Source organism: Mycetocola sp. CAN_C7 (assembly GCF_015752285.1).
Lineage (GTDB): Bacteria > Actinomycetota > Actinomycetes > Actinomycetales > Microbacteriaceae > Mycetocola_A.
The window spans coordinates 1-43,344 of the sequence record NZ_JADOUY010000010.1; the positions used below are offsets into that span (position 1 = coordinate 1).

39 protein-coding genes and 4 pseudogenes are annotated in these 43,344 nt (G+C 63.3%); 23 read left to right on the top strand and 20 right to left on the bottom strand.

What is annotated here, in order from left to right; genetic code table 11:
- Positions 1–77: 77 nt before the first annotated feature.
- Both IWX78_RS15675 and IWX78_RS15680 read right to left on the bottom strand, forming a co-directional pair.
- Positions 78–1,205, bottom strand: a pseudogene (locus IWX78_RS15675) (IS256 family transposase); the annotation flags it as partial.
- A 121-nt stretch (positions 1,206–1,326) separates the two neighbouring features.
- A pseudogene (locus tag IWX78_RS15680) lies at positions 1,327–3,123 on the bottom strand (Tn3 family transposase); the annotation flags it as partial.
- 54 nt (positions 3,124–3,177) lie between these two features.
- Here IWX78_RS15680 and IWX78_RS15685 point away from each other — a divergent pair.
- Positions 3,178–4,002 carry a hypothetical protein gene (locus IWX78_RS15685; RefSeq protein ID WP_196834577.1) on the top strand — a complete coding sequence of 275 codons (825 nt, stop codon included), beginning with the start codon at positions 3,178–3,180 and terminating at the stop codon, positions 4,000–4,002.
- Between the two features lie 548 nt (positions 4,003–4,550).
- Positions 4,551–5,222, top strand: coding sequence for an isochorismatase family protein (locus IWX78_RS15690; RefSeq protein ID WP_196834578.1), 672 nt, complete (start codon positions 4,551–4,553; stop codon positions 5,220–5,222).
- 378 nt (positions 5,223–5,600) lie between these two features.
- Here the strand turns inward: IWX78_RS15690 and IWX78_RS15695 are convergent, their stop codons facing one another.
- From IWX78_RS15695 to IWX78_RS15710, 4 genes are read right to left on the bottom strand one after another with little or no spacing between them, the layout of a single operon-like run.
- Complete coding sequence (locus IWX78_RS15695) at positions 5,601–6,653, bottom strand: ABC transporter ATP-binding protein (RefSeq protein ID WP_196834579.1); 1,053 nt, start codon at positions 6,651–6,653, stop codon at positions 5,601–5,603.
- Positions 6,650–7,531: an ABC transporter permease gene (locus tag IWX78_RS15700; protein ID WP_196834580.1), complete on the bottom strand. Its 882-nt coding sequence runs from the start codon at positions 7,529–7,531 to the stop codon at positions 6,650–6,652. The genes IWX78_RS15695 and IWX78_RS15700 overlap by 4 nt, the downstream gene beginning before the upstream one ends.
- Positions 7,528–8,370 (bottom strand): ABC transporter permease subunit, encoded by an 843-nt coding sequence (locus IWX78_RS15705; RefSeq protein WP_196834581.1) that lies wholly within the window; start codon positions 8,368–8,370, stop codon positions 7,528–7,530. The genes IWX78_RS15700 and IWX78_RS15705 overlap by 4 nt, the downstream gene beginning before the upstream one ends.
- Before the next feature lie 18 nt (positions 8,371–8,388).
- The gene (locus IWX78_RS15710; protein ID WP_196834582.1) at positions 8,389–9,663 is read right to left on the bottom strand and encodes an ABC transporter substrate-binding protein; all 1,275 of its coding nucleotides are present in this window, start codon (positions 9,661–9,663) and stop codon (positions 8,389–8,391) included.
- Positions 9,664–9,782: 119 nt separating this feature from the next.
- On the opposite strand from IWX78_RS15710, the gene IWX78_RS15715 reads away from it, so the two are divergent.
- Together IWX78_RS15715 and IWX78_RS15720 are read left to right on the top strand one after the other, a co-directional pair.
- Positions 9,783–10,466 carry a TVP38/TMEM64 family protein gene (locus IWX78_RS15715; protein ID WP_196834583.1) on the top strand — a complete coding sequence of 228 codons (684 nt, stop codon included), beginning with the start codon at positions 9,783–9,785 and terminating at the stop codon, positions 10,464–10,466.
- On the top strand, positions 10,463–11,137 hold the full coding sequence (locus IWX78_RS15720; RefSeq protein ID WP_196834584.1) for a CDP-alcohol phosphatidyltransferase family protein: 675 nt from the start codon (positions 10,463–10,465) through the stop codon (positions 11,135–11,137). The genes IWX78_RS15715 and IWX78_RS15720 overlap by 4 nt, the downstream gene beginning before the upstream one ends.
- On the opposite strand, the gene IWX78_RS15725 is transcribed toward IWX78_RS15720, so the two are convergent.
- The gene (locus tag IWX78_RS15725; protein WP_196834585.1) at positions 11,061–12,542 is read right to left on the bottom strand and encodes a dihydrolipoyl dehydrogenase family protein; all 1,482 of its coding nucleotides are present in this window, start codon (positions 12,540–12,542) and stop codon (positions 11,061–11,063) included. The genes IWX78_RS15720 and IWX78_RS15725 overlap by 77 nt on opposite strands.
- A gap of 120 nt (positions 12,543–12,662) precedes the next feature.
- Here IWX78_RS15725 and IWX78_RS15730 point away from each other — a divergent pair, with 120 nt between their 5' ends.
- The 7 genes from IWX78_RS15730 to IWX78_RS15760 all read left to right on the top strand — a co-directional run bounded on the left by IWX78_RS15730 (position 12,663) and on the right by IWX78_RS15760 (position 18,301).
- Entirely contained in the window at positions 12,663–13,304 is a 642-nt protein-coding gene (locus tag IWX78_RS15730; protein WP_196834586.1) for a class I SAM-dependent methyltransferase, read from the top strand.
- Positions 13,305–13,427: 123 nt separating this feature from the next.
- Positions 13,428–13,868, top strand: a complete 441-nt coding sequence (locus IWX78_RS15735; RefSeq protein WP_334684800.1) for a hypothetical protein — start codon at positions 13,428–13,430, stop codon at positions 13,866–13,868.
- A 125-nt stretch (positions 13,869–13,993) separates the two neighbouring features.
- A complete protein-coding gene (locus IWX78_RS15740; RefSeq protein ID WP_334684801.1) occupies positions 13,994–14,650 on the top strand; it encodes a Crp/Fnr family transcriptional regulator in 657 nt (218 codons plus the stop codon).
- A 42-nt stretch (positions 14,651–14,692) separates the two neighbouring features.
- Positions 14,693–15,238, top strand: coding sequence for a carboxymuconolactone decarboxylase family protein (locus IWX78_RS15745; RefSeq protein ID WP_196834588.1), 546 nt, complete (start codon positions 14,693–14,695; stop codon positions 15,236–15,238).
- A 9-nt stretch (positions 15,239–15,247) separates the two neighbouring features.
- On the top strand, positions 15,248–15,919 hold the full coding sequence (locus IWX78_RS15750) for a haloacid dehalogenase type II (RefSeq protein ID WP_196834589.1): 672 nt from the start codon (positions 15,248–15,250) through the stop codon (positions 15,917–15,919).
- Between the two features lie 161 nt (positions 15,920–16,080).
- The gene (locus IWX78_RS15755; RefSeq protein ID WP_196834590.1) at positions 16,081–16,431 is read left to right on the top strand and encodes a DUF427 domain-containing protein; all 351 of its coding nucleotides are present in this window, start codon (positions 16,081–16,083) and stop codon (positions 16,429–16,431) included.
- Positions 16,432–16,471: 40 nt separating this feature from the next.
- A complete protein-coding gene (locus IWX78_RS15760; protein ID WP_196834591.1) occupies positions 16,472–18,301 on the top strand; it encodes a glycoside hydrolase family 15 protein in 1,830 nt (609 codons plus the stop codon).
- Positions 18,302–18,330: 29 nt separating this feature from the next.
- Here the strand turns inward: IWX78_RS15760 and IWX78_RS15765 are convergent, their stop codons facing one another.
- Positions 18,331–18,720 carry a heavy metal-responsive transcriptional regulator gene (locus IWX78_RS15765; RefSeq protein WP_196834612.1) on the bottom strand — a complete coding sequence of 130 codons (390 nt, stop codon included), beginning with the start codon at positions 18,718–18,720 and terminating at the stop codon, positions 18,331–18,333.
- Positions 18,721–18,902: 182 nt separating this feature from the next.
- Between IWX78_RS15765 and merA the strand changes: the two genes are divergently transcribed.
- Positions 18,903–20,342, top strand: coding sequence for a mercury(II) reductase (gene merA / locus IWX78_RS15770; protein ID WP_196834592.1), 1,440 nt, complete (start codon positions 18,903–18,905; stop codon positions 20,340–20,342).
- Between the two features lie 61 nt (positions 20,343–20,403).
- Positions 20,404–21,753: a dihydrolipoyl dehydrogenase family protein gene (locus IWX78_RS15775; protein WP_196834593.1), complete on the top strand. Its 1,350-nt coding sequence runs from the start codon at positions 20,404–20,406 to the stop codon at positions 21,751–21,753.
- A 21-nt stretch (positions 21,754–21,774) separates the two neighbouring features.
- Here the strand turns inward: IWX78_RS15775 and IWX78_RS15780 are convergent, their stop codons facing one another.
- The 11 genes from IWX78_RS15780 to IWX78_RS16480 form a co-directional block, all read right to left on the bottom strand.
- Positions 21,775–22,584 carry an alpha/beta fold hydrolase gene (locus tag IWX78_RS15780; protein WP_196834594.1) on the bottom strand — a complete coding sequence of 270 codons (810 nt, stop codon included), beginning with the start codon at positions 22,582–22,584 and terminating at the stop codon, positions 21,775–21,777.
- Positions 22,585–23,245: 661 nt separating this feature from the next.
- A complete protein-coding gene (locus IWX78_RS15785) occupies positions 23,246–23,926 on the bottom strand; it encodes a haloacid dehalogenase type II (protein WP_196834595.1) in 681 nt (226 codons plus the stop codon).
- 48 nt (positions 23,927–23,974) lie between these two features.
- Complete coding sequence (locus IWX78_RS15790; protein WP_196834596.1) at positions 23,975–24,691, bottom strand: hypothetical protein; 717 nt, start codon at positions 24,689–24,691, stop codon at positions 23,975–23,977.
- A gap of 258 nt (positions 24,692–24,949) precedes the next feature.
- Positions 24,950–25,360: a DUF4913 domain-containing protein gene (locus IWX78_RS15795; RefSeq protein WP_334684802.1), complete on the bottom strand. Its 411-nt coding sequence runs from the start codon at positions 25,358–25,360 to the stop codon at positions 24,950–24,952.
- Positions 25,357–27,165 carry a type IV secretory system conjugative DNA transfer family protein gene (locus IWX78_RS15800; RefSeq protein ID WP_334684803.1) on the bottom strand — a complete coding sequence of 603 codons (1,809 nt, stop codon included), beginning with the start codon at positions 27,163–27,165 and terminating at the stop codon, positions 25,357–25,359. Before IWX78_RS15800 ends, IWX78_RS15795 begins: the two co-directional genes overlap by 4 nt.
- Positions 27,162–28,838, bottom strand: a complete 1,677-nt coding sequence (locus tag IWX78_RS15805) for an ATP/GTP-binding protein (protein WP_334684804.1) — start codon at positions 28,836–28,838, stop codon at positions 27,162–27,164. Before IWX78_RS15805 ends, IWX78_RS15800 begins: the two co-directional genes overlap by 4 nt.
- On the bottom strand, positions 28,838–30,337 hold the full coding sequence (locus tag IWX78_RS15810) for an SCO6880 family protein (protein WP_196834597.1): 1,500 nt from the start codon (positions 30,335–30,337) through the stop codon (positions 28,838–28,840). Before IWX78_RS15810 ends, IWX78_RS15805 begins: the two co-directional genes overlap by 1 nt.
- Before the next feature lie 13 nt (positions 30,338–30,350).
- The gene (locus IWX78_RS15815; protein WP_334684805.1) at positions 30,351–31,733 is read right to left on the bottom strand and encodes a hypothetical protein; all 1,383 of its coding nucleotides are present in this window, start codon (positions 31,731–31,733) and stop codon (positions 30,351–30,353) included.
- A gap of 187 nt (positions 31,734–31,920) precedes the next feature.
- Positions 31,921–32,649 carry a hypothetical protein gene (locus IWX78_RS15820; RefSeq protein ID WP_196834598.1) on the bottom strand — a complete coding sequence of 243 codons (729 nt, stop codon included), beginning with the start codon at positions 32,647–32,649 and terminating at the stop codon, positions 31,921–31,923.
- A gap of 22 nt (positions 32,650–32,671) precedes the next feature.
- Positions 32,672–32,974: a hypothetical protein gene (locus IWX78_RS15825; protein WP_196834599.1), complete on the bottom strand. Its 303-nt coding sequence runs from the start codon at positions 32,972–32,974 to the stop codon at positions 32,672–32,674.
- Between the two features lie 11 nt (positions 32,975–32,985).
- Positions 32,986–33,705, bottom strand: a complete 720-nt coding sequence (locus IWX78_RS16480) for a DUF6668 family protein (RefSeq protein WP_442929262.1) — start codon at positions 33,703–33,705, stop codon at positions 32,986–32,988.
- A 78-nt stretch (positions 33,706–33,783) separates the two neighbouring features.
- Here IWX78_RS16480 and IWX78_RS15830 point away from each other — a divergent pair, with 78 nt between their 5' ends.
- The 7 genes and pseudogenes from IWX78_RS15830 to IWX78_RS15860 form a co-directional block, all read left to right on the top strand.
- A complete protein-coding gene (locus tag IWX78_RS15830) occupies positions 33,784–34,056 on the top strand; it encodes a hypothetical protein (protein WP_196834600.1) in 273 nt (90 codons plus the stop codon).
- Positions 34,053–34,538 (top strand): hypothetical protein, encoded by a 486-nt coding sequence (locus tag IWX78_RS15835; RefSeq protein WP_196834601.1) that lies wholly within the window; start codon positions 34,053–34,055, stop codon positions 34,536–34,538. The genes IWX78_RS15830 and IWX78_RS15835 overlap by 4 nt, the downstream gene beginning before the upstream one ends.
- Positions 34,538–35,644: a M23 family metallopeptidase gene (locus IWX78_RS15840; protein WP_196834602.1), complete on the top strand. Its 1,107-nt coding sequence runs from the start codon at positions 34,538–34,540 to the stop codon at positions 35,642–35,644. Before IWX78_RS15835 ends, IWX78_RS15840 begins: the two co-directional genes overlap by 1 nt.
- A complete protein-coding gene (locus IWX78_RS15845) occupies positions 35,638–36,429 on the top strand; it encodes a helix-turn-helix domain-containing protein (RefSeq protein ID WP_196834603.1) in 792 nt (263 codons plus the stop codon). Before IWX78_RS15840 ends, IWX78_RS15845 begins: the two co-directional genes overlap by 7 nt.
- A 71-nt stretch (positions 36,430–36,500) precedes the next feature.
- The gene (locus IWX78_RS15850; RefSeq protein ID WP_196834604.1) at positions 36,501–36,737 is read left to right on the top strand and encodes a hypothetical protein; all 237 of its coding nucleotides are present in this window, start codon (positions 36,501–36,503) and stop codon (positions 36,735–36,737) included.
- Between the two features lie 198 nt (positions 36,738–36,935).
- Positions 36,936–38,882, top strand: a complete 1,947-nt coding sequence (locus IWX78_RS15855) for a hypothetical protein (RefSeq protein WP_196834605.1) — start codon at positions 36,936–36,938, stop codon at positions 38,880–38,882.
- 186 nt (positions 38,883–39,068) lie between these two features.
- A pseudogene (locus tag IWX78_RS15860) lies at positions 39,069–40,350 on the top strand (transposase); the annotation flags it as partial.
- Positions 40,351–40,492: 142 nt separating this feature from the next.
- Here IWX78_RS15860 and IWX78_RS15865 read toward each other — a convergent pair.
- Positions 40,493–41,164 (bottom strand): winged helix-turn-helix transcriptional regulator, encoded by a 672-nt coding sequence (locus tag IWX78_RS15865; protein WP_196834606.1) that lies wholly within the window; start codon positions 41,162–41,164, stop codon positions 40,493–40,495.
- A gap of 52 nt (positions 41,165–41,216) precedes the next feature.
- On the opposite strand from IWX78_RS15865, the gene IWX78_RS15870 reads away from it, so the two are divergent.
- From IWX78_RS15870 to IWX78_RS15885, 3 genes and pseudogenes are all read left to right on the top strand, one after another.
- Entirely contained in the window at positions 41,217–41,867 is a 651-nt protein-coding gene (locus IWX78_RS15870) for a maleylpyruvate isomerase family mycothiol-dependent enzyme (protein WP_196834607.1), read from the top strand.
- Positions 41,864–42,160, top strand: coding sequence for a DUF1905 domain-containing protein (locus IWX78_RS15875; protein WP_196834608.1), 297 nt, complete (start codon positions 41,864–41,866; stop codon positions 42,158–42,160). The genes IWX78_RS15870 and IWX78_RS15875 overlap by 4 nt, the downstream gene beginning before the upstream one ends.
- Positions 42,161–42,235: 75 nt before the next feature.
- A pseudogene (locus IWX78_RS15885) lies at positions 42,236–43,152 on the top strand (IS3 family transposase); the annotation flags it as partial.
- Between the last annotated feature and the right edge of the window lie 192 nt (positions 43,153–43,344).

Consider the following 43,344-nt stretch of genomic DNA (forward strand, 5'->3'; position numbering starts at 1 on the left):
CCACGGCCTCGGCCCGGAACTCGGCACTGAACTTACGACGATTCGACATGAAACAGATCCTCCTAACGCCTGTCTCAATTCACCATACGGGCGCAGACTGCGCCGACGAGGCGGATGATCGCGTCACGGTTGGGGAAGATCCCGACGCTATCGGTGCGTCGCCGGATTTCACGGTTGAGTCGTTCGTTGGGGTTGTTCGACCAGATCTGTTGCCAGAGCCCATCGGGGAAGCTCGTGAACGCGAGGATGTCAGCCCGTGCCGTGTCGAGGTGCTCATGGGCGTCGGGGAGTTTGCCGTCGACGTAGTCCAGGAGCCGGTCGAATTGGGCGTGCACGGCGCCTGCGTCGGGTTGGTCATAGACGGAGTGCAGCATCGCTTTGACGGCCGGCCACATGCTCTTCGGGGTCACACTCATCAGGTTGGCGGCGTAATGGGTGCGGCACCGTTGCCAGGCAGCTCCGGGCAGATTCGCTGCGATCGCCTCAACCAAACCCCGGTGGGCGTCGGAGGTGACCAGTCGAACCCCGGTGAGGCCGCGGGCGACGAGGTCGGCGAAGAATGAGTTCCATGCCGCCCCGGTCTCTGCCGTTGCGACCCTCAGGCCCAGGACTTCGCGGTGTCCGTCGGCGTTGACGCCGGTGGCGACGAGGACGACGGCGTTGATGACGCGTCCACCTTCGCGGACCTTCATCGTGAGCGCGTCGGCTGCGACGAACGTAAACGGGCCGGCGTCTCCCAAGGGCCGGTGCCGGAACTCATCGACGTGCTCGTCGAGGTCTGCGGCCATCCGGGAGACCTGTGACTTCGACAACGAGTGAATCCCGAGAGTCTTGACAAGCTTGTCCATACGACGAGTCGAGACCCCTGCCAGGTAACAGTCCGCAACGACGGTGATCATCGCAGCCTCCGCCCGCTTGCGACGCTCGAGGAGCCACTCGGGGAAATAGGTCCCGGAGCGCAGTTTCGGGATCGCAACATCGATGGTGCCGACCCGGGTATCCAGGTCGCGGTGACGGTAGCCATTCCGCTGCGCGACCCGGTCGGGGCTGGGTTTGCCCCATTCGGCACCGACCACCGCATCGGCGTCGGCGCAGAGCAGGGCATTGATCAACGTCTGCAGCAGCTGCCGCATCAGATCGGGGGACGCGTCGGTCAGGGCTTCAGAAAGCACGCCGGCAGGGTCGACAATATGTGGAGCGGTCATCGTGTTGATGCCTTTCGAGTGGGATGTGAGAGTTTCCTCGAAGGAACACCACGGTGACCGCGCCCACGTCCAGGACGAGGTCGGCAACCACCGGGCTACACCACCTTAAGGGGCACTACTCCGTGTTCCAGAGAACGATGGCCGCGGTGAGAAGATTCAGCCCCGAAGCCCGGTAGCGCTGCTGCTCGAAGGACCGGTCACGGATCTCCCCGAGCCGGTTGAAGAATACCGCCCGGGCCAGGGTGTTCCTGGCCTCGCCCTTGTTCAGCCCGGCCGTCACCTTGCGGCGCAAGCCGGGATCCTGGAGCCAATCCAGCAGGAAGAGGGTCCGTTCCAGTCTTCCCAGTTCCCGCAGTGCAGTGGCGAGCCCGTTTTGGTGCGGATAGGCGCCGAGCTTGCGCATCATCAAGGATGCGGTCACGGTGCCGGTCTTGACCGATGCGGCCAGCCGGAGGATCTCGTCCCAGTGTGCGGTGATGGTTGTCGTGTTGATGGTGCCGCCGATCAGCGGAGTCAACGTCGACAGGTCGGCGCCGTTGCTGGGCGTGTAGAGGCGGGTGTCGCCGATGTTGCGGATTCGGGGCGCAAACCGGTAGCCGAGCAGCTGCATGAGGGCAAAGAGATGGTCGGTGAACCCTGCGGTGTCGGTGTAGTGCTCCTGGATCGCCAAGTCGGACTCGTGATACAGCAGCCCATCCAGGACGTAGGTCGCGTCTCGGTCACCGACGTTGATGAGTTTGCTGTGGAAGGGCGAGTACTGGTCCGAGACATGCGTGTAGATGAGCCGTCCGGGCTCTGCACCATACTTCGGGTTCACATGCCCGGTGGATTCGGCCTTGCTGCCGGCCCGGAAGCGCTGCCCGTCCGAGGACGAAGTGGTGCCATCGCCCCAGTGCGCTGCGAAGGGGTGGGTGTGCTGGGCATTGACCAGTTCCGCCAATGCGGCGCTGTAGGTTTCATCCCGGATATGGGATGCCTGCTGGCGGTCCAATTGGGCGTAGGTGACACCGGTGCATGACTCGGACATCTTCGTCAGTCCAAGGTTGATTCCATCGGCCAGGATCGCAGTGAGCAGGAGTTGTTTGTCCTTGGAGGGTTGGCCGGACTTGAGGTTGGTGAAGTGGCGGGTGAACCCTGTCCACCCATCAACTTCCATCAACAGGTCGGTGATCCGGATCCGCGGGAACATGGCACTGGCCTGGTCGATCAAGGGCTGGGCGTGTTCTGGCACGATCGTCTCGAGCGGGGTGATCTTCACGCCATTGGCGGTGATCAGCACCCCGGGCAGTTCGTCGCGGGACGCCAGCCCGTTGATTTGGTGCAGCCGTTCGGAGAGCAGGGCAAGACGATCCTGGAGATAGCGTTCGCCGCCGTCTGTCGTGACCAGGGGAAGGTTCCCAGCGTCCTTCATGGCCGTGTAGTCGGGGCTGGCCAAAAGGTAGTCATCGAAATCGCGGAACTGGCGGGATCCGGTGACCCACATGTCCCCGGACCGAAGCGCATTCTTGAGTTCCGTGAGGGCGCAGAACTCGTAGAATCCCCGATCGGTGCCGGTCACGGTGAAAACAAGCGGCTTCCACCGGGACCGGATGAACGAAGTGGGTGCATCGTCCGGGATCTTTCGGGCGCCGGTGGCGTTCAAGGTTCGGATGACATTGATGGCGGCCAGCAGGTCTTGTGCGGCGGGGGCTGCCTGGAGGTCAAGGACGGCAAGGAACGCCGGGGTGTAGCGGCGCAGCGTGGTGAAGTGGGCGCTGACAAGGGCGAGGTGGTCCTCATTGGCCGGCCGGGTGAGCTCCTTGGCTTGGGCGGTGCTTTCGGCTAAGGATTCCCAGCCGATGGCTGTGTCGATCGCGGCGAAGGGATCCTCGCCGTTTTCCCTGGCCTCAATCAGGGCATCACCGAGCTTGGAGTGCAGATGTTCGTCGACCTTCGACGCGAACACGGCGTGAGCTCGTATCTGGCTCATAGCATGACCGTCACGCCATCGAACCTTGGCCAGATCAGCGAGACCACGCAGGCCGTCTTAGAGATGCCGTTCGACATGATGTCTTTTCAACCGGCCGCTTTCATCGGCGATGACAGGCGGTGGAAGGAAGACTTCAGTGAGGTCACCATCGACGACGTATGGGAGCAGGTGGAGGCGGGGGCAGGGCAGAAGCTGCCGTGGCAAGCGACACAATTTGGCGACCCGCGATGTAACCGTTCCACGGTAGGCATGCGCGTGGACGGGCGGTTCGCGGCGCTTCTCGACCCGGATGAGCCGCGGGATCTCGCTGCACGAGACCGGTTCCTGAACCATTTCGGCGGCATGATCTTCGGGGCCGTTCCGAAGCCGCTGCTGACCGTGAAGATCATTCGCGCGTTGGCAAGCCACCCCGCGGATATTGGAGCGTTGCTGGGTTTGGGTAGGAGGATTGTGCGCCGAGCTGGCGGCATCCGCAGAGTTCTCCGGGCAATCGGGAAGCGGAAGATCGGGTTCAAAACATTCGTGGTTCACAACTTCATGGACGCCGGTGAGGTGGCCCCGGCTTGGGAGTTGATGGAGCGGGGCATTCAGAGCGATGATCCACGCTTGCGGGAGACGCAGGAGCGGCTGGGTTCATGCATGTATGCCATGAGCCATCCCGAGGACGGCCGCCTCGTGCCTGCCTGCGTGCAACACTCGGTGCTGGATCCGATCGAAAATGTGGGTCTTCGTCGGCTGCTGCCGATCGCCGCAAAATCAGGTGCCATGGCCGTTCGGCCGTCTGGACTCACCGAGGTACGACGCACACTGCCTCGCGCGGAAGCGTGAACACCACGTGTGCAGCCGCCGCCGTTTGCACTCCCCGGCGCGAGTTCGGCATGTTCCTCGCCGCCACCGACTTCGATGATGCTCCGGCGCAGCCGGGCGCGCTGGGCGGTCGAGACGCCTCTTGCATACTCGCCGCTGCGAATCTGGCGATCAGACGAAGCCGTCGGGACGACCTGATGGCTTCATGTACGACCAGAACTCCGGGCGCGTTCCGCCGTGCAGGATTGCTGTCGGTTCTGTTGACTCCTTGACCTGACTTGTGAGGATTTCGGTTCTCACAAAGGACGTCTCCTGTGGCCGAAGCTTCTCGTCTGGAGTTCCGCCGTGAAGTCATGGTCGACGAGATTGTTGTGCACGGCTGGCCTGCTTTCCTGTTGAGACCCGTTTCTTCGCGTGCACGCTCCAGACGCCCTGCTCGGAACACAGCCTCCCCACGGCCAGCCCGTGTTACGTGTCCTGGATTACTGAATTAGCCAACCGAGCGCGCGTACCGTTCCAGAACGTCGCTGTGCGGCCGCACAAGCGCGAACCTTACTGGAGAGGGCACCATGCTTTTCGATAGATCCACAACAGCACTGGTACTAACCGATCCGCAGAACGATTTCCTTAGCCCCGACGGTGTGGCTTGGGCACTGGTCGGTGAAAGCGTCGAGGAAAACCAGACTGTTGAGCACATTGAGCAGCTGCTCGTGAGCGCCAAAACGCTCGGCTATCAGGTCTTCGTCTCCCCCCACTACTACTTCCCCCACGATCACCTATGGGAATTCGGTGGAACCTTGGAAAAGATGATGCACGAAATCGGCATGTTCGATCGGCCCGGTCCCTTGGACATTGACGGACTCGAGGGTTCAGGAGCTGATTGGCTTGAACGCTTCAAGCCTTCCCTCGATGACGGCAAGACGGTCGTGTGCAGCCCGCACAAGGTCTACGGGCCCGAGCAGAACGACCTGGTGCTGCAGCTCCGAAAGCGCGGAATCAGCAAGATTCTGCTCGCCGGCATGTCCGCGAACTTGTGCGTCGAAAGTCATCTGCGTGAACTTCTAGAGCAGGGATTCGATGTGGCCGTTGTTGCCGACGCGACCGCCGCTGCGCGGGACCCTGAACTTGGAGACGGGTATGCGGCGGCCCTGACGAACTTCAATTACATTGCTGGGATGGTTGTTTCGACCGAAGAAGCCGTGAGCATGCTCGGGTCCTCCGTGTCCGTAGAAGAACTGTGATCAACGAGCCTTCCTCCTATGCGGGTCTAGGGGCGGTCTTCGTTGACTGCACGCTGAAGAGGCGCCCGGAGATCAGTCACACCCATGGGCTGATGGACGAGAGCATCGCGCTCATGCGGTTCCAGGGGCGATAGTGCCGAACTGTCGGTATTGGTAATGATTGAGTTCCGCTCGGTGACCAAGCAGTTCCCGGATGGTACTACCGCGGTAGACAATGTCAGTCTGGTCTTCCTCTCGCGGAAGACAGTAGTGCTCGTCGGTTCCTCCGGGTAGTTACCCGTCTTCTGGCCCATATGCACATCCGCCTATAAGTAGATCGGTGTTCATATCGAACTGAGGATCCCGATCGAAACGGGTTTGTGTGTTGCTTGTCCGTTGCTACCGGGCCACGACGGATACAGACTCCCGCGGAAGTGTGAACACCACAGGGGCACCGACGGGAAGATTCACTCCGGGTGGCAGTTCGGCGTGAATGTCGATTTCGTCGACGCCGATCACGATACTGCGCCGTGCTCCGTTGCGCTGAACGGCAGAAACCACGCCGGCAAATTCATCAGCGGCGAGTGATCGGGAGGGCGACGCAGTAGCGACGGCGATGGCTTCCTGCCGTACGACCAGAGCGCCCGGGCCTTCTGGAATGTTCTCGTCAACTGTCACTCTGCCCACCGCCGAGTGGTGCGCACCGTCGTGGGCGACTCCGTCGACGAAATTTCTTCCGCCCATGAGTCGCGCTACAGCGCGGCAGGAGGGCCGGTGGTAGATACGGTCGACGGTGTCGTGTTGCAGGAGTTGCCCGCCTTCAACGACCGCGATCCGGTCAGCGACCGCCGCTGCTTCGTCACGGTCGTGAGTGACGAGAAGGACGGTCGGTGACAGTGACGCACGGATGTCGGCGAGCAGCTGGTGCATGTCATCGCGCAGCGCCGCGTCCAGGGCGCTGAACGGTTCGTCGAGGAGGAGGATGGCGGGCCGGGCCGCGAGGACGCGAGCGACGGCGACACGCTGCTCCTGGCCCCCTGACAGCGACCTGATCGGCCGGCTCGCAAATTCCTCGAGTTGAACCATGTCGAGGAAGCGAAGGGCGTTTCGGCGGGCCTCAGCCTTGCTGAGGCCGGCTGCGCGGTCGGCAAATGCTACGTTGTCGATCACCGACAGGTGAGGAAAAAGCAAGGGACGCTGGAAGACCATCCCGATTCTTCGGTTCTCGGGGAGGACCGAGGTCATATCGACGCCGTTGACGAACACACCCCCTCCGCTGGGGTCTTCCAGTCCGGCGATGATGCGAAGGATGGTGCTCTTGCCGGAGCCGCTCGGACCGAGGATGGCGGTACAGGTGCCGGGAAGCACGTCGAGGTTCACGCCGTTCAGCGCGGGAACCGCATCGGCGGCGAACGTCTTGCTGATGGAACTCAGCGCGATGGCTGAAGTCATGACCGGTCTCCTCTGTGCTGCCGCCCGCTGCGCGCCAGGAGCGCCAGCAGGACGATCGGCGGGATGATGGCGGCCAGAGACAGGATGGCGACGGCAGCGTCGTTCCCGGTTCCGGCGGCAGCGGATGCCGTCACCAACGGCAGGGTGATCACCTGGCCACCACCCACGATGACGGTGACGAGGTAATCGCTCCAGCCGACGAGGAACGCGAGGAACGCTGACCGTGCCAGTGCCGGAGTGAGAAGAGGCACCTGGATCGTCCACAGCACCTGCCATTTGGAGGCCCCCAGAGTCCTGGCTTCTTCTTCGTACCTGGTGTCATGGGCCGCGTACGCCACTCTCATCGAGAACGTGGTGTACGGAATCGCGATAACGACAAGGACCAACACCAGACCGACCAGGGGTGGAACATAGGCGCGAAGCAGAAGCACGTTCACACCGAACGCAGCGGCGAAAGGCGGCAACACCACGGGGGCGAAAAGAAGCGCGGTGAGAATCCGAGGGAACGGTGCCCAGCCGTTGGACAGAGCGCGCGCTGCCACCGCACCCAGCGGTGTGGCGATGATCGCGACGGCGAGGCCCAGCGCGAGCGAATGGAGAAATGCGGACAGACCGCCTTGCTGAAGCGCTGACATCGTCCCGCTCAAACCCCAACTCGTCGGGACGGGCGATGGGAACGACCAGCGGTCAGCAAACGACCAGAAAGCGAGGGGAAGAAGCGGGACGGTGAACCACAGAGCGGCAATGAGCGTTCCACTGATGCGTGCGGTTCGGCCGACGCCACGGGACAGGGTCAGCGGACGCCCTGGATCGCCCGGGAGACGAAGGTTCTCCGGCGGGTTCGGCGAGGGGACGATCCCCCTGGTGGAGATACTCATCGCCACGCCCCGGAGCGCCGCAGCGCCAGGAACGCTGTCGTCACGACGAGGACGGAGAGAGAAACGGTGACTACGGCGACCGCGGCCGCCTCCGGTCGGGAGGCGAGACTCGTCGCGTGAAAGAGCCTCAGCGCCATGACGGCGAGCGGTTCGGGATAGGTCCGGCCGAGCAACCAGGCGACCTCATAGGATCCCAGCGTGTACACGAAGGTGATCGTCGAGGCAATGATCAACGACGGCCTCGCGAGAGGAAGGAAGACCAGCCGGAGCCGGGCCAACCGGCCGGCACCGAGGAGCGAAGCTGTCTCGTCGAATCGCGCCACCCTCGTGGCGAGGGTGCCGGCGACGATCATCGCGATGAACGCGGATTCTTTCCAGGCATATTCGGTGACGACCGCGACCCACCATGGTCCACCGACAAGCGCAGGCCATGCGTCGGGTGAAATGTTCAGGAGCCGCGAAAGGACTCCCGAGTCGGCAAGGAGCAGACCGATGGTCGCGGCGCCGATGAGGTGTGGCACGGTGATCGTTGCGGCGCTCAGCGTTGCGACTATGCGCCCGCACCAGCCACCCGAGACCACAAGGATGGCGACGAGGGTCCCGATGAAGGAGGACAACGTGGTAGATGCTGCCGCGATGCCCACCGAAACTCCGAGTGAATCGGCCAACTCTTGTCTGCCGCCGACATACGCATCCAGGCTGAGGCGTACGGGTCCGACAAGCGGCATCAGCCCGATGCTCTGCAGAAGTGCCGAGCCGATTCCGGCAATCACAACGAAGGCCACGGGGGTGACAACGACGAGAAGTAGTGCGGGACCCGCCGCCGGACGGGTCGACATTTTCCCCCGCGGTCGCATCTACCGGCCCGCCAGAACGTGGGTGCGCCAACCCTCGTCCAGCGCCGGCACCCACGCTGCGGCGAGTTCGGGATTCGCGTTGCGCGAGAGCACATCGAATGCGGGAACAACGGGCGACTGCGGAAGCGCATCGAATCGGGCGCGCTCAGGGCCGGAAAGGGAGTCGAGGTCCAACACGGTGAACTGGCCCCAGGTTGCCGGCTCCGCCTTGGCGACCTGCTGCTCGACGGACAGTGCGATGTTGGCGACAACCATTGCTCCTGCGCTGTCAGCAGCGTTCGAAGGGATTGCCAGAAAACTTGCGTTGCCCATCGTGCCCTCGGCTAACGGGAGGACTTTCGTGCCGGCAGGGTAGGTGCCTTCCGTAACCAGTTCGGTCAGGGTAGCCGGCCCGTACGTCATCGTCATGTCGATCTGGCCGTCGGCATACAACGTGTTGAGCTGACCGGAACTCGCGGGATACGTATCCCCTCCACGCCACAGTTTCGGACCGATGGCGGAAAGGGTCTCGAACAGTTTCGGAGTCAGCCGGTCATATGCATCCGCGCTGAACACGGGCGGAACGTTCGAATACCCGCCGGATTCGCTATACAGCACTTCACGGATGAAAGCTGACCCGGTGAAGTCCGGGGGTGCCGGGTAGGTGAACCTGCCCGGGTGCGCCTCGGCCCACGCCAGGATCCCGGCGATAGAGGTGGGCGGATCGTCGACGACGTCTGAGTTGTAGGCAAACGTGAACTGGGCTTTGTGCCAGGGGGCCTCGCATCCGTCTACCGGTGTTCCGAAGTCATTCGCCAACAACGGGTCCGTCGCCGACGTGTTCGCCATGTTCGGCAGGATGGGTGTCCAAGCGCACAACCAGGCACCTGCCTCCTTCCCGGTGCGGAAGTTGTCGCCGTTGACCCATACCAGGTCGACGGTTCCGTCGGAGGTTCGGCCGGCTTGCAATTCGGTGAGCACGCGGTTGAGCGCGTCTTTGGTGTCGGCGACCGGGACCCTCTCGAGTGTCACCCCAGCCTTCGCGACCGCCGGTGCGAGGACGTTGTCGACGTAGGCGTTGCCTTGTTCGTCGCCCCCGTACATCCACAGGTTCACTGTCTGGCCTTCCGCGTCATGTATCACCTCGTCCCAGCTGGAGTATGTGGTGCCCACCTGGTTCGGATTCGGCGCCGCGCATCCCGCGAGGGCGGTCAGGGCCGCTACCAGGGCCGCCGAGGTGAGGCTGCGCCGCGCGACTCGACGTGACAGCGCCGGGGTAGGAACGGTGGGTGACAAGGAGGCACTCCTTCGTGACAGGACCGTTGGGGTATTCGCCAAGGATAGGGACCTGGCAGCTCACCGGACGGTATCCCACCTCACAGAGGCCGGTGGCGAGCCCATCTACGATGGGCCAGATGGGAAGCAACACACGGGCGGTCGCCTGGCGGGCAGCAGCATTGGCGGCATTCCTCCTCGCCGTCATCGTTGCGGGGCTCGTCATCCCCGTGCCGACCGTTGAACAGATCCGTGCCAGCGCCGAGTCCGCCGGCGGGTGGGGTGCCGTCTTTTTCGTGGTCGGGTATGGCCTCATCACCCTGACCCCGATTCCCAAAAATGTCGTCAGCATCGCTGCCGGGCTCACCTGGGGACTTGCGCCGGGGTTCGTACTCGTCTATGCGGGTGCGCTGATCGGGGCTGCCCTGGCGTTCTTTCTGGGCCGCGCGCTCGGGCGCGATGCGGTCGAGCGGTTCACCGGCACACGCGTCGCGCGTGTTGACGAGATCCTTCGCCGCCGCGGGCTCCTGGCGCTCATCGGAGCCCGGCTGGTTCCGATCCTGCCTTTCACAGTCGTCAATTACACGGCCGGTCTCACCGCGGTCCGCAGACGCGACTATACGGTGGGCACCATGATCGGAATCGTGCCGGGCACCCTTGCCTACGTCGCGGTAGGTGCGTTCGGGACGTCACTGGGGTGGGGCTTCTACGTCGCGGTGGGTGCGCTCGGTCTCCTGGCTCTGCTTGGGGTGATCCTCGCGTACCGGATGCGGAAGAAGAGCTTCGCGACGTCCAGCGGGCCGGCCGATGAGGAAGCGCCATGATCGACAATTTCATGCGGCGGATGCTCGATCGCCCCCTTACCCGCGTTGCCGGAGTCCTCAACATGTCGTGGGTCACACCGAACCGTCTCACGCTCGCGGGCCTGGTTCTCGGACTGGCCAGCGCCGTCCTTGCCGCGAACCAATGGTGGGCCATGGCGGTTGCCGCCTGGCTCGTCTCGCGGCTGTTCGACGGACTCGACGGCGCGCTGGCCCGTGTACGGCGGGCCAGCGTGGACAAGCGGCCAGGTGAGGCAGGCGGGTTTCTCGATATCGTGGCGGATTTCATCGTCTACGGCGCCACCGTTTTCGGAGTCGCCGTCGGTGCCGCCGACGGATTCGGCGCGCCATGGTGGCCCTTCATGTTCGTCCTCGTCGCGTACTACGTCAACGGGACAGCGTTCCTGGCCTTCTCCTCCATCGCAGAGCGAACCGGCCGACAGATCGACGACGGACGGTCGTTGTCGTTCCTCGGCCGGATAGCGGAGGGAACGGAAACGATCCTCGTCCACAGCCTCTGGCTCATCGTGCCCGCCTTCGCCTGGCAGACCGCGGTGCTGTGGGGTGTGTTCGTCGCCCTCAGCGCCACCCAGCGGATCATCGTCGGCTTTCGCATCCTGAACCGACCGGCGAGCCCCGGTCCCGTCGGCTCACCACGAACCTCCGTACCCTGACGAGCATACGAATGGCGGCGCCGACGGGCCCGCCCTTCAACCGTTGGCGGACGTCGGAGACGGCAGCATTCCACAGCGGGTCGTTGAACGTCGGGTAGGGGTGGGTTGTGCCAGCGAGCGCGCTGGTGGACAGTGTGCGCTTCACGGCGAGAGTGAGTTCGCCTATGGTTTCGCCGGCACGGGGGCCCACGACGGTGCCGCCCAGGATGCGCCCCGAGCGGTCCACCACGATTTGCGTGAACCCGTCGGTATCCGATTCGGTCACGGCTCGATCCGAGTGGGTGTGCTCCCACGTCACGACGCGATGCCGACCGGGATCTGCGGTGGCGGGCTGGAGCCCCACCGCAGCAACTTCGGGGGACGTGAAGGTGACGCGAGGGATTGCTCGGTTTTCCACGCTTCTGCGCAGACCCAGAATCGCGTTCGTTGCGGCGATGCTGCCGTTCACACCGGCTGTATGGGTGAACTTCGGCATCCCCGTCGCATCCCCGGCCGCCCAGATCCGTGGATTGGCCGTGCGCAACCTCTGGTCGACAGCAAGATAGCCGTCGCCACCGGTTTTCACCCCGGCGTGGTGCAGGTCCAGTCCACCGGTTCGAGGTTCACGGCCAACTGCGGCAACGATCCGGTCGAATTCGATCCAGGTGCCGTCATCGAGACAAAGCTGCCCGGACAGCCCATCAGTCGAACGGACCTCCGTTGCGGTTCGCCCTGTACGGATGGTGACTCCGTCGCGAAGCATCGAATCGTGGATGATATTGCTCGCGCGCGGTTCTTCTTTCGGCAGGATCCGGGCACCACGCTGCACGATCGTAACCCGGGAACCGAGCCTCGCCATCGCCTGGCCGAGTTCGCAGCCGATGGGGCCGCCGCCGAGAACGACGAGCCGGCGAGGCAGTCCAGGGACCTCCCAGAAGTTGTCGCTTGTGAGGACGGAGACGGTCTCGATTCCCGGGATCGCGGGCACCGCGGGGGCGCTGCCGGTGGCGATGACCGCCTGGCGGAAATGCACATCCGCCCCGTCGACAGTGAGCGAGCGAGGCGAGGTGAACACCGCGTTGCCGAGCAGAATGTTCACTCCCTCCGCCTCGAGCGCCTCAGGAGAATCGGTCGGTGCGATGGTGTCCATGGCGCGGTGAATAGAGGCCATGATGGCACCGAAATCGGCCGGGGAATCCGAAACCTCCATCCCGAACCGTGCGCTTTCCCGCGCTGTCGAGACGGAATGTGCGGCGGCGATGAGAGCTTTCGAGGGAACGCAGCCGGTCCAAAGACAATCCCCACCGAGACGGTCGCGCTCGATCAGCAACACGCGCGCGCCGAGTCCCGCGGCGGTCTTGCTCGCCACGAGGCCGGCGCTTCCTCCGCCGACGACGACAAGGTCCCACACATCGGTTTCCGGCATAGGCCTCTCCATCCATGTCCACGCGCTCGGCTATCGGCAGCTCTTGTCTATCAGCCGACTGCGCACAATTCGGTGTCCGAGCACACAGTGATCGGATCCCGCTCCGCGTAACATCGGCACATGAGACCGCATCGGTATGCCGCCGGAGCTCGCTTCTACGACATCTTGTCTGGTGAGAAGTGGGTTTACCGGGCAGGGCGGGTCGCCGGGGCCACACTACTGGGCCTTCGTCCGGGTGACACGGTCCTCGACCTCGGTTGCGGGACGGGCTTGAACTTTCCGGTGCTTCTCGACGCCATCGGACCGCACGGTCGAGTGATCGGCCTCGACCGGAGTTCCGCAATGCTCGCGGTCGCCGGACGCCGCGTCGCCACCCAGAGGTGGGACAACGTCCACCTCGTACATGCGGACGCCACCGATTTCAGCTCCACTGACCTGGGCCTGGACGCCCAAAGCCGCACCACGTCCGTCATCGACGCCGTCTTCTCCACGTACGCGATGAGCGTGTTCACTGACTGGTATTCGGCATGGGACTGCGCCCGTCGGGTCCTCAAACGAGAGGGCCGGGCGTGCATCGTCGACATGCAGGTGCCGACGGGGCACGCCGCGATTCTCGCCCCGCTGGCGCGTCTTGCCTGTGCAGCCGGAGGTTCGGACATTGCTGCGCACCCGTGGACGATTCTCGAGCGGACGGGCACGAGCGTGTCTCGGCGACAGCTTCGCGGGGGACACATCCAGGTGGTCGCGGCAACGGTGCCATAGTTCCCGGCAGAAATCTCGGTGCTTATGTGATCCATGTCGCAGAACGGCGACGAGTGAAAGTTTACGGTCAGAGTACCAATCGCCAACATCGAGCAAAGGTTCACCATGACTAAGGCATCATCTGTGACTCACACGTCCCACTCGGTGACCGCCTCCCTTCCCCGGCGCATCGTGGCCGGCGTGGTCGGCGGCCTTGCCGGCGGCCTGATCTTCGGCATTCTGATGGCGATGATGGGCATGCTCCCGATGATCGCATCGATGGTCGGATCTGATTCAGCAGCACTCGGCTTCGGCATCCATCTGATGATCTCCATCGGCATCGGCCTCGGCCTTACCGTCCTCTTCGGCAACTGGCTCCTGACGAGTTACCCGCGCGGACTTGTCGTCGGGCTCGTCTACGGCGCCGTCTGGTGGGTCCTCGGGCCGCTGATCATGATGCCCCTCATGCTCGGCATGCCGCTCTTCGTCGTCGACTCCACCGCGCTCCTCTCCTTGGTCGGACACCTGATCTACGGAGCGATTCTCGGTACCGTGGCTGTCATGATTCTCGCGAAGCGTCGATGATTGAGCAATGCGCCACGGATGTGGCGTCGGCACCGAACGGTGACTGGCGCCCGTGGTCGCCCCATCGACGGGAGAACAACCCTTTGCAGCCGAAAAACAGCGAGCCGTTCAGTTGCCTAAGTTCGGTGGAACTTTTCGCGGATCTGAGCCCGGCAGAGATTGAGGCCATCGATCAGATGGCACCGGCACGGTACTTCCGTAATGGCGAGTTCGTGTTCAGTCAAAGCGAACCGGTGACCGCGCTCTTCATTCTCAAAAAGGGCCGGGTGCGGATTTTTAGGGTGACAGAAGAGGGCAAGGCCCTGACCATGGCCATCCTCGAACCCGGCGCCGTTTTCGGCGAGATGATGCTCGTCGGTCAGCGCATGTACGACAACTATGCCGAAGCGATTGAAGACGCCGAGATCTGCCAACTCAGTTCAGCCGAAGTCGAACAGTTCCTGCTCTCAGACCCCAGAATCGCGACGCGGATCGCTCGTCACCTCGGCGAGCAGGTCGCCCGGCTTGAGGAAAGATTGATCGACCTCGCCCTGAGACCGCTGCAGGCCCGCGTGGCCAGCACACTGGTGCGTTTGGCAGAATCGCAACGTCCGTCCCGGTTCGGTTATGTGACCATCTCGCTCACCCACGACCAACTTGCCGGCCTGCTTGGCGCCACCCGGGAATCGACCAGCAAAACGATGGCTGACCTCGCCTCGCGGAACCTGATCCGACAAGGCCGAGGCCGCATCATCATCATCGACGTGGATGGGTTGTCGATCCTTGCCCGAAAGATGGCCTGAGGCCGTTCTGGCCCCGTCCACCACCACCCGAAGGAAGAATAAATGCCCCGAATCCCCGTTCACACCAGAGCGACCGTACCGGAGAACTCCAGCGACTTGATCGAAATGCTGGAGCGGAAACACGGCAAGCTCCTCAACATCCACGCGAAGATGGCGGATTCGCCGGCCGTGATCGCTGCCTATGACGGTATCTCCAGAGCAATTGCGACGTACGGCACTCTTGACGCGCGGACTCGGGAAGCGATCGCTCTGGCTGTGGGACACGAAAATGACTGCACCTACTGCCAGGCCGCCCACACGGGCTCGGCCCGTCGCGCGGGTTTCAGCGTTGAAGAGACGGTCGCCATCCGTGCGAACGCCATCGACTTCGACGACAAGCTCGCGGCCCTCACCGATCTGGTGCGGGAATCGGCGCGGAACACCGGGAGTGTGTCGCCCGAGACCTGGGAGCGCGCGCTATCTGCAGGATGGACTCAGGCGGAACTCTCCGAAACGTTCGTGCACCTCGCCATCAATCTCTACACGAACTTCTTCAACCATTACGCCGAGACCGAGTTGGACGTGCCAGCAGCACCGCAGCTGCCCTAAGGCGGAATCGTGCGCGCTCACACTCAGCAGGTTATCGTCTTCGACGTCAACGAGACGCTTTCCGACCTTTCACCTATGGCCGGTGCTTTTCGCGATGTGGGGGCATCCGAGAAACTTGCGGATGCCTGGTTCGCAACAGTCCTCCGCGACGGCTTCGCCCTGGCGACGGTGGGAGAGTCTGCCCCGTTCCTCGACATCGCGGAGGATTGCGCGCGCTCCATCCTGGTGCGGGCATCGCTGACCGTTCCTCTGGAAGACGCCGTTCGAACCGTGCTCGGCCGCCTCGGCTCGGTTCCCCTGCATACCGATGTGCCAGACGGCATTCGTCGACTTCACGCCGACGGTCACCGACTCTTCACACTGTCGAACGGATCCACCTCGACTGCGGAACGCCTGTTCCGTCAGGCGGACATTTTGTCCTGTTTCGAAGGGCTGCTTTCGGTGGACGGGCAGACGACCTGGAAGCCGGCCGCGGAAGCGTATGCGCGCGCGTCCGAGGTGTGTGGTGTGCCGCTTGAGAACATGATGCTTGTCGCTGTGCACCCTTGGGACCTCAATGGCGCAGCTCGTGCAGGAATGAGCACCGCGTGGGTGAACAGGCAACAGGCCAGTTTCCCGCCGTATTTCACGGAGCCCACCGTCGTGGTTTCCTCGATCAGGGAACTTTCCGAGCACCTCTGACCGCCCTGTGTGTCGTAGATCGCAGAACCGGGAGCTCGTTCTTTCGTATCGTTGGGCACAGACAGTTCCGTCAGGAATGGAGCCTCTTTTTCGGGGGAACTGCCGACCGGGCTGTGGCGGACTCCCGCGCAGAACCACTTTCGATGACGGAAATGAGACACATGTATCGCGCTATCTGGAACGACGTCGTACTTGCTGAATCGGAGCACACGGTGCAGGTTGAGGGCAACCACTATTTCCCGCCGGAGTCGCTAAGAACCGAGTATTTTGAGGCAAGCCAGACAACGTCGCGATGCGCGTGGAAGGGCTCGGCCGAGTATTACACGGTCACGGGCAACGGCAAAGCCAACCGCGACGCCGCCTGGGTCTACCGGAATCCGTCTCCGGCAGCGGAGGACATCCGCGGTTATGTTGCGTTCTGGAAGGGCGTCCAGGTGGAGGAAACAGAGTCCTCGGCTGGTACCGCTGGCGGCGACGGAACTCCTGATTCAGAAGCGTGCCACACCTGCTGAGTGATCGAGATGGAACTGCCTCGATGGTGGTGTGCCGGTCGTGAGTGACGTTCCGATCGCAGATCACGCGCTTCTGTCGGATCGCCACTCTGCCGCGCTCGTGAACCGGGACGGCTCCATCGTGTGGGCGTGCTTTCCCCGCTTCGACAGCGAATCCATCTTCGCCTCCATCCTTGACGATGACGCCGGCCATTGGTCGATGAGGCCGAGCGACGCGTCGACATCGACCCGCGAATATGTGGATGGGACGATGGTTCTTCGGACCACCTTCGATACGGGAACCGGCACTCTCGAAATCGTCGACGCGATGGAATTGGGTCCCTCTGCCGACGCTCACCGCCTCGGTGAGAACGCCCCTCACTCTTTGCTTCGCCATGTTCGCTGCACCGGCGGGCGGGTTGCCGTTGAGATGAGCTGCCAGCCCCGCCCCGAATACGGCCTCGTCGTTCCCATCTTCAGCGACATCGAGTCGGGAATTGTCGCGACGGGCGGCTCCAGTCAGCTCACCGCGTCACTACCGGTGCCAACCGCTGTGTCGAACGGGGAAATCTCAGCACGGTTCACCCTGGAGGTCGGCGAGGAGCTGTATTTCGCTCTGCAGCGCAGTGCCATCGGCCAAGGGCGGCGGGCATACACTCAGCATGAAATCGGGGACGCCCTCGACGAAACGGTCTCGGGCTGGCGGGACTGGTCCCGGATCCACCAAAGCTACGACGGGCCCTGGCGAGAGCTCGTGCGTCACTCCGGCCGGGTGCTGCAAGCTCTCAGCTACCAGCCCACCGGCGCCATTGTGGCCGCCGCCACCACGTCGCTCCCGGAGGAGGTAGGAGGTGAGCGGAACTGGGACTACCGCTATTCCTGGGTGCGCGATGCGAGCTTCACCATGCAGGCGTTGTGGGTTGCAGCATGCCCCGACGAGGCGCACGAATTCTTCGGCTTCATGACCGCCGCCGCGGCACATTCCCAACCAGGGCGTCATCTCCAGGTCATGTTCGGGATCGGGGGTGAACACGACCTGTCGGAGCGGGTTCTTCCCCAGCTGCGGGGTTGGCGGGGAAGCGCGCCCGTCCGGGTCGGGAACGGTGCCTGGAGCCAGCCACAACTGGACGTCTACGGGGAACTGCTCGACGCTGCATTCTGGCTGCGGGAACAGCTCGGAGAGATCAAGCCCGAAATCCGTGCGTTCCTCTGTTCCCTGGCCGATGCCGCAGCGGAGCAGTGGGAGCAGCCCGATCACGGAATCTGGGAGGTTCGTGGCCCGCCCAGGCATTTCCTCTACTCCAAGCTGATGTGCTGGGTGGCACTCGATCGGGCAATCGGCATGGCAGACCAGCTTCAGTGCACCCACCGGATTGATGCCTGGTCGACCGCCGCCGAGTCGATCCGGGCCGCCATCCTCAGCGAGGGGTGGAACGAGGAGGAGCGAGCCTTCACGCAATCCTTTCGGTCAGCCGAATTGGACGCCTCCGCTCTGATGATTCCGATTGTCGGATTCCTTCCGGCCTCGGACCCACGCGTGGAGGCGACCGTGGACGCCGTCTTCCGGAGGCTCATCGATGACAGAGGTTTGGTGAGCCGCTACGAATCCGGTGCCGACGTGGACGGGGTCACCGGGGCTGAAGGTAGCTTCCTGCTGTGCACGTTCTGGCTGGCACAAGTGCTCGCGGCGGCCGGGCGAGTGGGTGAGGCCCGTGTGATGTTCGAGAACGCAGTGAGCCACATCAACGAGGTCGGTCTGCTCGCCGAGGAGATCGATGCGGCCACCGGGGAGCACCTCGGAAATTTTCCGCAGGCGTTCAGCCATGTCGGACTGGTCAACGCGGCATGGGCGATCCATCAGGCTGAAACCGGGATGCCCGGTTCGACGTGATGACCACAAAACTTGCTGGAAGCGTTGCGTCAGATGAAGCTACAAATCTGCGCTGGATCACAGGAATCGGGGTCAGCGCGCTCAGCATTGCGTTGGAATTCCGCGACGGTGTCGCGAAGGGATACCAGTTCGGCGATCTGATCGTCCAGGTCGCTCAGCTCCCTGGAGAGAAGATCCTGGACGTGAGTGCAGGGGGTCTCGCCTGCGTCCCGAAGTCGCAGTATTTCCCTGATCTGTGTCAGGGACAAGGCTGCGGCCCGGCCGCGGCGGATGAAGTGCAACCTGTTGATCGTGGCTTGGGTGTACTCCCTGTACCCGTTCGCATTTCGGACCGGAGCAGGCAGCAATCCGCGCCCCTCATAGTACCTGAGCGCCTTCGTTGTCATCCCTGCAGCGGCAGCAGCTTCTCCGATGCGCATCAAGACCTCGATTCTGGGAATCCACGTGACTCCATCGCAATGAAAGAAGAACCGGAAACGAAACTCCAATGAACGAATCTACTTGACCTTCCCTCTAAGGGGAAGGTACAGAGTGGGGCCAGCGTACCAACAGCCTGAGCATCCCCGAGTCGCGGGGAACCGGCAGAATCCTGGAGAACCGCATGACTGACACGACACCGGAATTCGATCTGGCCGTCATCGGCTCGGGCGGTGGCGCCTTCGCCGCCGCGATCAGCGCGACGAAACTCGGCAAACGGGTCGTGATGGTGGAGCGCGGAACTACCGGAGGAACCTGCGTCAACACCGGCTGTATCCCCTCGAAAGCGCTTCTGGCCGCGGCGGGCGCCCGGCACACGACGCTGACCGCCCACAGGTTCCCCGGGATATCCAGCGGTGCCGGATCTGTGGACATGGAGGCTCTCATAGCCGGCAAACGATCGCTGGTGGAGCAGCTTCGGACAGATAAATATGTGGATCTCGTCCGCGAGTACGGCTGGGACCTGCGCAAGGGTGACGCCGCCTTCGCCGGCACCGCTGACGATCCGGTACTCGAGATCGCCGGCGCGGACGGAGGTCGCGACACCATTCGAGCCCAGCACTATCTTGTGGCATCCGGCTCCGCTCCGTGGATACCGTCGATCGAGGGTCTGGACGACGTGGAATATCTCACGTCCACCAGCGCGATGGAACTCGAGGAGGTTCCGGAGTCACTCATCATCGTCGGCGGCGGATACGTCGCCCTGGAGCAGGCGCAACTTTTCTCCCGGCTCGGTAGCAGAGTGACCATGCTGGTGCGATCCCGGCTTGCCTCCCACGAGGAACCGGAAGCTGCCCAGGCGCTCATGGAGATCTTCGGCGACGAGGGGATACGGGTGCTTCATCGGGCCCAGATCGAATCGGTCCGCACCGATCCGGCAACCGGCGACGTCATCGTGCGCGCGACGGGTTTGGGTGGACGTGACGAATACAGCGCCACACGGCTTCTGATCGCCACGGGACGCCGTCCGGTGACGCGCGACCTGAATTTGACGGGGGTGGGCGTCAAGACCGGCGACCAGGGCGAAATCCTGGTGAACGCCATGCTCGCCAGTTCGAACAAACGAATCTGGGCTGCAGGTGACGTGACCGGGCATCCCGAATTCGTCTATGTGGCGGCCGCCCATGGCTCACTGGTCGTGGACAACGCTTTCGGCGATGCCGGCCGATCGGTCGACTACCATCACCTTCCCCGTGTCACATTCACCAGCCCCAACCTCGCGGCGGTGGGAATGACGGATAAGCAGGCCACTGCGGCCGGCATCCGGTGCGAATGCCGCGTGCTGCCGCTCGAGTACGTTCCCAGAGCTTTGGTGAATCGCGACACTCGCGGGTTCATCAAGATCGTGGCCGAGGCGGGCACCAGGCGAATCCTGGGAATCACGGCCGTCGCCGACAACGCCGGTGAAATCGCCGCCGCCGGGGTCTACATCGTCTCCGCGGGGATGACCGTGGATCAGGTCGCGAACCTTTGGAGCCCCTACCTCACCATGGCGGAGGGCATCAAGATCGCGGCGCAGGCGTACACCACCGATGTCTCGCGGCTCTCCTGTTGCGCGATCTAAACCACGACGTGGACCGGACGGGTCCGCATCCTCATTGAACGTCCGATCGGAAGGAACGACCATGAACGAACATTTCGACGTAGCGGTACTCGGTATGGGGCCTGGTGGCGAAGTGGCGGCGAGTCGCTTGCTTAAGGAGGGCAAGAGGGTCGCGGTCATCGAACGGGAGCTGGTCGGAGGTGAATGTGCTTACTGGGCGTGCATTCCCTCCAAGACGGTTCTCCGGCCGGCCGAAGCACGCTCCGGAGTCGAGCGGGCTGCAGGCGTAGCGGGAGCCGAACTGGACTGGGCCGAAACACGCAGCTACCGCGATTACATGATCCGCAACCTGGACGACGCGGCGCAGGTAGATGGCTACGCCGGTCAGGGTGCCACGGTGATCAAAGCCGAGGCGACTTTCGCCGGACCCGGGCGTCTTCAGGTCGGCGACCGCGAAATCACGGCAGACGACATCATCATCGCCACGGGCTCGGACGCCGTCATCCCACCGTTGGACGGGATCGAGCACATCACCGCGTGGACCAATAGGGAAACCTACACGGCGCAGACCCTTCCCCAACGCGCGGTAATCGTCGGGGGCAGCGCCGTCGGCATCGAGACAGCGACGTTCCTGGCACGGTTCGGTGTCGACGTCACGCTGATTCACCGCGGTGAACGGCTCATGGGACGCGAGGATGCCCGAGTAGGGGAACTGGTCCATCGCTATCTGGGTGAGGCGAAGGTCGAAATCCGTCTCGGGGTCTCGGCAACCCGAGCGAGGCGCGACGGTCGCGACAGCGTCATCGCGCTCGACGACGGAACCGAGGTAGCGGCCGACGTCGTCATTTTCGCTACCGGTCGCGAACCCCGTACAGCCGGATTAAGTTGTGAAGAGGTCGGAGTGGAGCTGGGCTTGCGCGGCGAGGTTGTCATTGATGAGCACTGCCGCGCAGGAGCGGGAGTCTGGGCCATCGGCGATGTGACCGACGTGATGCCGTTCACTCATGTGGCGAAGTATCAGGGCCGGATCGCGGCCGACGCGATTCTCGGCCGGCAGCGACCAGCGACATACGAGGGCATCCCTCGCGTCGTCTTTGCCGACCCGGAAATCGCCGCCGCCGGGCTGACCGCGCAGCAGGCCGGGGAGCTCAGCATCCGAACCGCATCAGTGGAAATCGATCTATCCAGCGCCATCGCACGGCCGTGGACCTACGAGCAGGATCCGCGCGGGCACCTCGGATTGCTCGCAGACCTCGACCGCAGAATCCTCATCGGCGCCTGGGCAGTCGGCCCGCAGGCCGGTGAATGGATTCACCACGCCTCCCTCGCCATCCGGGCACGACTCCCGGTGGAGACTCTGCTCGACCAGGTCGCGCAGTTCCCCACCTACCACGAGGCCTACCTTGCGGCCCTCGAGAAGCTGGACTTGTGACGCTCCGCGAGGAAGCGACTACTACCGCCGCAAGAGGGAATTCACCGCGTTCGCGATCGCCTCGGGGTGGTCCTCAGGGGTGAAATGTTTTCCGCCAGGCAGCTGCACCAGTTCGGCGCCCAGATCCGCTGACAGCCGCCGGCCGTACTCCAGCCTCTGGAAACCGTCTGCGGCGCCCCAAACCACTGCTGCCGGAAGGTCGAGGGCCGTGAGGCTTCCGGCGATGGAGGTCGTATCGGAAACGGTGAGTGCTGCCACCTGTCGCATCAGGCTTCTCGCTGCGCCGTGCGTGACATAGGGAGCCCAATGTTCCCCCAGCGACTCCAGCGCCCTCTGACGGTCGTCATGGCCACGATGAATCAATTGCACAAAGCTCGGATACAGCAGCACTTCAGGCAGCAAGGCCAGCGCCGGGGCGAAACGCCGCATGAACCTGACGCTCGGAATCGGCCACGAGTCGTAGGAGACCGCGTTAGTGAGGACGATGCCAGCGAAACGATCTCGCGCGCGAACCGCCGCAATCTGCGCCACCCCGCCCCCGAGATCATGACCCACAAGGATCGGTTTCTCTCCCAGATCCAGGGAATCAAGCCACCCCAGGAAGTATCCGGCCTGGGCAGAAAGACTGAGGTCGTGGCCTCTGCCCGCCGGAATGCTGGTTCCATAGCCACGCATCTCCCAAGCCAGCGAACGCCCTTGGATCAGCGGCATCACGTGCCGCCAAAGACGCGGAGACGTAGGTATCCCGTGAATCAGGACGACGGGATGCCCGGTACCGTTCTCCAGCCACGCAACGGGGACACCATCAAGAACGCTTCGCCGTGCTTCCATGTCCGTCTCTTCCTATAGCCACCGGCACAGCGACGTCCGCCGGCTGTGATGGTTCCACGTTACGAGGGATATGCGCCGAGGAGAAGCGCCCGGTATCTTCAGCGGCCACCGGTGGACGAGATGTCTGAACGTCGCCAGATCGCCGGACAGTGGTCGTCCGACGAATACTTCAGCAGTCTCCGGTCTCGCACCCGGTGTCGCGGCTGAACTCCGGGTGCCTAGTTCTCGTTGGGTCTTGACCTTGACGCAGGGACAAGGTCGTAGGGTTGGCGGCAACTCATGACGAAGGAGCAAATCATGGCATTTGAGAAGGGTCAGGTCTACCGCTGCCCAGACGAGTCTTGCGGTTGCGAGGTCACGGTTACCAAAGGCGCGCAACCGGATCAGGGCGGTTCGCTCAGTCCGACGTGCTGCTGCGGGAAGACGATGCAACTGACAGATTGAGCCGGCGGCGACGCACTCGCCCCGTATTGCGCTACGCATGGGCGCTCCGTGTGATCGGAGAGATCAGCGGCGATCTAACCCGATTTCGCATGCAGCTACTGCAGGAAATACCGAGCGTATTTGAAGTAGCCTTCCCACGGTCATGACAATGTGGCCGCAGCGGGCATGAAGATCAGATCCGCCCACCGCCGGAGCTGGCGCGCCTTGCGACCCAGAATCACATCTCTTTTCTGAGACGCGCGGGTAGTTCACCCAACCCTCCGATTATGATTTCGGGCGCGGTGAAATATCCGGGGTAGGTGGATCCGGTGCGGTTGATCCAAGTGGTCCTTAGGCCTGCGCTCGACGCTCCATGGATGTCCCACGGGTGGACGGCCGTCAGCAGCATTTGGTGCGGTTGGACGCCACACGCGTCGGCACCGTACTCGTAGGCCGCCCGCACCGGTTTCCAGCCAGGCGCAGCCTCGACGGAGAGGAGCTTCTCGAACTGATCAAGGAGACCGGCGTCGCCGAGGAGCTTTTCGGCCACGGTGGTTGAGCCGTTACTGAGAGTAACCAGGCGGAAGCCGGATGCTTTGAGTGAGCGCACCCCCGCAGCCACATCCGGATGCAGGCCCACGCTCGCGAACCCCTCCATGATGTGTACGGCGGCTGCATCCACATCGCGATTCAACTCGAGCCCGGTCAAGGTATCTCGAAGCCACCCGTTAGCGATGACGGCGAACTTCTCGTTGACTCCGGAGGCTGCCAGGGCGAAACCATCTCGCAGCAGACCGGCGAACCATACCTTGGCGAGAAGTTTCGGGGCTCCCACCTCAGCGAATCGGTCCGCTATGGGTGAGAGGTCGGAGAGCGTCTCATTGACGTCGAAGACAATCACTTCGGGTCGATCATCCATATTGGTTATCCCTGAAGCCACGGCTGGCGCATAGAACGCTTGGTTTCACTACGAGGTCGGGGTATCCCCAGCGCCGATGACGTCCTTAAGCTTTTCGCCAATCTGGTCCAACACGGCGTGCCCGATCATTGTCTCATCTGGATCGGCGGTCGCCGAGGCTGGCTCGAAAAGTAAGCCCTCCGCGTACGGGGCGTCCCGGCCCATCGCGAAGGCCGCTTGGCTCTCAGCAAAGTCGTGACGTGCTTGATCAACAGTCTTCCGGCCTTCCATGATCTCCACGGCAAGGTTGAGGGTGACGGTGTTAGCCGCTTCCGCGTCACAACGCGCGCCGAGCTGTCCCGCAGTCCTGTCCAAGAGCATGCTCCCGTCGAAACCGACCAACGCTGAAGCTGCATCCGCCGGAATCGGATAATCGACGTACTGGCTAAGGAAATCGGTGTGGGGTGCGGGAAAATTGTGCACGATCTCGTCGGCTGTGACCTCCATACGCGACCACGGGCCTGTTCGATACCAAAAAAGCTTCGTCGCTGTGGCTTCGTTCGGAGCGCCGTAGTGCTCGAGAAGCTTTTGCGCGACACCCTTAGGTGCTTCCGGCCACTTGTCGACAATGGAACGAGCCACCGCCAGTTCGACGACCTGGCCTTGTCCTAATTCGGAAGCGCTTGATCTCGAAGACTTGATGCCTTCTGCACTTCTTGCGGCCACCATCATGGCCTGCATACGCTCCGTGGTGGACGTGTGCAATGCATCGTCTTTTGACCCCATTTTATCCCGCATCCTCTCGCTTGTTATGGCGTTGTCGCTGCTTGGGTGCCGACCATTCTGATCGTCGCCGACTCTACGCCGAGGCATTCCTCAGAGACAGGGGGTTGCGTCCTTCGCACGGTGGAGGCGAATGCTTCGGCCGTTTAGAGATCACGCTGAGCGCCTACGGATGCACCGGCCCGCGAGAAACGCCTCAAACCTACGTGGTTTGATGCTCGCGTCGTGCGACCGGCGGCGCTGGTGCCAGTAGGGCGGGTGTCAGATAGTCCGCATGTCGGGGAAAAGTCCCTCTGGTGGCGCCTCGTACGGCAGCGGGTCGCCGGGCCTGTTTTGGTCTTCAGACTTGGCGAACGGCCCGTCTGGGCTCATCAAAATGGGCATGTGGTGGTCGGCGTGCTCGATCCACCAGGTGCTTGATCCGGTGGCTCCGTCGAGACGAAGGTGTTCCCATGCGCGCCACAGCGCGTCGATTCGGGCGAGTGCTTCCGGGTGCTCCCACCAGCGAGCTGACCACCGGAAACTGGCGTTCCCGCCACCTACGCGGCGGGAGTACATGAACCGCAGCCGTTCGCGAACGAACTCGTCAGCGGAGCCGTAGAACAGTTCGGGTTCCGGGTTCGGTTCTTCAGGCGAGTCGTCCTCGTCGCGGAAGTCGTCAAGGTTGCTCACAGCTTGTCCTCCTTCGCCGGAGCCGGAGCGATCCACACATCCACGCTCGCCGCCGCCGCTGGCGCCGTGGCGGGGGGCGCAGCTCGAGCGGCCGGGTCGTGCGCGGCTAGCGACGCGCGCACAGCCTCAGCGTGCGGCCCACGCATCCACGGCACTGTTTCTACCAGCGTGGCGGGGGCTCCGGACGCGAATACGACGGCGCGGCCGCGCGGCAACGCTCCGAGGTCGGCGATATCCAAGGTGCGTTCCCGCTGCACCTGATGCGACGTCGACCGGTTGCCCCGGCCGACGCTTGTCGACGTGGTGTGTTTGTCGTAGTCCCCGACCATTTGGGATAGCTCGTTCAGGAACTCGGGTTCCTTCACGCCGCCGCCGTAGACGGCGATGTTGGCGGCGGACCAGAGTTTCCGCATCCCGTCGCGGCCCCATACCTGAACGCCCTGTGACCAGGATTGCAGAATCGTCATTAGGACGATTCCGCGGGAGCCGTAGTGGGAGTACAGGTCGGGGAGGTCGTGCCAGCGGCACACGTTCGCCGCTTCATCGAGGACGCCGAGCATCGGCACCGCGAGCCGGCCACCGGTTTGAGTGGTGGCGAGTTCTTCGGCTGCTTCGACGGTCGCAGCTGTGAGCGCGGTGACGAGGGGGCCGGCGGTTCCTTTTCCTTCTTTGGAGAGGCTGTAGAGGGTGTCGCTGCTGCGTGCGAATACGTGCGGGTCGAACTGTGGCCGGCGGTCGCCGGTTACGTTGCCGCCGAGTGGGGTGACCCATTCTGCGATCGCTCGCACTTTCAGGCAGGACGCCATTTGTGCCGCGGTGCCGTACACGCTGTCGCGGCGACGAGATTCACCGTTCACCTGGCCGTCGACGGCATCCGCCATCTGCTCGTACCCGTGCTCACGGAGAATGTCGACCGGGGTTTCATCACCCGGTGTCGTCGTCCAGGTGAACGCCTTGGTAATCGGCAGATCGCCGAGGGCCGCGGCGAGCAGGAAACCAGCCAAGAGGTCTTGGCCGGCGTTGTCGAAATACGGATCCGCACGGGAGTCTCCGGCGCGAGAGCCCGAGGCGAAATGTGCGGCGAGCTTCGCGGCCTTCACGTCGTCGGTGACGTAGCTCAACGGGTTCCACCACCAGTTCGCCGGTTCGGCGGCGATGCTTTGCGGGTCGAACGCCCAGATGGTGCCCTTCTGGGCCCGAACGTCGCGGGTGGCGTCGAGCACGTCGCGCTTGTTCGATGTGGTGAGGACCGCTCCCGGAGCCGACAGAATCGCCGGAATCGCCCGGCTCGTTGACTTCCCGGTGCGCGGCCCCCAAATGTCGACATGCATATCCTCCGGGGATCCGTAAAGCTGCTGGCGACCGGCGACGGTGATTCCGATGGGAACTCCGAGCCAGTTCTCGATACCGAGGCGCTGCGCCGTGCGCTTGGCGCCGGTGGCGGACAGCGCACGGAGGTCGCGGCCCTTCCCCATGTACGCGGCCGCGCCGTCGACGTTGCTTCGACGGCGACGAGCTCGCGAGATTGCCACTCCGACAACCACCGCCAAAACGACGAGGCCGCTGACAGCTGCGGCGATGATCCAGGTCCCGGATGCCGGCCACATGACGGAGCCTCGGAGGATGCCGAAGAACAGCCCAAACGGATCGGTTGTCAGATCAGGGTTCACACTGTCGATCTTGGATCCCCAAGACACAGCGAGCCAGGTCGTGCCGAGTGCGCCGCCGACGAGGACAAGGGCGACAATCATCGCGATTGTCTGCCCGTCGAAAGCTCCCTGGTTCTGTCTGTTGGATGCGCTCACGCGGCACCCTCCTCTTCAAGGGCCGCCCCGTCGACGTCGACGGCAAACTCATGGGCAACCTCGCCGGCACTTTCGAGACCGATATACGGGTCCGACTCATTCGGCTCAGGGAAGGACACAGCTGGGTGCCACAGCTTGTTGGTGTCGTTGATTGCCCGTTCGGACTCGATCAGCTCGACCTTCACCGGGATACCCGGATGCCCACCCACTTTGATGAGGAATTTTCCGCGTCCGGGCGGTTCAGACTCACGGCCAAGGCCGGTATCCCAGGTTCCGGGATCCTGCCACGAGGTGAGCAGTTCCTGTTCCGCCCGCGACAGCGGAACGGCGCTGGTGAGCATCGGCATTTCCGCGCCCGGAAGGCCGCCGGCGATCACCATGCCGGACCGTTCGACGAACCCGCGCGCTTTCATCCGGTCCGACTCGTCCGGTAACGCGAGAAGGTCACTCATGGTGTGCGAAATCATCGCCAGGCCAACGCCTCGCTGCCGGTTCAACCGGGTGAGCGCGTCCACACGGTCAACCATGCCGCGGCCGGCCCGCAGCGCCCGCCACAGCTCGTCGAGGACGACGAGGTAGTGGCGGCGAGGCTCCAGGCCGGCATCCGCGAGAGCGTTCGCGATGTTCACCGTGCCGAACCCGGCCGACCAGCAAGCCAACAAGATTGCCGCCTGCATGTCAGTGTCCGAATCGTCGATCGATGACACGTCGTAGACCACAGGGCGATCCCGCAGCATCGGCACATCGGTGGGATGCGCAAACGTCTCACCGAGCCGGCCACCAGAGGTGAGGCTGATCAGAGACGCTTCCAAGTTCTCGGTGATCGCCTTGTAGCGCTCATCGTTGCCACGGTCCAGTGCGACAGCGCGAACTTCGTCCGGCGCTTCCTGGATGACCCGGAGTAAGTCTCCGAGAACGGGAATCCCGTCACCGCGCTCGTCGAGGACTTTCAGCGCACGATCGATGATCGATTCCTCACGGTCCGTTGGCGGTTCCTTGCGGAGGATCGTCAAGAGTGCCGACACCATCGTTTGTCGCCTGCCATGAGCATCGGCGAGCACCTGCTGGCGTTCTTTCTCTCTACCGGCTGCGCGCAAGCGCTCAGCGGCAGCCGTCGCTTCACCAGGATCCAGGATGTTCAAATGGCCGCGGCCGCGGCCGAGGGTGATGACCTGCCCGCCGAGGGCGCGAATCATGTCCACGTAGTCAGGTTTCAGATCACCCAGAATCAGAGGCAGAGCGCCGAGCCCCGCGCCACCGGCCGCCATTCGGCGGACCAGTGTGGACTTGCCCAGGCCGGGCAGGCCGAGCACGAAAACTGAGGGGTTCGAAATCAGTCCCGCGTCCTGAAACCACGAAATGGGATCCGCGCACACGGTCGCACCGGTAAAGAGCTGTAGGCCCAGGGGCACACCGATCATCGGGGTCCCGGTGCCTACTGAGAACGGGTGGAGACCGCACACCTGAACCGTTGTGCCGCGCCATTCGTCGGCCGGTTGGATCACGCTGGCTTCGCCACGAGCGCGTCCGAGCCACCCTCGCGGCCCAGGTCGTCGCACCGAGGGCCGCTTCTGCTTCTCAGACTGTTTCTCGGCCTTCGTCTTTTTCGGAGCTGGAAGCTCACGCGACTTGGTTTTGAGGGCTCGGCGGCTGGCCGCATCGAGGGCGGGCATTACAACTGCTCCCTTACTTCGGATGGCACTCTCAGGTGCTTTGGCAGAACGAGCCCGAGCGGTAGCGCGGCGGCGAACGCTGAATCTTGCGACCCATGCACGACCCGCAGGCGGAGTCGCGCTGTGGCGGAGAGGTTGTCGATGGCGGCACGGGCGTCCGCCTCCTGTGAGGCGTGCATCACCGTAGCCGTGACCAACAGGCCAAAGTTCACCAGCCCCGCGCCTGAGGCCTCTTCGTGCGCGGTCGCCAGAGCCGCACGAGTTGCGGTCATACTCCGTGCCGTCGGTTTGTCCGAGGACTGCAAGTTAAACGTTGATGCTCGAACGTCCGCTTCGACGATCGCCGCAGCCTTAGCCGCGTCAATCGGCCGATACAGCAGTGTGACGCGCTTTCTGGCGACGTCGCGGTGAGGGGCCAGCAGTCGAGCGAGAACACTCGAGGGAACGTTGCCACGGGGGGCACCGCTCATCATCCAGGTCACCGACAAAGCGGAGTCGTGCCGGTAGGTGTCCCAGTTGGATTGGTGGGCCGTAGGGCCGACTTCCGGCCAGTACAGCTCTGGCGGCTCACCAGCGGCGTTCGCCGTGTCGATCAGTGGCGCGGCCGCGGGGTCGTAAGCGACGCGGACGATCTCGCAAAGATCCTGAGCGCTCAACGGTCGCGTTGCCCCGGCACCTGTCGCTGCGAGGCCCTGAGTGAGCCCGGGGAGCCGGGATGCCAGCTCCCGGCCCATCTCGTCCGGTGTGCGCTTCTTGCCGCCAACGCGGGCGGCAGCATTGAACGTCAGGGCCACGTATGCCTTGATCGTCGCGGATCCGGCCGGGTACTGCTCCACCAGGTCGTTCAGAATGCGCTTAGCAAACTCCGGAGCGGATGGGTCGATTCGACTCGTCACTTCGCGGCGCAACCGAGTACCCGTGTCGGGAGCTGTTTCGATCGTCACCGACGCGGCTTCTATTCCGGGCTCATCGCCCAAGCTGGCAAGCCACATGCCCCACTCAGCCACCCAAACGTCAACCTGTTCCCGGTCGACGAGGGCGGCACCATCAGGCTCTGTACCGATCACAACGGTGTAATCCGAGGTCGACGGCACCTGCAGAAGCGCAAACGGGCGGTTGTAGCTGTCCTTCCACTCGGTCAGCCTCGAACCAGCAGCAAGGCCCGGGAGCTGAGCCGTTCCCCATTCCGCCCGGCCAAGCGGGCCGGAGCGGTAAATGTGAGTGCCCTTGCTCTTCGTAGCCACCCAGCCCACCTTCGTCGTGGCGCGCATAAGCAAGCTCAGGCCGTGCTTGTCTTTCACGGCTACGGCGAGAAGGAACAACCCGAACACCACCGCTGTCACGATGCCGTTCAGGATGTTCGACGCCATCGTCACGATCACGCTGAACCCAGCACCAACGAACAGGATCGCCGTGCCGATCGAGCCGAGTCCCATCAGACCAGCCGTTTTCGGCTTGGTCCAGTTCCCGTAGCTCCGCGGAGCTTCCGTGGTTGTCATGAGAGATCTCCGATCAGGAACCGCTGGGGCCGGATGAGTCGTCGGTGGCCGTTTGCACGGCGCCCTTTGCCGAGTTCGCTGCGCCAGTTGCGGCTTTGCCGGCCATGGCTACACCCATGGCGAGCGGGGCGGCAGGGCCAGCGGCGGCACCAGCTGCTGCTGCGCCTCCGCCCGATGCCGCGCCGGTCGCGGCGGTCTTTCCCGCTGCTGCGCCCGATGATGCGGCTTTGCCCGCAGCGGCTCCACCTGTCGGGGCTGCTCCACTGGGTGCAGAGGATGCGGACGAGCTGCCGCCTCCGCTTGGCGGGGTTGAGCCAGAACTACTCATCCGGCGAACCGCTCCAGTCGCCAATTCGCCACCAACCGCGCCGCCAGCTCCTGCCATCGCCATGCCGGCAGCGCCGCCGCCGGCGACTGCGCCGGTCATCGGAGCGACGAAACGCAACAGGGCAGGGAGAGCTATCAGCGCCATCAGCATGAGGGCGAGGCCGGTGAGAACCGACCAGATGCCGCCGCCGTCATCCTGGAATGCATCCGTTCCCGTGAGGCTGAACGCGGCCGCGTAGATCAACGCTGCCGCGGGCTTGTAGAGGATGAAAGCAAGAGTCCAACCGACCGTTTTACCGAACCACTGCCTACCCATCTGGGTATTGGTGAAGCTCGCGGTGAGAGGCAGAACACCGGCCAGAATCACCAGCAGGCCTCCGCGAACCACCATGAGCGCCACCTGAACGTACGTCATCAAAAGCGCAATTGTGCCGAGGATGAGGACACCGATCACCCCAAGGGGAGACGACGCTGTGAGAGCAACCAGCGCGGCGACGTTTGTCCCGAAGCATTGGGACTCCCCACCAACGGACACGTCACAATCGGTCGCGCCGTTCAAAACCCAGACCGAGAACGCATCCGCCGCGGTAACCGCGAGGGTGATGATCGCAAGGCCCGACCCGGATACGACGATCAGCGTGATCAACGACTGGATCACGTCTTTACCAGGCTGCGCACGTTGCTCCCAAGCCATCCGGATGCCGCCGATGATGACCGACAGCACTGCTAACCCCCCGACATAAAACCAGAGCGAATTCTGCAAGAACCCGACCGTCGACGAAGAACCCTCAGGGGCCGTCGAGCTGAGCAAGGCACCGACGAGAGCAGATGCTCCCGAAATCAACAAGATCGCGATGAAGATGACGCCAAGCGAGCCCACGCTTCGCATGCCCTCGCCGCGACGGGTCCGTATCGTGATCAACGCTCCCAGAGCGATGATCGACAGCACCGCCAGAGCGAGGCCGACGTACGTCACATAGCTCAAGATCGTGCTGAACTCATCCCCGCCAGGCTGATTGGTCGGCACGGTCGTTGTGCCCTCCCCCGCCGTTAGCACTGGTGTGGGCACGGCGACCCACATTGTTCCAATGCTGGCGAGAGCCTTGCCGAAGCCCTCTAAAACACGATTCGCAAGCTCCTGCACGGCGTCATTCGACGCTTTAGAGACGATGTCGGAAGCACCTTGCCCAACACAGTCAGCGACGTGTGACGCGAAGTAAAAGGGGTCCGAGCAATCTCCGCTTGCAGCAGCCACGTCACACGCCCGCCCACGGAATGTATCCGCCGAGGTTGGTCAGAGGGCTCGGGGCGAACGGCGGGCCGTTCTCCCCGATGACAACTTTCCAGTCCCCGTTCTCCCAACGAAGCACCGTTGGGAAACTGACAAGTCCGCCACCTTCAGAGGTCACTCGCCAAGCCGCGTCGATCGTAGCTTCGGTCGAGGTGTACGAGTTCACCTTGAACCCAGCGACCTGCAGGCGAGTAGCAGAAGGATCGCCGGTTTCAGGCGATGCCTCAAGTTGGTCGCGGACAGGGCCGGACGCGAGCAATTCGTAGAGGCGAGGGGTATTACGTGAGTCTGAACTCACCGCTATGTACCCGACCGCAGCAAAGAGAGCACCTTCTGCCGTGTGGGCGTAGCAGCTGCGGAAGCCGTTTTCAACGGTGCCTGGGCCGGCACCGTTCGGGTCGGCGGGGGCGGCCACCGTACCCACAAGTTCCCATTCGGTGTCTGGAGCTGAGTCCAGGGTGTTCTCCGTCTCGAATCCCTCGAGCCCGCACACGCTTGGGTCCTCAACCGGTTGAGCTGAAGGCGAATCGTCAGGTGAGGAGCTGGGTGTGCTCGCTGGCGGGGTTTCTACGTTGGAGCCGCCGAGGATCGACGTGACGAGAACGATGATCGCGGCGAGAACAATCACGCCCACGATGATCGTCGCAGCGATGAAACTCTTCTTCCGGAACGGGTTTGTCTCAGGGGTACTCATGTGTCGCTCCTTGGCGGGTCGGTTAGCTGCCGGAGATGAAGCCGACGAGCGCGGTCGCGGCGCCGATGATCATCACGCCGACGAGGATTGAGACGAAAGTTTTCATGTGCTCACCGCCCTCACCGCGTCGCGAGTTGAACATGAACATCACTGCCACCGCGATCAGCGCGAGGATGGCTGCGATCAGGCCGACCCATTTCGCCCAGGCGAGGATCGTGCCGACGGCTTCGAAGCCGGGAGGCGCGATGGGATCGGGGTCGGGCAGCGCCATGAGCGCTTGCCCCGCTGCGGTGAGCATATGGGCTGTTGCCAAGGAGAGGGACACGGGCTGGCCTTTCAGTTCTGAGCGTGAGTGCTCGAGGTAGTAGTGAGGGATAGATCAGCGAATAGTTGGCGGAACTCATTGGGGAGCGGGTCGAGAGGCGATGCCGGGGCAAACCGCCACGCATTCACCCAGGGCAGATGCCATACCTGGGGCACTCCCCCAGCGATCACCTGTTCCAGATCACGCAAAGGTTTGGGACGCCGACCTGGTGTGTCAGCGATGAGCACGAGACCGGCGAGCGAAATGCTGTGCGGCAGCGTGTTCGCTGCCCATTCGGTCGCAGCGCGCTGTGCTGCTATCAGTCCTGAGTAGTTCGTCCGGGCGACGAGAACGACGTGATGGGCGGTCGCATTCGCGGTAGGGATCGGCCAGGCGTGATCCGCCGGGCGTGAGCCTGACGCGAGACCGGCTAACGTTGATTCGCCCGCGCCGCCGTGAACACCGAGCCACCACACGGTGGCCGGCCACGCGGCCGCCCGGCGCGGGAGCCGGTCGACCATGTCCGGAATCGGAACGCCAGGTTGCGGAGAGGTCGGCGCTAGTCGCGCTGCCCGACGCGTCGACGACGCCAGGACCTCTGCGGTCTCAACAGGTTGCTCCATGCCGGTAAGCCCCCGGTTCGCATTCCCCATGCACCTCTCCCCCTCCAGTGATAGCGCCGAATTGTTGTGGGCTGTCCGCAGCCGGCCTATCAACTGCTGTCTATCCGGCTGATGAGCCTGGCGCCGCATCTTCTTGGATCATACCTAAAATAGGTGAATCTGACCTAACATGCCTGTTTTCGCCCCAACTTCGGTTAGCATCGGAACGTGGACGACGTCGCAGATCACTCATCAGAACGAAACGCTTCACACTCGACCCCGCAAACGGTGAAAGGGGGCGATATGACCGATCCGGTTCTTACGGCGCTGCGAATCGAGGCGACTGTCTCGCCCAACATCCCCGCAACTGCCATTTCTACGCCCCCCATTGCTGTCGTCTCCCCCAAGCTCGAATCAAACGTAACCCAAACGGGTGTCACTTCGGTGTCGATGGTGACGCCGTTCGACACGTTGGTGCCCAACGTTCCCGGAGTGCAATGAGGCTCCGACCGCTGGCTATTCTTTCCCTGGCCGTTCTCGCCCTCACCGGCTGCAGCCCCATCCCGGGGTCGACTGTGAGCGTCCCGCCATCGGCTGCACCCTCGACGTCGACGCCACAGCCGACCGGAGGGACCGAGGGCGACGTCCTGCCCACCGCCCCACTCGAAGCGGGTGCCGCGGCCGCAGAAGCGGCCGTCCGTGTCGTGCAGACATTCGGCCAACCCGAGCTGACGCCCGAAGCTTGGATGGAAGCCATGTACCCGGTGCTCAGCACCAAGGGTGCCACCGCATATCTGCACACCGATCCGGCGAACATTCCGGTCACCGCCGTTGTCGGAGAACCGGCCGTGCTCACCGGCCTGACCGCGACGTACGCGATCGTTGACGTTCCCACCGACGCCGGCCTCTACACCGTCACTCTCACTCGCGACGACGAGGATAGCCCGTGGCTCGCTGAACGAATCCGACCCAAGCAAAGCTAATGGCCGCCGAACAGAGGAGAGGTTTTGGGGCGATCGCGATAGTCGCGATCCCGCTCCTGGTCATCGGTTCCCTCTTCGGCATCGTCATCTTCTTCGCCTCAGCAGGTGCCGCTAACGCCACCTGCAATGGAGCCGCAGGCACGGCAGACCCCGGGAAGGTCCCCGGGGTGTCCGTGGCCGGCTACTCCGGGGACCAGCTGAGAAATGCGGCCCTGATTATCAACGCCGCCGCACCGCTCGGTCTGGACGCTCGAGCGCAGACCATCGGAGTGATGACAGCCATGGGTGAATCTTCCCTCACCGTCGTCGACTACGGCGACACAGCCGGCCCCGACTCACGCGGGCTGTTCCAGCAACGCGCCAACGGCGCGTGGGGAAGCTACACCGACCGGATGGACCCAACGATCAGCTCGACGAACTTCTTTACCGCCCTCAAAGCCGTCGATGGTTGGGAGGCGCTGGAACCGACGATTGCCGCACACTATGTGCAGGGCAACGCTGACCCGTACCACTACGAGAAGTTCTGGACACCGGCCACCACCGTCGTCGCCGCGCTCACCGGCGCCGACCCCACCGGCGGCGCTGCCGGTGGGGCGGGCTGTGCCACCGGGGAGTGGGTCTCACCCCTCACCTTTGACACCCCAGGGCTGATGATCACCGACTTCTATGGCGACCGGCCTGCGGACGTTATCGGTTACGCCTATAAGCACAACGGAGTGGACCTCGGCGTCGCTTTCGGAACCCCGATCCACGCCGCAGCTAGCGGCACGGTCATCACCACCGTCACTGACAAGGGCAATGCGACATCCGGCCTCGGCAACCTCATCATCGTCGACCACGGTGGCGGGATCCTTTCCCGCTACCACCACATCAAAGCCGACGGTGTATTCGTCACCGTCGGCCAGGAGGTCGCGGCGGGCGAAATCATTGGCGAGACCGGGAGCTCCGGAACCTCTACCGGCCCGCACCTTCACTTCACGATCTTCACGGACGGGCTGCCGGACACGGCCCACGCCGTCGACCCGATCGCGTTCCTCCGTGACCGTGGCATCGACCTGTGCGAGGTCCCGGTCTGGTCCGAACACAGTGTGGCGTCGACATGCTGAGCCGCGACATGTTGAGCCGCGACGTCATAAGTCGCGCCATCGACCACCCGGCCGCTGCGATACTCAACACGCGCACGGCGATCATCACTCACACACCTTGGCTGCCAGATGGAGTGCAGCGTGGCGACGTCCTGCATATCGGTGTCGGCCAACTCGAAATGTCGCTTCGTTACCGCCCAGCGAGAGAAGCGCAATTGGTGACGGGCCGCAGGGAAGCGCAATTCCCCACTCCCGGAGTGCTTGGCTGGGATAATGCTGGAGGTCGCGGCGGAGTTCCCCCGCCCCGCCGCGACCGACTCGCCCGAGTCGACAGTTTCTCCGCCTACCCCGACCGGACCTCTCATGAACAAAACTCGCCTGTGACGGACGATGACGCGTACTGGGACGCCCTTCCCGACACCCTTACCCCCACAACAGTTGCCAAAATCCTCAACGTGGGAAAACCGGCCGTCCTTTCCCGGCTCAGATCCGGTGTGATCCCTGGTTATCAAATCCGCGCCTCCTGGATCCTCTTCAAAGCGGAGATCCGTGCCTGGTTGGCGTCGACCAGCAATCAAGCACCACCGGGGCCGCCGGCTCCGGTGGACGTGCTAGCCGCCTACGGCGACGAAATGACCTATCGCGACCTCATGGCATTGTTTGGCAAAACCAAACAGACGATTTACATTTGGCTTCACGAGGGCGAAATACCCGCATTCCACGTCGGTAACCGGTGGGTCATCCATAAACCACAACTGCGTCAGCGGCTGCGCGAGATCAGCAACCAGAACGACAGGACGCCATGAGCCCCGTCCATTGGCGACACGCCGAGGCTGAACGAAGGCCTATGAATGCATTCCCTGCCACGATTGCGCTTATGAGCGCAATCAAAGGTCGTCACCGGCGAGCGGAGAATTCCCCGACGGTGCTGCTGCAGGCCCGGGTAGCACCAGAGATCCGGGAAGAGATTCAGGCCGCCGCCGCCGCAAGCGGCGTCTCGATCGCGTATTACCTCGAAAATTTTTTCCGGCAGCAAATTCGCGAACAGGGATCACTTCCGACCGTAGAACTGCCGCGCCGTCAAGCACTGGAGTTGCCTATTCCCGCCGCTTAAACGAAAGAGCCCGCCGCTTTCGCGACGGGCTTCTCCAAGTTTCGTAGCTCAAACCCTCTGTGCTTGCCGGCCCGAGGTTCGAGCTAATTCAAAAGATCCGGATAAACCGGAGCCTTTGGCATCCCTGGAAAGGATGACCCCATAGTAACCGATTTATACCCTTTTGGCGCTATTGCTCTCACAGAGGTAGCTCCCGGCGTGTCTCCCGATGAGTGGACAGCCTGGGCTTTGACGCGCCAGCTGAGCCCTCGCGGCCGCGTACGGATCGCTGATCAGCTCGGTCCGGACGGATATCTGAACGATTACACGGCCACGATCCCGCTCACAGCGGATGCGCCGACAACGCCGTGGGCGATGCCGCTCACGGACGATCGAGGCTATTTCCACTACCTCTGCTTTGACCTTGACGCTTCGCACGGAAACGCCGTCTATGACGCCGGCAAGCTCGGTCACTGGCTCGATGAACTGAACATCGAGCACCTGGTCACGAAGTCTGGCCCCACAGGCGGCCGGCACGTGTGGCTCTCCCTCTGTGACGGTACTGAGGCCGCCGTGGTGGCGACAATCGGCCACCTCGCCGGCCAGCTCCTTCCGTCGCTGGATATCACGCCTCTCAAAAACCCTGCAACGGGCTCGGTGCGCCCTCCCGGCGCGCCACACCGGTTCTCCGGACACTCCGAGCCGATCGGCTCCGTCGCCCCACTTCTCGCTCACAGCGTCACCGCTGAGCAGCTGCAAGCACTTCAAATCTTCCTGATCGATACCGGCGCGACTGTGAAGCTCGCACCAGTGACCCCGATCCACGGTGTCTCCGTCGACGCCACCGGATACCCTCACCTGACCGGATCCAAGCGGACGGTCTCGGCGCGGGTACGCGAGTTGCTCGACGCGGCCCCAGCTGACGACACGTCAGCGACGCAGGCGGCCGTGCTCGCCGGCTGTGCGCGGGCCCGCTGGCGGTTCGCAGATGTGCTCGCCCTTCTGGACGTGTCCCCCGCGCTCGAGCACACTCGTACCCGCAGGATGCCGTTCGGCCGGGTGCCTCGCAGCTCCGCAGAGGCCCGCCGCGCTCTCGAACACGCCTGGCGGCGTGCCGTCGAGTACGTCGCGACGAACCCCATCAGCGGTGACGGATCCAACACCGAGTTCCAGACTCGGGCGATCGCCACATCCGCGGCCATAGCTCGCGTCCAGACGGCCGCAGACGCAATGCCCGGACGTTGGGGCCTGAGCGGCCCCAACACCACACAGAGAGGCACACGCGGCCGTTTCTCGCACCGCGCCGTCTTAGACGCACTCTGTCTCTTCATCGCACAAGCAGCCTCGTCCACCGTCGAGGCCGACCAGCGCCGGCTCTCTCAGGTAACAGGCTACTCGCACGAAGCCTGCCGCCTGGCGCTCCACGCCCTCAGAGAACCGCTCACTGAGGACCCCGAGAGCGCGTGGATTGTGCTCGTCGCCGATGCCGAAGGTGTGCACGGAGCGAAGTATCGACTCTCTGCAAAGTTCTCCACAGACCAGACAGACCGGAAGTTGCTACAAGCGGTGACGCACCCCAGCCAGAGCCCGGCAGCTGACCAACGTGACTGGTGGATCAATCGTTTAAGCCTCCGCCTCGCAGACCTCGCACACGATGTGTTCTCCGCTCCTCGCAGCCTGGGACGTAAGGCAGGACTTACCTACAGTCACTTGCAGGTAGGAAATACGCTCACAGTGGACTTGCTTACCAAGGCAACAAATTTGAGCGCTTCCCGAATTCGCAGATCCCTCTCACGCCTGCACGGCTACGGCTTGGTCGAGCGTCACGTTGACGGATGGGCTCGCACAATCGACGACACCCGCGACGCGGTGGCCGTGCAGCTCCAGATCGACGGCTACCTGGTCGCCCGCGCTGCGCGCTACGACGTTGAGCGCGCCCGGTGGGCGTGGTGGCAAGCGGACCTCATCTGGCTCGCGAAACGTGGCAAGAAACGCCGGGGGCGCCGCAGTTCCACTGGAGTTTCGCTCTTCGCCCAGAACGATCGACCCGACTTCCCGGCATACCCCCGTCGGAACGGTCGAGGCCACCACCGCGAAGCATGGGACCTTATCACTGCCGGCGCGCTCACCCGCCCCCGAATAATCGTCCAGGACGAGGCGGCATAGAGCCACGCTGCTTCTGACCAGGCGGAGCCACACAGCGACACAGTGTTTCAGAACAGCATGGGTGGGTGACGAAGTGCTCAAACATGCCGGATTGCCAGATGGCGCCTGTTTTCGAAATCTATAGACACCGGCACGTTCTTCGAGTAGTGCCCCTTAAGGTGGTGTAGCCCGGTGATTGCCGACCTCGTGGAGGCCAAAACAATACCCGAGTCCTTGACGCAGCTGCGGGGGCTAGTGTCGGCGATGCTGCCGCAAGTAGATCTGCCCGATGTGCTGTTGGAAGTTCATTCCTGGACGGGGTTCCTGTCAGAATTCAGCCACGTGTCTGAGGCCTCTGCACGGATGGACCAGCTCGACGTTTCTGTCGCGGCCATCCTGGTGGCCGAGGCGTGCAACGTCGGCCTAACTCGGTGGTCAAAGACGGCCACCCCGCACTGACCCGTGGACGCCTGCCACACGTTGATCAACACTATGTGCGCGCCGACACGCTTCGCGCGGCCAACTCCCAGCTGGTTCAGGCCCAGTCCGCGCTTGGCCTTGCCCAGCGCTGGGGTACCGGCCTGCTGGCGTCCGTTGATGGGATGCGGTTCGTGGTGCCCGTTGCCACCGTCAACGCCGGGGCGAATCCGCGCTACTTCGGCCACGGCCGCGGCCTGACCTGGCTGAACTATCTCAACGACCAAGTGGCCGGCTTTGGTGCCGTTGTCGTCCCGGGAACGGTCCGCGATTCCCTCCACATTTTGGATGGGCTGCTCGATCTTGACGTCGGCCAACGCCCCGAGATGGTCGCCACCGATACGGCCTCCTACTCAGACCAGATCTTTGGGCTCTTCACCCTGCTCGGATACCGATTCTCACCGCGCCTGGCCGGGCTTCCCGACCAACGGTTCTGGCGCATCGGCACCACAGCAGACTACGGACAGCTGAACGCGGTAGCCGGCCGCAACCGAATCAACCTGGACCTCATCACGGCAAACTGGCCAGACATGCTCCGCCTTGCCGGATCCTTGACTGCCGGTACCGTGCGCGCCCCGGAAAAGCGTTGGCGGAGTACGGCAGAATAGCCAAAACCGAGCATCTGCTGGACTTCATCGATGTTGACGAGGGCTACCGCCGGCAAATTCATACCCAGTTGACACTGCAAGAATCCCGCCACGCCCTGGCCAGACTCGTTTTCCACGGCAGGAGAGGCCAGATACGGCAGTCCTACCGGGAAGGCCAAGAAGATCAGCTCGGAGCCCTTGGCTTGGTCCTGAACGCCGTCATCCTGCGGAATACCCGCTACCTGGACGCCGCACTCACCGAGCTCCGCGGCCGTGGCGCCAGTGTTGCCGATGAAGACGTGCGACGTCTTTCTCCGCTGGTCTCAGAACACATCAACATGCTGGGTCGCTACACCTTCACGGCAGACTCGACTGGAACGCAACTTCGGCCCTTCCGGAACGTCGAAGAGGACCGGGAGACCTGAACGAAGCGACATTGCTCTGAACGTAACCCTTCCCGTTGGGGGAACGTCTACTGGGTCACTCCTGGCACCGAGCGTGAGGCGCTTCCTGCTGGGGCCGTTTTCGGATTGAAGACCTATCGCCCCATCATGTGAAGTTGCCGTCTTACAACTTCGTGGCATCCACCAATATTTGGACCGCGTCTTGGTTGCCGATGACCACGATATCGTCCTCGCTTTCAAGGGATGCTCCACCGATGATGACCGCTTTCCATGCCCTGGTGGTGCTGTTTACCACCGCGTCGACGGCGCCGACGACGGTAGTCTTCGTAACCGTAGATCCTGTGGTTGTCATCGTGGCCAGGTACTCCACGGGTTCCCGCCCGCAGTCGCGCGAGTCGCTCAGCTTCAGCGCAACACTGCTCTCTGGCGTACCTTCGGGCAATCGGCGTGCGTGCGCCCGCATCGCTAGCACGAGGGTGTCGGGTCCCATGTCAGCCTCGAACGGCAGACGGGGAGATTGGACAGCCCACAATGACAGTGCGGTATTGACGGCTTCCAGACCGCGGCCCCACTCGGTGAGGTCATAGACCATCACTCTGGCCGGTGCCGGTAGTTGGTTGCGCACGACGATGCCAGTTTCTTCGAGGTCCTGCAACCGTTGCGTGAGCACGGCTGGACCGATCCCCGGGATGTCGTGTTGGAGGTCGAGAAAGCGTTTGGGCCCCAGTAGCAGCTCGCGCACCACGATGAGCGCCCACCGTTCCCCAATCAAGTCAAGTGCGTGCGCCGACGCGCACCCGTCGTTATAGGAACCATAGGATCTTCTCGCAACCATAATCCCATCTTACTACTTGCTAAGAAGTCGGCACTACTGTAACAATAGCGAAATGACGAAACTATCCGGCCCCGAAATCTGGTCTGTGGTCCACCATGAGCGACAGGCACTGATCGACGACCTCGCGGTACTCGAAACGGGCGAGTGGTGCACGCCGTCGCTGTGTCTTGGTTGGGATGTCCACGACGTTGTGGCGCACCTCGTCGATTCAGCTAAGACCACCCGCCTGGGCTTTGTGCGGCGCATGGTGGCGGCTGGTTTTGACTTCGATCGTGACAACGCTGTCGGGATCACGCGGGAGAAGGCGGCAGCTCCCGAAGACACATTGAGCGCGTTCAGGGTAGTACGCGCTTACACCACCACACCCCCGGCGGCCTTGGCCACTCGACTGGTAGAGGCCTTCGTGCATGGTGAAGACATTCGTCGCCCCCTGAAGATCGGTCGCAACTACCCGTCCGTGCATGTCGCCGAGGCACTCGCCTACCAGGTGAAGACAAGCGTCAAGATAGGTGGCGGCAAGGAGTCAGCTCAGGGGTGGCGCCTGATCGCCACCGATGCACCTTTCGAGCACGGAGACGGCCCCAAAGTTCACGGCCCCGCCATTGCGCTTCTGCTCGCCGTGTCGGGCAGGCCCGTCGGGGCCGATGAGCTCACCGGGCCTGGAGCTCACGGCCTCGTGACAGAACTAAGCGCGGAATCATGATGACAACACCTGAACACCCCAGCCAGACACTCGATGTCACGTTCACGGCCACGGTTATTGCTGATTCCAACAGCGGCTGGCCCTGCGTCCAGATGGCCGACTCCGCCGAATTCTTCGGCACCGGCAAAGCAGTCAAGATTGGTGGCACCGTCGACGGACACCCATACGAAGCCACGATGCTACCCGTGGGCGGCGGCATACACATGATGCCGCTACGTGCGGCGTTCCGGAAGCTCCTCGCGAAAAGCGTGGGCGACGACGTCACCGTGCACCTGACCGACCGATTCTCGTAAACGTCGTTTGATCGTTCGGGACTGCTGAGGGTTTGGTTTCCATCTAGTCAGTGAGGATTTAGTCCTCCTGGAAGGATGTTCATTGTGGCAAAGCCTTATCCGGAAGAGTTCCGTCGCGACGTTGTGTCCGTCGCTCGGAAGCATGAAGCTCCGCTCGCCCAGATCGCGAAGGATTTCGGGATCAGCGAGGGGACATTGGCTAATTGGTTGAAACGTGCCGAGATCGAGGACGGTGTTCGGCCGGGCCTGAAACAGGCCGATGCGGTGGAGCTTCGCGAGCTGAAGAAACGCAACCGGCTACTCGAACAGGAGAACGAGATCCTGCGGCGGGCGGCTGCGTTCTTCGCGCGGGAGTTGCCCCCAAAATGACCTATCCGCTGGTCCGCGACCTTGCCGCTGACGGAATCCCCGTCACGGTGGCCTGCCGGGTGCTGGGGTTCTCCACCCAAGGATTCAACAAGTGGCGCCGCAACCCAGTCTCGCAACGAGACTGGGACGACGCCCACCTCACGAACCTCGCCAGGGATATCCATCTCGACGACCCGGAGTTCGGATATCGGTTCGTGTCAGACGAGATCGCCGATCACGGTGTTGTCGCGTCGGAGCGGCGGGTGTGGCGGCTCTGTTCCGAGCAGCGGTTGTGGTCTCTGCATGCCAAGAAACGCGGCCTCACGCGAAAGGCGGGTCCACCAGTCCACGACGACCTCGTGCTCCGGCAGTTCCGAGCGAACCGGCCGAACCAGCTGTGGCTCACCGACATCACCGAGCATCGCACTGATGAAGGCAAACTGTATCTTTGCGCGATCAAGGACATGTTCTCGCGTCGCATCGTCGGTTACTCGATCAGCGACCGGATGACCTCCGCCCTGGCAGTGTCCGCGGTGCGGAACGCGATCCGGCTCCGCGGCCCGGTCGACACGATCCTGCACTCCGACAGAGGGTCCCAAGGCGGATTCAAGTGGTCGTCGCAACACCTTGATCTTGGAGGTGTGCAATGGCGAGTGCCACGAAGAAGATTCCCGATGCGCCGGTGGCTGCCAGGCGGCAGTGGGCGGCGGATCGAGCGTTGCGGCCACCGATGCGCTCACCGGTCATGCCCCTTAAGGTGGTGTAGCCCGGTGGCCGGCCTCGTCGTTTAGAGCGTGAGTGCGGTCACCGTGTGATCCTTCGAGTCAACCTTCTAC

Coding starts and splice junctions, on each gene's coding strand:
- IWX78_RS15685 (WP_196834577.1), top strand. CDS start 3,178: ATGACCGTCACGCCATCGAACCTTGGCCAGATCAGCGAGACCACGCAG.
- IWX78_RS15690 (WP_196834578.1), top strand. CDS start 4,551: ATGCTTTTCGATAGATCCACAACAGCACTGGTACTAACCGATCCGCAG.
- IWX78_RS15695 (WP_196834579.1), bottom strand. CDS start 6,653: ATGACTTCAGCCATCGCGCTGAGTTCCATCAGCAAGACGTTCGCCGCC.
- IWX78_RS15700 (WP_196834580.1), bottom strand. CDS start 7,531: ATGAGTATCTCCACCAGGGGGATCGTCCCCTCGCCGAACCCGCCGGAG.
- IWX78_RS15705 (WP_196834581.1), bottom strand. CDS start 8,370: ATGTCGACCCGTCCGGCGGCGGGTCCCGCACTACTTCTCGTCGTTGTC.
- IWX78_RS15715 (WP_196834583.1), top strand. CDS start 9,783: ATGGGAAGCAACACACGGGCGGTCGCCTGGCGGGCAGCAGCATTGGCG.
- IWX78_RS15720 (WP_196834584.1), top strand. CDS start 10,463: ATGATCGACAATTTCATGCGGCGGATGCTCGATCGCCCCCTTACCCGC.
- IWX78_RS15725 (WP_196834585.1), bottom strand. CDS start 12,542: ATGCCGGAAACCGATGTGTGGGACCTTGTCGTCGTCGGCGGAGGAAGC.
- IWX78_RS15730 (WP_196834586.1), top strand. CDS start 12,663: ATGAGACCGCATCGGTATGCCGCCGGAGCTCGCTTCTACGACATCTTG.
- IWX78_RS15745 (WP_196834588.1), top strand. CDS start 14,693: ATGCCCCGAATCCCCGTTCACACCAGAGCGACCGTACCGGAGAACTCC.
- IWX78_RS15755 (WP_196834590.1), top strand. CDS start 16,081: ATGTATCGCGCTATCTGGAACGACGTCGTACTTGCTGAATCGGAGCAC.
- IWX78_RS15765 (WP_196834612.1), bottom strand. CDS start 18,720: ATGCGCATCGGAGAAGCTGCTGCCGCTGCAGGGATGACAACGAAGGCG.
- merA (WP_196834592.1), top strand. CDS start 18,903: ATGACTGACACGACACCGGAATTCGATCTGGCCGTCATCGGCTCGGGC.
- IWX78_RS15775 (WP_196834593.1), top strand. CDS start 20,404: ATGAACGAACATTTCGACGTAGCGGTACTCGGTATGGGGCCTGGTGGC.
- IWX78_RS15780 (WP_196834594.1), bottom strand. CDS start 22,584: ATGGAAGCACGGCGAAGCGTTCTTGATGGTGTCCCCGTTGCGTGGCTG.
- IWX78_RS15785 (WP_196834595.1), bottom strand. CDS start 23,926: ATGGATGATCGACCCGAAGTGATTGTCTTCGACGTCAATGAGACGCTC.
- IWX78_RS15790 (WP_196834596.1), bottom strand. CDS start 24,691: ATGGGGTCAAAAGACGATGCATTGCACACGTCCACCACGGAGCGTATG.
- IWX78_RS15805 (WP_334684804.1), bottom strand. CDS start 28,838: ATGCCCGCCCTCGATGCGGCCAGCCGCCGAGCCCTCAAAACCAAGTCG.
- IWX78_RS15810 (WP_196834597.1), bottom strand. CDS start 30,337: ATGACAACCACGGAAGCTCCGCGGAGCTACGGGAACTGGACCAAGCCG.
- IWX78_RS15820 (WP_196834598.1), bottom strand. CDS start 32,649: ATGAGTACCCCTGAGACAAACCCGTTCCGGAAGAAGAGTTTCATCGCT.
- IWX78_RS16480 (WP_442929262.1), bottom strand. CDS start 33,705: ATGCGGCGCCAGGCTCATCAGCCGGATAGACAGCAGTTGATAGGCCGG.
- IWX78_RS15835 (WP_196834601.1), top strand. CDS start 34,053: ATGAGGCTCCGACCGCTGGCTATTCTTTCCCTGGCCGTTCTCGCCCTC.
- IWX78_RS15840 (WP_196834602.1), top strand. CDS start 34,538: ATGGCCGCCGAACAGAGGAGAGGTTTTGGGGCGATCGCGATAGTCGCG.
- IWX78_RS15845 (WP_196834603.1), top strand. CDS start 35,638: ATGCTGAGCCGCGACATGTTGAGCCGCGACGTCATAAGTCGCGCCATC.
- IWX78_RS15850 (WP_196834604.1), top strand. CDS start 36,501: ATGAGCGCAATCAAAGGTCGTCACCGGCGAGCGGAGAATTCCCCGACG.
- IWX78_RS15865 (WP_196834606.1), bottom strand. CDS start 41,164: ATGGTTGCGAGAAGATCCTATGGTTCCTATAACGACGGGTGCGCGTCG.
- IWX78_RS15870 (WP_196834607.1), top strand. CDS start 41,217: ATGACGAAACTATCCGGCCCCGAAATCTGGTCTGTGGTCCACCATGAG.
- IWX78_RS15875 (WP_196834608.1), top strand. CDS start 41,864: ATGATGACAACACCTGAACACCCCAGCCAGACACTCGATGTCACGTTC.